At 46.3% G+C, this 52,257-nt stretch carries 37 protein-coding genes; 32 read left to right on the top strand and 5 right to left on the bottom strand.

The genetic code is table 11. The features are described from left to right. Positions 1–189 precede the first annotated feature (189 nt). The 23 genes from HF312_16425 to ugpC all read left to right on the top strand — a co-directional run bounded on the left by HF312_16425 (position 190) and on the right by ugpC (position 33,465). Complete coding sequence (locus tag HF312_16425) at positions 190–1,635, top strand: cellulase family glycosylhydrolase (protein ID MCU7521802.1); 1,446 nt, start codon at positions 190–192, stop codon at positions 1,633–1,635. Positions 1,636–1,673: 38 nt separating this feature from the next. Further along, positions 1,674–2,141: a hypothetical protein gene (locus tag HF312_16420; GenBank protein MCU7521801.1), complete on the top strand. Its 468-nt coding sequence runs from the start codon at positions 1,674–1,676 to the stop codon at positions 2,139–2,141. Between the two features lie 22 nt (positions 2,142–2,163). Then, positions 2,164–3,882 (top strand): hypothetical protein, encoded by a 1,719-nt coding sequence (locus HF312_16415; GenBank protein ID MCU7521800.1) that lies wholly within the window; start codon positions 2,164–2,166, stop codon positions 3,880–3,882. Between the two features lie 20 nt (positions 3,883–3,902). Then, complete coding sequence (locus HF312_16410) at positions 3,903–5,060, top strand: Gfo/Idh/MocA family oxidoreductase (protein MCU7521799.1); 1,158 nt, start codon at positions 3,903–3,905, stop codon at positions 5,058–5,060. A gap of 55 nt (positions 5,061–5,115) precedes the next feature. Further along, positions 5,116–6,042, top strand: coding sequence for a sugar phosphate isomerase/epimerase (locus HF312_16405; GenBank protein MCU7521798.1), 927 nt, complete (start codon positions 5,116–5,118; stop codon positions 6,040–6,042). Between the two features lie 26 nt (positions 6,043–6,068). After that, the gene (locus HF312_16400; protein ID MCU7521797.1) at positions 6,069–8,333 is read left to right on the top strand and encodes a hypothetical protein; all 2,265 of its coding nucleotides are present in this window, start codon (positions 6,069–6,071) and stop codon (positions 8,331–8,333) included. Then, positions 8,275–9,606 (top strand): MFS transporter, encoded by a 1,332-nt coding sequence (locus HF312_16395; protein ID MCU7521796.1) that lies wholly within the window; start codon positions 8,275–8,277, stop codon positions 9,604–9,606. Before HF312_16400 ends, HF312_16395 begins: the two co-directional genes overlap by 59 nt. A gap of 34 nt (positions 9,607–9,640) precedes the next feature. Further along, the gene (locus HF312_16390; protein ID MCU7521795.1) at positions 9,641–11,002 is read left to right on the top strand and encodes a PIG-L family deacetylase; all 1,362 of its coding nucleotides are present in this window, start codon (positions 9,641–9,643) and stop codon (positions 11,000–11,002) included. A 10-nt stretch (positions 11,003–11,012) separates the two neighbouring features. Next, positions 11,013–13,337 (top strand): hypothetical protein, encoded by a 2,325-nt coding sequence (locus HF312_16385; GenBank protein MCU7521794.1) that lies wholly within the window; start codon positions 11,013–11,015, stop codon positions 13,335–13,337. 103 nt (positions 13,338–13,440) lie between these two features. Further along, positions 13,441–15,045 carry a hypothetical protein gene (locus HF312_16380; protein MCU7521793.1) on the top strand — a complete coding sequence of 535 codons (1,605 nt, stop codon included), beginning with the start codon at positions 13,441–13,443 and terminating at the stop codon, positions 15,043–15,045. Between the two features lie 27 nt (positions 15,046–15,072). After that, entirely contained in the window at positions 15,073–16,722 is a 1,650-nt protein-coding gene (locus HF312_16375) for a twin-arginine translocation signal domain-containing protein (protein MCU7521792.1), read from the top strand. A gap of 21 nt (positions 16,723–16,743) precedes the next feature. After that, positions 16,744–17,892, top strand: coding sequence for a hypothetical protein (locus HF312_16370; GenBank protein ID MCU7521791.1), 1,149 nt, complete (start codon positions 16,744–16,746; stop codon positions 17,890–17,892). A gap of 65 nt (positions 17,893–17,957) precedes the next feature. Continuing rightward, positions 17,958–20,303 (top strand): T9SS type A sorting domain-containing protein, encoded by a 2,346-nt coding sequence (locus tag HF312_16365; protein ID MCU7521790.1) that lies wholly within the window; start codon positions 17,958–17,960, stop codon positions 20,301–20,303. A gap of 380 nt (positions 20,304–20,683) precedes the next feature. Continuing rightward, complete coding sequence (locus HF312_16360) at positions 20,684–21,727, top strand: NAD-dependent epimerase/dehydratase family protein (protein MCU7521789.1); 1,044 nt, start codon at positions 20,684–20,686, stop codon at positions 21,725–21,727. Beyond that, on the top strand, positions 21,727–24,453 hold the full coding sequence (locus HF312_16355) for a hypothetical protein (GenBank protein ID MCU7521788.1): 2,727 nt from the start codon (positions 21,727–21,729) through the stop codon (positions 24,451–24,453). Before HF312_16360 ends, HF312_16355 begins: the two co-directional genes overlap by 1 nt. A gap of 211 nt (positions 24,454–24,664) precedes the next feature. Next, positions 24,665–25,873, top strand: coding sequence for a hypothetical protein (locus HF312_16350; GenBank protein ID MCU7521787.1), 1,209 nt, complete (start codon positions 24,665–24,667; stop codon positions 25,871–25,873). 59 nt (positions 25,874–25,932) lie between these two features. Next, positions 25,933–26,610 (top strand): cobalamin-binding protein, encoded by a 678-nt coding sequence (locus HF312_16345; protein MCU7521786.1) that lies wholly within the window; start codon positions 25,933–25,935, stop codon positions 26,608–26,610. A gap of 71 nt (positions 26,611–26,681) precedes the next feature. Continuing rightward, entirely contained in the window at positions 26,682–27,707 is a 1,026-nt protein-coding gene (locus HF312_16340) for an aldo/keto reductase (GenBank protein MCU7521785.1), read from the top strand. Positions 27,708–27,889: 182 nt separating this feature from the next. Then, positions 27,890–29,200 (top strand): ABC transporter substrate-binding protein, encoded by a 1,311-nt coding sequence (locus HF312_16335; GenBank protein ID MCU7521784.1) that lies wholly within the window; start codon positions 27,890–27,892, stop codon positions 29,198–29,200. A gap of 20 nt (positions 29,201–29,220) precedes the next feature. Continuing rightward, entirely contained in the window at positions 29,221–29,760 is a 540-nt protein-coding gene (locus HF312_16330; protein MCU7521783.1) for a flavodoxin family protein, read from the top strand. A gap of 273 nt (positions 29,761–30,033) precedes the next feature. Then, positions 30,034–30,792, top strand: a complete 759-nt coding sequence (locus tag HF312_16325) for a phytanoyl-CoA dioxygenase family protein (protein MCU7521782.1) — start codon at positions 30,034–30,036, stop codon at positions 30,790–30,792. A 29-nt stretch (positions 30,793–30,821) separates the two neighbouring features. Next, the gene (gene xylB / locus HF312_16320) at positions 30,822–32,375 is read left to right on the top strand and encodes a xylulokinase (GenBank protein ID MCU7521781.1); all 1,554 of its coding nucleotides are present in this window, start codon (positions 30,822–30,824) and stop codon (positions 32,373–32,375) included. 13 nt (positions 32,376–32,388) lie between these two features. After that, positions 32,389–33,465: a sn-glycerol-3-phosphate ABC transporter ATP-binding protein UgpC gene (gene ugpC / locus HF312_16315; GenBank protein MCU7521780.1), complete on the top strand. Its 1,077-nt coding sequence runs from the start codon at positions 32,389–32,391 to the stop codon at positions 33,463–33,465. A 31-nt stretch (positions 33,466–33,496) separates the two neighbouring features. On the opposite strand, the gene HF312_16310 is transcribed toward ugpC, so the two are convergent. After that, positions 33,497–35,062: a PAS domain S-box protein gene (locus HF312_16310; GenBank protein MCU7521779.1), complete on the bottom strand. Its 1,566-nt coding sequence runs from the start codon at positions 35,060–35,062 to the stop codon at positions 33,497–33,499. After that, positions 35,062–35,514 carry a response regulator gene (locus HF312_16305; GenBank protein ID MCU7521778.1) on the bottom strand — a complete coding sequence of 151 codons (453 nt, stop codon included), beginning with the start codon at positions 35,512–35,514 and terminating at the stop codon, positions 35,062–35,064. The genes HF312_16310 and HF312_16305 overlap by 1 nt, the downstream gene beginning before the upstream one ends. Positions 35,515–36,094: 580 nt before the next feature. On the opposite strand from HF312_16305, the gene HF312_16300 reads away from it, so the two are divergent. The 4 genes from HF312_16300 (at position 36,095) to HF312_16285 (ending at position 43,737) form a co-directional block, all read left to right on the top strand. Continuing rightward, positions 36,095–38,158, top strand: coding sequence for a serine protein kinase PrkA (locus HF312_16300; GenBank protein MCU7521777.1), 2,064 nt, complete (start codon positions 36,095–36,097; stop codon positions 38,156–38,158). Between the two features lie 60 nt (positions 38,159–38,218). Continuing rightward, the gene (locus HF312_16295) at positions 38,219–39,583 is read left to right on the top strand and encodes a DUF444 family protein (GenBank protein MCU7521776.1); all 1,365 of its coding nucleotides are present in this window, start codon (positions 38,219–38,221) and stop codon (positions 39,581–39,583) included. A 293-nt stretch (positions 39,584–39,876) separates the two neighbouring features. Then, on the top strand, positions 39,877–41,496 hold the full coding sequence (locus HF312_16290; GenBank protein MCU7521775.1) for a SpoVR family protein: 1,620 nt from the start codon (positions 39,877–39,879) through the stop codon (positions 41,494–41,496). Between the two features lie 42 nt (positions 41,497–41,538). Beyond that, the gene (locus tag HF312_16285; GenBank protein MCU7521774.1) at positions 41,539–43,737 is read left to right on the top strand and encodes a serine protein kinase PrkA; all 2,199 of its coding nucleotides are present in this window, start codon (positions 41,539–41,541) and stop codon (positions 43,735–43,737) included. Between the two features lie 115 nt (positions 43,738–43,852). Here HF312_16285 and HF312_16280 read toward each other — a convergent pair whose 3' ends face one another. Beyond that, entirely contained in the window at positions 43,853–44,146 is a 294-nt protein-coding gene (locus tag HF312_16280; GenBank protein ID MCU7521773.1) for a hypothetical protein, read from the bottom strand. Positions 44,147–44,299: 153 nt separating this feature from the next. Between HF312_16280 and HF312_16275 the strand changes: the two genes are divergently transcribed. Both HF312_16275 and HF312_16270 read left to right on the top strand, forming a co-directional pair. Then, a complete protein-coding gene (locus tag HF312_16275) occupies positions 44,300–45,049 on the top strand; it encodes a phosphatase PAP2 family protein (protein ID MCU7521772.1) in 750 nt (249 codons plus the stop codon). A 138-nt stretch (positions 45,050–45,187) separates the two neighbouring features. After that, positions 45,188–45,619: a hypothetical protein gene (locus HF312_16270; GenBank protein ID MCU7521771.1), complete on the top strand. Its 432-nt coding sequence runs from the start codon at positions 45,188–45,190 to the stop codon at positions 45,617–45,619. A 482-nt stretch (positions 45,620–46,101) separates the two neighbouring features. On the opposite strand, the gene HF312_16265 is transcribed toward HF312_16270, so the two are convergent. Then, positions 46,102–46,464: a hypothetical protein gene (locus HF312_16265; GenBank protein ID MCU7521770.1), complete on the bottom strand. Its 363-nt coding sequence runs from the start codon at positions 46,462–46,464 to the stop codon at positions 46,102–46,104. Between the two features lie 630 nt (positions 46,465–47,094). On the opposite strand from HF312_16265, the gene HF312_16260 reads away from it, so the two are divergent. Continuing rightward, on the top strand, positions 47,095–49,281 hold the full coding sequence (locus HF312_16260) for a T9SS type A sorting domain-containing protein (protein ID MCU7521769.1): 2,187 nt from the start codon (positions 47,095–47,097) through the stop codon (positions 49,279–49,281). Positions 49,282–49,513: 232 nt separating this feature from the next. Next, a complete protein-coding gene (locus HF312_16255; protein MCU7521768.1) occupies positions 49,514–50,395 on the top strand; it encodes a nucleotidyl transferase AbiEii/AbiGii toxin family protein in 882 nt (293 codons plus the stop codon). Here the strand turns inward: HF312_16255 and HF312_16250 are convergent. Further along, complete coding sequence (locus tag HF312_16250; protein ID MCU7521767.1) at positions 50,372–51,298, bottom strand: hypothetical protein; 927 nt, start codon at positions 51,296–51,298, stop codon at positions 50,372–50,374. The genes HF312_16255 and HF312_16250 overlap by 24 nt on opposite strands. 355 nt (positions 51,299–51,653) lie before the next feature. Here HF312_16250 and HF312_16245 point away from each other — a divergent pair, with 355 nt between their 5' ends. Continuing rightward, the gene (locus tag HF312_16245) at positions 51,654–52,070 is read left to right on the top strand and encodes a hypothetical protein (GenBank protein MCU7521766.1); all 417 of its coding nucleotides are present in this window, start codon (positions 51,654–51,656) and stop codon (positions 52,068–52,070) included. Positions 52,071–52,257: the final 187 nt, after the last annotated feature.

The following is a 52,257-nucleotide window of genomic DNA, read 5'->3' as shown; positions in this document are numbered from 1 at the left end:
AATTTACGATTACACTTGATTTTTAACATAACAGCCACGAGCTTTAGCTCGTGGAAGCGAGATCCCCCAAGATCGGGGCTTTAGCCCCAGATTCCCGGAGGAAGGATCGTGGCTATTCAATGGGAGTAAGTATCTTTATGAAACGGCCAAAATATACAGAAACATTTTAATATTAATTGCGGAGAAAAAATGTTAAGAAGATCACTATTAACTACATTCCTCGTTTTAGTTTTTACCTTTACCGGATTTTCTCAGGGTAAAAAGACCATATACGACCAGCTCATAAAGCAGCAGGACGGATCGGCATACTACCACGTTCCCATCGGACTCTGCGAGGACTACCCCGAAGAAACTACAACCCTTAAGCTTATACGCGACGATATGGAATTCTTAAAACATGCAGGCGTCAACCTCCTTAGAATTTCATTCGGCTGGGACGCAATAGAAGAACAGAAGGGAAAATTTAACTGGCTTTTCTGGGATGACTTCGTGAAAATGGCCGTCGATGAATACGGCATTACACTCGTCCCTTACGTCTGCTATATGCCGAAGTGGAATTCAACAGGAGAAAAGGATACAATGTTCTTCTGGAACTACCCGCCTAAAGATTATGACGAGTTCGGAGTCTTTATGACACAGCTTGTTACAAGATACAAGCCGTGGATTAAAACCTGGGAGCTCTGGAATGAACCTGACATTTCAATTTACTGGCAGGGTACACCGGAACAGTTCGCAAAAATGATTAAGATAGGCTCCAAAGCCGTGCGCGAAGCGGACCCCTCGGCTAAAGTTGTCCTTGGAGGCCTCGCAATCAGACCCGACTTCTTCCGCCAGCTCTTCCGCGACTACGGCATAAGCCCCTACGTCGATATCGTAAACATGCATAACTACTACGAAACCTGGAGCAATAACCCGATCGAACGTCTTCCGGACTATGTAAATGAACTCTCTGAGATCGTTATGCGCTACGGTAACCATCAGTCACTCTGGATGGCTGAGGTGGGTTACAGCACCTGGAGAATGAAACCAAATAAAGTCTCCAGCGACTATAACCCTTATTACGACTACGAGCACACGCTGCGCTATCAGGCGGTGGAACTCTTTAAGACTCTGTCGCTTGCAGTAAATACAGATAAGCTTGCAGCCATCTGCTGGTATGAAGTAAAAGACCTCCCGCCGGCAGAAAACGTCATTGGCGACAACAATAACAGGAACCTTGGCGTGGCCTTTGCAGACCACAGCCCCAAGCCCGCCCTTAAGGCGCTCTCGTTTTTTAATACCCTGTTTTCTCATAAAAGCAAAAGCCTCGATAAATCCGTGGAAATCGTAAAAAATGTCGGATCCCAAAGCTGCACAACAACATTCCAGGATGAAAACGGGGATGTTACTGTTGTGGCGTGGCTTAAGACCAACCTGCCCGGTGAACGCCACGATACAACAGGAATGGTAAAGGATACCAGGGTTGAACATATAGGCCTTACCATACCCGCAGCCCTTAAAGGCGATGCCACACAGTATACAGAGCTGGGAGAAGCACAGAAGTATACGAATGTAACAAGAAAAAATGGTGCAACCATTCTTAACGGCATAACGCTTAAAGGCGGCGAAATATTCATTCTGAAAATTAAAAAGTAAAATTAATTCATAATTCAAAATTCAAAATTCATAATTCTATGAAACTAAGTCCCGAACATATTACAAAAGAAAATTTCCAGAAGTTTGGAAAAGTGGTCACTTTCCCCTCGGGAGAGCCCACCTCCCAGGCTCAGGATTATAAATTCTGGTCCGATATTGCCAGCTACCAGATTGACGGCGATACTGAAATCGGCATTTGCACGGTCTATAAACAGCCCCAAAGTGAAATCAGCGGAATGGAACGCCACCTTGATACCCCTGAGGTACTGATCCCTATTGACGCTCCTTTTACTCTTCCCCTCCTTTTGGAAGGAGACAAAGAGGAAAATGCACAAGCATTCCAGGTAAACGTGGGTGAGGCCGTGGTAATAAATAAAGGGGTCTGGCACGGGGCCTGCCTGCCGGTTAAAGTTGAGCAGTCCTCATACTTTGTCATCTTCCGCAGAAGAACCCCGTATGAGGACGTAGAGAAAAAGGACGTCGCAACCCTTGAAATAACTGATTAATCACAAAAGAAAGCAGAAGAACTTGTTTACAGTATCAAATAAAAGATTACAGATCACATTAGAAGATAAACCTTTTAGAGTTCACGAAATATTAAACCTGGAAACAGGACAGAGATTCTCCACGGGCGGAAAACAGTCGGTCATAATGCGCGTCCCGAGCCACGTGTCCGAGCCTGCAATACTCGACAGCCTGGAGGAAATTGAGCCTTCCACATCAGGCGTCAGCTTCACGCTTTCGGATGAAACAGGAGGCTATAAAGCCCATATAATGATCTCGGAGTCGGATGAGGGAGTTAAGTTCCACATGAAGGCCGCGGGCCCTGAACCCATATGGATGGCCGAGTGGAGGATCTCAGGGCTGGAACTTGATAACGTTATTGTCCCGGCTCTCGGCGGACAGATGCTTACAAAAGATATGATGCCTGACACTACTCTCAGCTACAAGTACCCTTTCTGGTGGAACGCGCAGTTTGTAATTGGCGAAGGTAAAGGAGGTGGCCTCTGGCTGCATACAAAGGAAAGCGCTCCAAAGTTCAGGCTACTTAGAGTAAGCCGTGCTGAGAAGTCCTTCGGTTTTACGCTGGGCTTTGAAGCCGAAGCCCCCTTAAAGAGCAGCACTCTTGAGGCCGTGTGGTTCATGGAAGGCTACAAGGGAAGCTGGAAACGCCCCGTTGACCGTCACCGCAAGTGGCTTGAAAAAGAATTTAGTCTCACAAAAATTAAAGACAACCCCCACTTCCCAAAATGGGCGCGAGACATTAACTTTATCCTGGAAGTCTGGGGAATGCGCAAGGACACGAGTGAACCCCACCATACATTTGACGAGATGAAAGAGCGCCTCAAGGACTTCAGCCGCCTTCACCCTCCTTCGGAGACACTGTTCTATGTTCCGGGCTACGCCGAACATGGAATTGACTCCCATGCGCCCGACTATAACCCGGGCAGGCACTTAGGAGGAGAGGAGAAGTTTAAGGAACTCGTGGACTTTGCACACCAGATGGGCTACCATGTAATGATCCATACCAACGTCCTTGCTATGACCTTCACCCACCCCCTCTACGCTCGGTTTAAGAAATACCAGGTTGTAGACGTCTTCAACCGTCCTCAGGGCTGGGCTATGGATATTGACGGCGACTGGCTTAGCGAGGAATACTTCGCCTATATGAATCCAGGCTACAAGGGATGGGGGGATCTGATGGTTAAAGTACTCGGTGAGCTCATTAGTAAATATCATCTCGACTCTGTTTTCCTGGATCAGACACTGCTTGCGTTTAATGAAAGCAAGGGCCCAAATTTCCTTGCCGGCATGAGGAGCCACATAGAGCGCCTTAAGAGCGCATTCCCGGATGTACTGTTTTCAGGCGAAGGGATCCACGAGCAGGTCATGGAAGCCCTCCCTATGGCGCAGATCCACGGAATTGACAGCCTGGCCGACGTGCACGGAATGGAAGGGCGCAAACGCTGGAAGAAGGTGCACCCCGTTTCATCTTACCTTTTCAGTAAATATACAAGGCTTACTGCACACTTACTTACAAAGTATCCCAATCACCCGGTCTTTAAGCTGCAGGAGGCTTCGTATAAAAAACTGGACGTTATTCCGGCGCTCTGCCTCTACAACAAGTCGCAGAAAATTGATACCCCCGAGGTAAGACAGATGATAAGACGTGCTGAGGAGCTGAAGCAGAAGCTTAACGATGGCAATAAACTGGAAGCTAATAAGCTGGAAGCTGAAAAAATATAAGCCGAAAAAAGGAAAAATTTATGAAACCACTTAAAGCAGCAGTAATCGGAACCGGTTTTATAGGGCCGGCACACATTGAAGCACTCAGAAGAATTGGCAACGTGGAAGTCCGCGGCATCTCATCTCTCGACACCAAAAGCGCAATGGAGCTTGCAGAAAAGTACTCAGTCCCAAGTGTTTATGACAAGTGGCAGAGCGCAGTCTGCGACAAGGAGATCGACATTATCCATAACTGCACGCCGAACAACCTGCACTTTGAGATCAATAAGGCTGCCCTTATGGAAGGCAAACACGTTATATCTGAAAAGCCGCTGACCATGACGTCAAAAGAGTCCGCGGAACTGGTAAGGCTTGCACGTGAAAAAGGCGTCGTAAACGCCGTGAACTTTAATTACCGGTTCTACCCTCTTACACAGCACGCAAAAAGCATGGTTGAAAAAGGGGATCTGGGGCAGATATACCTCGTGCACGGGCATTACCTTCAGGACTGGCTTTATTACAACACGGACTATAACTGGCGCCTTGAGACTGAGATATCGGGAAAGTCGCGTGCCGTAGCCGACATAGGCTCCCACTGGTGCGACCTCGTGCAGTTTATTACAGGAAGCAGAATTACAAGGGTCATGGCAGACCTTCTTACAGTGCATAAGACAAGGAAAAAGCCCCTCCGGGAAGTTGCAACCTTTAAGGGGAAAGAAAAAAAGATGAACGGGAAGTTTGAAGACGTTGAAATTAAAACCGAGGACGCGGCTTCAGTCCTCATCCGGTTTGAAAACGGCGCTCACGGCGTCTTTACAGTCTCGCAGATAAGCGCCGGAAGAAAAAATAATTTTTCCTTCGAAATTGACGGCAGTAAGAAAGCCGTCTCCTGGGACCAGGAAGAGCCCAACAGCCTCTGGATAGGCTACAGGGAAAAGGCAAATGAAGTCCTTATAAAAGATCCCTCGCTGCTGGACAAAAATGCAAGGCGCTACGCCCATTACCCCGGCGGCCACCCGGAAGGATACCCCGACGCGCCAAAGAACCTCTTCATGAATGTCTATAATTTCATATTAAAGGGAAAGGACCCTCTTAAGGATAAGTGCGACTTCCCCACCTTTGAAGACGGCCACCAGGAGATAAAAATTGTTGAGGCAATCCTCAAAAGCAATAAAGAAGAAAAGTGGATTGAAGTCTAATTCATAATTCAAAATTCATAATTCATAATTCAAAACTTATCACATGGGGAAATAAATGAAACTTGGATTTTTAACTGCCTGCCTGCCAAAATTAAAGCTGGAAGACCTCGTAAAATGGGCTTCTCAGGAGGGCTTTCAGAGCCTTGAACTGGCCTCTTGGCCTGTTAAATCAAAACGCGACTACCAGGCGCGCCAGATTGATGCGGCTAATTTTAAGCCTGCGGATGCCGAAAGAATAAACGCGCTTTTTAATGAGCATAACCTTACCATATCTTCCCTTGCCTATTACGATAATAACCTTCACCCCAATCTTAAGAAAAGAAAAGAATATCACGACCACCTGAAAAAAGTGATCAATACGGCCTCCATGCTTGGAGTAAACCTTGTGGGCACTTTTGTGGGGGGACGCCCCGATAAGTCCCCAACGGATAACATGAAGGAAATCGGCAAGGTCTTCCGCACTCTCGTAAAATATGCAGAGGACAAAGGTGTGCGCCTTATGATTGAAAACTGCCCTATGGAAGGGTGGCTTAAGTTTGCAACGCCCGGCAACTACGCATATTCACCTGAACTCTGGACGGCTCTGTTTAATGAGGTCCCGAGCGACAGTTTCGGCCTTAACCTAGACCCCTCGCACCTCTACTGGCTCGGCATAGACTACCTCGAGGTAATTAAGGATTTTAAGGACAAAATATTCCACGCGCATGCAAAGGATACTGAGATATTAACTGAGGGGCAGTATGAATACGGATTTTTCGGCCGCCAGATAGATCCCATACCATGGAAGTCGGGCTGGTGGCGCTACCGCATACCGGGCCTGGGCGAAATTGACTGGAACAGGTTTATTTCCACGCTGCAGGATAACGGCTACAACTATGTTATTTCAATTGAGCACGAGGACCCCGTCTGGGAAGGCTCGGAAGAAAAAGTTAAAAACGGCCTTAAGCTTGGCCAAAGGCACCTTTCACCATTTGTCATTTAATAATTAAAGGAAACGGGATTAGTAATATGAGGCATCTTATAAAAGACACGTATTTCCCATTTGGCTCACAGTATTACCGCGCACCCTCACCCCTGGAGGAGGACTGGGAAGAGGACCTTAAAAATATGGCCGCACTCGGCTTTAATACGGTTAAGTTCTGGGTCCAGTGGAGATGGAATAACCCTTCCGAGGGTGAATATTATTTCGACGACATAGACCGCCTGATGGACCTGGCCTCTAAATATAATCTCAGGGTAATGCTGAATACGATATTCGATGTGGCCCCGGCATGGATCTATGCTAAATACCCGGATGCCTCAATGATTACTCTTGACGGACGGAAGACCGGTCCCCAGACACAGCCCCACCGCCAGATAGGAGGCCTGGGATACTGCTTTAATCACGACGAGGTCGTTGAGCATATGATCAGTTTCCTCAAGGAAACCGTAAACCATTTCAAGAATCACCCTGCCCTTGAAATCTGGAACGTTGCAAGCGAACCCGAACTTACAAGCAGCATGGCTGAGATGAGGCTCTATGCCGATAACGCCGAAAAGATGGGCGATATGCTCTGCTACTGCGAACACTGCAGGACTAAATTCAAAATATGGCTTCATGAAAAGTATGGCGGCATAAAAAGTCTTAACGATGCGTGGAACCGCAACTACCGCTCTTTTGAAGAAGTTGAAATCCCAAAAACACGCAACACATTTAATGACGTTGTGGACTGGAGAATGTTTTTCGTTGGTACAATAGGCGAAAACGTCAAAAGGCGCTTCCTTGCTGCTCATGAAGTGGATAATGGGGCTCACCCCCTTATGTGCCACCACGTCTTCATACAGGGCTTCCCCGTTACTTCAACTGCAAGCGACCCGTGGAACGTTGGAAAGTACGGCGACCTGCACGGCTTTACCCAGATGGATGACGCAATGATGATTGACGTCCTGCGCTCATGCGCCAAGGGTAAACCCGTCATCTCAGCCGAAATGCTCATGCTCCCGGGCTACACACTCGATATGCCCAGGTTTATTGACGCTAACGACGTAAAAAGACTCATCTTCCGCGGCGTTGCAGGTAACTTAAAAGGCTTCATCTTCTGGCAGTACCGCCCGGAAATCCTTGGGCGCGAGGCCCCGACGTGGGGGCTTACAACTCTTGACGGAAAGCCGACCTCCTGGCTTAAAGCGTTTTCAGAGGTGGGGCACGTTCTGCAGAATAACGCGGACTTCCTCCTGGATGCCAAACCTCTTAAGGCCGAAGTAGCCATTCTGTATAATCCTGAAAACCAGGTGTTTGCCTGGGCCTCAACGGGTAACGAGAAAACAGCTACCAATTCACTCTTAGGAGTCCACCGCGCTTTGTATGAGCATAACTACGTTGTAGACTTTATCCACCCCATGGAGTTTGAATGGGACGTGCTTCAAAACTACAAGGTTCTTTATATACCTTTCCCCTACTGCTTAAGCGAAAAGATTTGCAAAGCCCTCGATAAATGGGTAAGTGAAGGCGGTGTGCTTATTGGTGAGGCCTACTTTGCCGGATGGAACGTTGAACATGGTCACCACGAAAGGGTGATCCCGGGCTACGGATTAGACAAGGTCTTTCAGGCGCGCCAGGGCGTGGTTGAACCGGCATCCCTGAATTCAGTTGCGGAAATAGACATTATTAAGGACTTGTCCTACGTAAGAAAAGGAGAAAAGATAAAAGAAAATATTTCCAAAGAGGTCTTAAGATTCCAGCCGGGCGTTGCCAATCCCTTAAGCAGCAGCAATTCAGTTGAAATGGAAATAGTTAAAGACCTCCCGTACATAAATGAAGGCGACAAGGTTAGAGGCACAATAATAAAAGAAACACTTATTTCAGAAGGCGCCGAAGTAATTGCTCGCTTTTCAACGGGTGAGGCTGCAATAACTTTGTCTCAGTATGGAAAAGGAAAAGCCATACTTATAGGCTCTTACCTTGGCCTTTCTTTCTTCCGCAATGAAAATCTCTTAAACGGGGAACTCATTGCAAGCCTGGTTGAAATGAATGCCCGGATTGAAAAGCCTTATGTTTTTGGAAACCAGAAGGTAAGAGCCGACCTGCTTAAAGGTAAAGATGATAAGATTATGCTTATTGTGCAGAACCTTAAGCACCAGGCCTCTGAAGTGATGCTGAGGCTCCCGCTTAAAGACGTAAAGTGCATGAAAGAGCAGTTTACGGGTGAAGACATAAAGCTCATTCAGGATGGTGATGGCTCAGTTGTATCCGTTAAAGTCGAAGGAAAGGAAGTCAGGGTTTATTGTGCTTAACTGGTTCAGTGAATATAGTTCAGATACTTCGGTAAAAAGAAATTTCCTGATCAATGTGGCCGACGGCTCACTGTATGCTTTTGCAATGAGCTTTATTTCTCTTACCGTGGTAATGCCGGTTTTTGTAAGAGCCATCGGCGGCAGCAACGTGGCTGTCGGGCTTATCCCGATCTTCTGGACCGTGGGCTTTAATTTTCCGCAGATACTTGTTGCTAATTATTCCAGCCGGTTCCCCTTAAAGAAAGTGCTCCTTCTTAAGACTGCACTGGGGCAGAGGCTCCCCTGGCTTCTTCTTGCGGCACTGAGCTACTTTGTTCTGGAAAGTGCCAATAGCAGCACGGGGCTCATAATTTTCTTCTTCTGTTTTCTGCTCGCAGCGGTTGCAGGAAGCATTAACCTCCCGGGCTGGTTCGACCTTGTTGCAAAGCTTACTCCTGTAAAGCTGCGCGGAAGGCTCTTTGCAAGCCGCGTTATTTTTGGCGCCGTACTTGGAATCGTGGGGGGATGGTACGTAAAAGTGGTGCTCGGCCACTGGCAGTACCCCCACAGCTTTTCCCTGCTTTTTTTGAGCGCTTTTCTGGTCATGATGGTTTCATACGTCTTTCTTACTTTAATCAAAGAAGACAAGCCTGACATGCAGGAAAAGCACATGAGCTATGGCGAATTTTTCAGAATGCTTCCCGGCATACTGAAAAAAGAGAAGAACTTCAGGAATTTCCTCATCGCGGATTCTCTTCTCATCATAGCACTCATGGGGGAAGTGTTCTACAGCCTGAACGCCCTTAAAAAGTTCTCCCTGCCGGACAGCTATGTGGGCAACTTTACAATTATTATAATGACCTTTTCAATCGTTGGAAATATATTCTTCGGGTATTTAGGCGACCATTTCGGCCACAAGCTTAATATGCTTCTTGGTGCCTGCTTTACCACAATGGCATGCCTTGCTGCTTTAATGGCGCCTGACGCTGCAAGCTATTCCCTGGTCTTTATAGGCTCCGCCTTTACCGCCGGCGTCTATCAGCTCTCAAAGCTTCCAATAATAGCTGAACTCTGCGCCGAGGAAAACCGCCCCACATACGTGGCGCTTTCAAACATGATATCATCTCCTTTCAGCTTGGCAGGGCTCTTTGGAGGCTACATTGCAAACCGCTACGGCTACAATATGGTTTTCACACTGGCTGCAATCTTTGCCGGAAGCTCTGCCTTGTGGCTTTTCTTTGCCGTCAAAGAACCGAGGAAAAATGCTGTTCAGGAAATAACTGAAGAGGCATAAATAAATTTAATTTTAAGACAATGGGAGTATCACTGTGAAGGTTAAAACTTTTGCCGTTATTCTTTTTCTTGTTTCAGCATTATATGCACAGGAAGGCCGGCTGCACAGAAATATAAAGCCAGATGAACGCTATAAGACAGACGTTCTTTTAATTGTGGCTCATCCGGATGATGAGACTGCAGTGGGCGGATACCTTGCCAAGCTGATCTTTGATGACAACAAAAAAGTTGCCGTAATTTATACTAACCGCGGACAGGGGGGCGGAAATTCCTATGGCAACGAGCAGTCATCTGCCATGGGAGAGATCCGTGAAATTGAAGCCCGCAAGGCTCTTTCAAAGTTCGGAGTAGACCACGTGTGGTTCTTAAACGGCTACGACACTCCCGGCCAGGACGTCCTGCACGCGCTTAAAAATGTGAACCATGGTCAGGCTCTTGAAAGCATGGTAAGACTCCTCAGGCTTACCCGCCCTGAAGTTATCCTTACATGGCTTCCCCACTTTGTGGCCGGTGAAAACCACGGCGACCACCAGGCCTCAGGCGTTATTGCTACAGAAGCCTTCGATATGGCGGGAGACCCTACTGTGTTCCCCGACCAGGTGGCAATGCCCAGGGAAAGAGCCGACATAGGAAACTTTAACGAGGGGCTTACTCCCTGGCAGGCAAAGAAGATCTATTACTTCTCTGATGCCGACTCGGAAGTGGTCGCTCCGGGACCTAAGTTCAACCTTTCAGAAGTCTCACCCTCAAAGAAGGTCCCTTATTACGAACTTGCTGCCGACCTCCACACGCCGCACCTGACGCAGGGGGATGTAGCCGATATGGGAATTAAGGCACAGAAGACCGGCGACTACAAAGAGTTCCTGAATTACCTTAACAGATTCCACCTCATTTTCGGTAAGGCGGTTGTACCCTGTAAACCCGATGGCGAAACCTTTGAAGGCGTAAGGCCGGGCAGCCACGCTTACGTAGCCCCCAGAGGCTATGTGCCGGAGAGGCAGGAAGGGGTCACAATGCAGCTTGGCGGACCGTTTTATTTTTATCATGACTTCTGGCGCGCTCATAATATTGAAAACCTGGGCCCCATTGTCAAGCCCGAGATAAACGTTGCATTCGGAAGCTACCTTAACGTCCCCATCATTCTTAAAAATAATACCAGTGATTCCGTTGTAGTAACGCTTAAATCCCAGCTGCCCGAAGGCTTTAAGCTTTCTTCAGGCGATGGAAATTATTTTCTGGCTCCGGGAGAAACCTATCCTGTTGAGACCTTTATGTTTACTCCGCAGGAAGCCCCCAAAGGAGGGCTTAACGTTACCTGGAACGCTTCAGTAAACGGAAAACAGGTGGGATCCCTCAGCATAAAAACGTATTTAAGCGAGTGGACACTACCCCAATAAAGGAATTATTATGAATATCAGGAAATTCCATATCACAGGCCTTTTCCTTTGCCTCTGCCTCTGCCTTCCCCTTCAGGCACAGGTGCTTGATCCTTCAATTGACAGGGCCGATGAGCCTTTCTGCTACTTTAGCAAGCCGACCGACGTAATAGGCGTTATGGATGGTAAAGAAGGCACACTTGTTACACCCGAGGGGTACTTCTACACCGGTTCGGGTGAACTGATGTTCTTTACCGGTAACCCTCCCGTAGCTGTAAACCAGAGGGTTAAAACGCTTCTTCATGGCTACCTTCCTGTAATTGAATATAACTTCGACCGTGAAGGCATTCATTACAGCCTGGAGGCATTTGCCCAAACGCTTGACGGAAATCCTGAAAGTCCCCTTATTAACTTTATCAGGGTTAAAATTAAAAATACTGACACTAAGACCAGGTTGGCTTATTTTACAACTGGTGTCAGATATCAAAACGATGAGAACACCGACTGGGGAGTTGGAGATAACCGTTTCGGACGCCCATGGAAGGCTAAAAAGCTGGGGGAATTTGAACAGGCAGGCGACACCTTTAACGTGCACAGTGAATATTCATTTACAGACGACGCGTTCTTAAAGGATGGCCGCCTCATGTATACTTTCCCGAAAGAAAACATGACCGAGAAGGTAATGACACTTAAGACCGGATACAATGAACCGGGTTACAATTCGGCGGCAAAAATCCTGATCCTTCCTACTACTCCCGTAGGCATAGTTCATTATAAGTTCTTCCTTGAACCGGGTAAGGAGGCAAGCCTCGACTTTAAGGCGCCTTATGTCGCAATTGATAAAAATGACCCCGTAGTTCAGCAGATGATTAAGGCCTCATATGATGAATACCTGGATAGGACGGTAAAATTCTGGGATAGTATTCTTTCCCGCGGAATGGAAATAACCCTTCCCGAGGAAAAGGTAAACAATACCTTTAAGGTTAACCTTTTCTACGACCTCATAGCCAGGAACAAGCACGGGCAGGACTACGTGCAGAATGTAAATGAGTTTAATTACGACCAGTTCTGGATAAGGGATGCCGCTTCCATTTTAAGAATGTATGACATCTCGGGCTATCACGACCTTGCCCGCCAGGTGCTGGACTTCTTCCCCCGCTGGCAGGATTCTACCGGGAATTTTATCTCTCACGCAGGACAGCTGGATGCCTGGGGTCAGGCCATGTGGGCCTACGGAGAGCACTACCTCATAACGGGCGACAAGGCCTTTGCCGAAAAAGTCTACCCTTCTGTCCAGAAGGCTTTCCTCTGGCTTAAGAAAACTCTTGAACAGGATTCACTCCACCTCTTCCCCGTTGCAACGCCTGGGGATAATGAAGATATCACGGGACGTGTAACAGGGCATAACTTCCTGGCTTTAGCCGGACTTAAAAATGTAATCGTCCTTGCAAATGCCCTTGGCAGAACTGAAGACGCGAAAACTTACCAGGCGGAATATGATACATATTTTTCAAACCTGATGAAACGCCTTAAGGAAGTAACCTCGAAGACTGACGGCTATATAACTCCGGGTCTCGATAAGCTTGGCGGAAACGACTGGGGCAACATGCTGACCCTCTACCCTGAAATAATTCTTGACCCCTTTGATCCTATGGTTACTAAGACTCTTGAAGTTACGCGCTCAAAGTACCAGGAAGGAATTATGACCTATGCACAGGGGCGCTACCTCCATCATTATTTAACAATGAATAACACACAAAGCGAGCTCATCCGCGGCGAGCAGGAAAAAGCTCTCCAGGAATTCTACGCAGTACTGATGCATACGGGATCTACTCACACGGGTTTTGAATTTTCAATATTCCCATGGGGTAACAGGGACTTTATGATGAACCTTACTCCTCACGGATGGTTCTCGGCCGAATTCCGAACACTCTTAAGAAATATGATGGTGCGCGAGGAGAAAAGTGACCTCCACCTTTTCAGCGCCCTTTCACCCGAATGGTTAAAAGAAGGCGATAAGATAGCGGTCCATAAGGCTCCAACAAATTTCGGCATGGTTAATATGGATCTTAGCGTAAGAAATGGCGGAGCGGATCTTAAGCTTGACAATAAGTTTACCAGTAACCCTTCTAAACTCATTCTTCACCTGCCGTACTTTATGGCGGTTAAATCAGTAAGGGCAGACGGAAAAACAGTTGCGGTAAGCAATAATTCTGCCTTCCTGCCGGTAAATACAAAGGCAGTCGCAATAGAGTGGGCAAAACAGAAGAACTACCCAGAGATGAGCTACAATAAGGCAGTTGAGGACTATAAAAAAGAGTACAGAGAGAAATACCAGGAATCTTTAACAAAATAGTATAAACATTTTAGAGAGGTACGCCATAGACCGCAGGGAATTCATAACCAAAACCACTCTGGCTGGGGCAGGAGCCTTATTTATACCTAAATGGCTCCAGGGCATGCCGGAAGTGCTGACCCGTGGAAGGGTTGCAGCAAAGACTCTCCAGGGAGAACTATTATTTAAACCCTACTACGTACAGAAAGGGCGCGGCCCGAACCTCCTCGACTGGGCCTATGCAAGCGACAAAAACTGGGACGCTTTCCATTCCAATATCACTGCCGGAAAAGACGGCGTGAAAGTCTCTGATACCGAAGGCGTTGACAAGTTCGGAATTGACGTTCGGTGGAACGTCGAAGGCTTTGGCTACATTTATATTACTGCCGATAACGGGGGCGAATTCTACACGCTTCCCAAGGAAGGAAAACAATCTGAACTAAACCTCAACTATGAGCTTGCAAAAAGCCGCGTCCACAGAAACAGAAGACGCCTTAAAAAGTTTACAGATGAAACCCCCGGCTGGAAAGCAGCCAAAGACGCTCAGGCATTCCTGGATCTCTCGGAAGATTTCCTCTCCGATGCCGAAAAATATATGCAGGATAAAGAAAAATGCGCAGAGTTTTCACAGACCGCACTCTACTACGCGATGTGGGGAGGAGAAAAGCTGGAGCTTAGTAAGGCTCAAAGCGATATAGAAAAGCGCGGCTTCCGCCCGAACTTCTTTATCGGATGCGACGCCCGGGGCTTCTATCAGATGGATCCCGACACATTTATGGAAGAGTTTACGGCTTTATTTAACTACGCCACAATTACGCATTACCTTAAAAGCAACTCCTATCAGGATTTTGAACCTGTTGAAGGCGACCCCCGCTTTGACTTAAGGGACGCGGTCTTAAGACAACTAAGAAATAAAAACATTACCGTCGAAGGACGCCCCTTGTTCTGGTTCTATGAGACCGTAACGCCCGACTGGCTGAGGAAGAAAACTTATGATGAATTAAGAAAATACATCGAAAAGCACGCCCGCACCGTTGTCTCCCACTACGGAAGCGAGATGTACGCCTGGGAAGTTGTAAATGAAATTCACGACTGGGCAAATGAACTTCAGCTTAATAACGAGCAGATAGTTGAAATTACACGCCTTGCCTGTGACGTAGCAAAGGACACGAACCCGAAGGTTAAAAGACTCATAAATAACTGCTGCCCATATGCCGAATACGTACAGCTTAAAAAGTGGGGTAACATTGATGCAAAGTACCACCAGAGGACGCCGCATCAGTTTATGCAGAACCTCGTGGACGCTGGAGTCGATTTCAACATTACAGGCCAGCAGATGTATTTCCCGTACAGGGATCTGCAGGATACAATAATACTTGTTGAACGCCTTGAGAAGTTCGGGCGCCCCGTGCAGCTGACCGAAGTTGGCGCAAGCTCGGGCCCTACAAAAGATTCCATATTCTCAGGCAGGCTCGACCTTCCAAAGGAACCCTACGTATGGCACCGCCCGTGGGACGAGGAGCTTCAGGCAGACTGGCTTGAAGGCATGTACTCACTGGCATACAGCAAACCGTGGATAGAGGCAATTAACTGGTACGACTTTGTCGATCCTTACGCATGGATTAAAAATGGCGGCCTTCTTTCATCCCCGCAGGGAGAAAAGAAACCGGCTTACGACCGCCTCATGAAACTGGAACAGTACTGGAAATCACTTCCCACGAAATCATAAATTATCGTAACTTAAGTTGAGGTCCAATTGAAAACAATTTCACGAAGAGAGTTTTTGCGCTACAGTGCCTTAGGAGGCGCGGCCCTTGCAGCCTCACCACTTTATTCAGGCTGGGAAAGGATTTTTGCCCGTACGCTGAACAGCCCGGCCCTCGTTCCCTACCCCCATCCCTGGATGCCTAAGATGGATTTTGTGTACCTGGCAGATGAAAATGAGGACCCGTTTAAGAGCCAGGCTGCAATTACACAGGACGGAATCGTGGTCCCCCAGGACCTGGGAAATAAAAAGTTTTCCATAAATACACGCTGGTTTGTCGAAGGCTTCGGCTTTATCTGGCTTTCTGCCGATAACGGAGGGGAGTTCTTTTCGGCCGCTAATTTTAGCCCAAAAGGAAGCCTTAACTACGAGTTCGCGCGCTCCCGCGTAATGCGAAACCGTAAAGTGAAAGCAAAATATGAGAGCCAGGGCGCACAGTTTTCAAGCGAAGTAAAACACCTTACTGCAGCCTCGGAAGAACTTTTTGAAGACGCCGGGAAAAAACTCTCCAGCGGAGAAAAAAGTGCCCGCCTTGCAGATAAGGCTCTTGAATATGCCCTCTGGGCCGGGGAAAAAATTGAGCTCGAGAAGGCGGCCTTCGAAATTGCAAAACGCTCTATTAACAATAACGTCGCCTTCGGATGCGAAAGCCGGCAGTACGTTTGGGCCAGAAGCGAGGAATTCCAGAAAAGGTTTGTAGAGCTTTTTAATTTTTCCACAGTAACTCATTATGTGTGGGATTCATGGTATGAACTTTTTGAGCCGCGCGAAGGCTACTACAACTGGGGCATTAAAGACGACATTGTAAACTGGCTCCTGGAAAATAATATTACAATTCAGGGGCGCCCGCTTTTCTGGTTTCACCCCACGGTTACACCCGACTGGCTTAAAAATAAAAACTTTGACGAGCTGAAGAAATACGTCGAAAAGCACACAAAGGACCTGGTAAGCCACTACGGCGACAAGATTCAGCAGTGGGAAGTTATAAATGAGTACCACGACTGGGCTAACATACATAACCATACGCCCGAGCAGATAACGGAAATTGTGCGCCTTGCATGCGACAAGACCAAAGAAGTTAATCCTAAAGTGGTAAAGATACTTAATAACTGCTGCCCGTGGGCTGAGTACGCGGCAAGAGGCAGAATGGCAAGAATGGACGCTACACGCCCCTTACGTTCACCAAGAAAATACCTTGAAGACGTAACAGAGGCCGGAGTGGACTACGACGTCCTCGGAATCCAGATCTACTTCCCTGCGCGCGATTTGTCAGACATAGTGCGCTTGCTAGAAAGGCTTGAAACATTCGGCAAACCGATCTATATAACCGAGATCGGCGCCTCCGCAGGACCAAATAATAAAATGGTTGCCTCAGGCGATATGAAGCTTCCCGAGGGGCCTTACGACTGGCACCGCCACTGGGACGAGGAGCTCCAGGCCGACTGGCTGGAGCAGGTCTATAACCTTTACTACAGCCGCCCGTCCATTAAGGCAATTAACTGGTACGACTTCTCCGACTTCCGTCCCTTTATCCCGGGCGGCGGACTGGTTCGTGAAGACTGCTCAACCAAGATCTCTTTCTCCAGGATGAAAGAGCTTCTTGGCGCGTGGAATAAGCTTCCCCGCGGCGCAAAAATTTAATTTATAGGAGATAATGTTCTAATGACACCAAAGGAAAGAATACTTACTGCAATGAAAGGCGGAGTTGCCGACCACGTGCCCGTAAGTCCCGATATATCCGTAATGGTCCCCGACCGCCTGACAGGTCGTCCGTTCTATGAAATCCATTTGGACGGTCGCGAGCATAACGGCTGGACCTCGGCAACGCACAGCGAGGCTTACGTCAGTGCGGTAAAATATTTTGATATGGACGGCTTCTACATGTACGGCGGCCTTAAGGAATTGCGCCCTGAAGGCGCCCCGGAATTTGTAACTACAATTAAAGACTCCCCTGAAGGAAAAGTAGCCGAAAGAGTCTGCCGCACTGAAAAAGGTGACCTGACGGAAAAAGAGATCTATTTTAAGGATGAACCACCCTGGAGGCTCGAAAAACCTGTAAAAAACCTCCATGAGGATTTTGAAAAGCTGCAGCTTTTAATGGGCTGCGGAGGCTGGAAATGGGAGACAAAGTTTAACGACCGCGGGCGCATGGGGGATAACGGAATTTATATGGGAATGGTGCCGGTATTCCAGGACTGGTGGTTTTTCTACCGCGACGGTGGCTTTGAGACTATGTTTATGGATTTTATGATGGAGTCTTCCTTCATGGACCGCGTGCACGAGTTCTGGATGGAGTGGTCTCTTGCAAACGTCCGTGCAATGATTGAAGCTAAGCCCGACGTCATAATGCTTGGGGGATCAAGTGCAAGCCTCAGCGTAAGCTCACCCCAGATATTCCGGAAATATGAGCTCCCCTTTATAAAAGAGGCCACAAAAATATGCAAAGAAAAAGGCGCAATCTCGCACCTGCACATCTGCGGAAAATCGTGGCAGCTGGTGGAAATGGTTGCCGAAGAGACAGATCTTATGTCCATGGAGCCTTTGGAAGAGCCCCCGTCGGGCAATGTGGACTTGAAAGAAGCCAAAAGGCGCGTTGGAAGTAAGCTCTGCATTAAGGGCAACATTAACACAACCGACTTCATGCTTAATGCAACGCCCAAAGAAATAGAAGAAAAATCCAAACGCCTTATTGACGATGCCGCGCGTGATGGCGGCTTCATACTCTCCACCGGCGACCAGTGCGGCCGCGACACCCCCGACGCCAATTTATTTAAGATGGTGGAAGTAGCCAAAACCTACGGCAGGTATTAGAATTTCGCTCTGGATATTATTAGTCATCCTGCTTTATTTATCCTTGAATAAACACGGATACAATTATGAAGAAAATATTCTGCATATTGCTTTTAAGCTCAATGCCTGTTTTTGCCCAGAAGGTCGTGCTTGACGAAATGTCGGCTACAGTATGGGGTCAGCAGCAGTTGATAAAAGGGCATATTGAAGGACTTATAGTAAATAACGCCACACTTTTTCTTAATGGCAAAAGTCAAAACGTTAGCGTAGCTCCCGACAGCTTTACCTTCTCCGCACAATTAAAAATTGGCGAAGGCTTAAATGCGGTTTATGTCACCGCCGACAGCATGGGAAAAACCGCTCTTTCGGATACACTGAAGCTGACCTTGGGCTACAAACTTCGCCCCGAAATGTATGCCTATGCGGAAGTCCAGGGAAGAACTGTCACACTTAAAAGCGAGGTAATTGAAAACCCCGACAGCGCACAGCTTACATACACGTGGAACGCTGACCCTCTTAACCCGGCTTCTGTTGCGCTTGCATCTGTGACGGGAAACAGTACCACTTTCAGCATGCCTCAGGATATAGCTAAGGGGGAATATTATTTTAATCTTACCGTTGCTGCCTCAGACGGCGACACGGTAAAAGCCCGCACGTATGTCACCGTGGATACCTCGGGAATTAAACCCTTTAACATTAAAACAGATCATGCGGAGTGGATAGATAAAGCGGTTATCTATGAAATATATCCCTATACTTTTACCGAGTCCAATCAGTTTAAGAATATTACAGCTAAAATTCCTGAACTTGTCTCGCTCGGCATTACTGCCATCTGGCTTCAGCCGGTTTACAGCACCCATGGCGGCGGCATGGGATACGACGTTACAGATTACTTTTCCTTAAGAAGCGACCTGGGAAGTGAGGCCGATCTGCGTGAGCTGATAAGAACTGCCAAAGAAAATAAAATTAAGGTGATGTTTGATTTTGTGGCTAATCATACTTCCATTTATCACCCCTACGCCCAGCAGTCAGTAAAATATAAGGAAAAGTCGCATTACTGGAATTATTACCAGCGGAAGAAAAGCCCTTCCGGAACTCCGTATTCAATGCATGAAAATACTGCCGACGGCCTGTTCTGGAATTATTTCTGGAAAGAACTCCCGAATCTGAATTTTGATAATCCGGAGGTTCAGCGCTGGATACTGGAAGCCGTAAAGTACTGGCTCGTAAAGTACGACCTCGATGGATACCGCTTAGATGCCATATGGGGAGTAACGGCCAGAAAACCTGAATTTACAAAAGAGCTCCGCCTGGCGCTCAAAAGAATTAAACCCGACTGTTTGCTCCTGGGAGAGGATAAGGCTTCATGGCCCGAGGCTTTCGATGAAAGGTTCGATGCGGCATTCGACTGGACAGCTTCCGAAAGCTGGGTCTCGCAGTGGGTGTGGCAGACCAGCTACAGTCAGACAAGCAACCCGACAATATTTAATACAAACTTCACCAACGGGCGTTCAGCTCCTCTTAGAAATTCACTTACAAATAATGGCAAAGGCTACGCTCCTAATGCTAAGATATTAAGATTCCTTGAAAACAACGACACGTATCATTTTTTAACGCACCACACGCTCGATCAGACAAAGATGGCTGCGGCACTGGAGTTTTCCTTAAACGGAATCCCGATGCTTTACAACGGCCAGGAGGCAGGCATTACAGGGCATGCATACGACGATTATCCCACTTATACTCCGGGCGTGCCAATAAAGTCGACGGACAAAAAGGGGCTCTTCCCATATTACCAGAAACTGATCGATTTCAGAAAAACCGTTCCTGCGCTCTACAGTAATAACTACGAGGAAGAAACAGTAAGTCCCAATAAAAACGTTTTTGCCTTCCGCAGGTGGGAAAGCAGTCAGAATGTTTTTACAGTCCTCAATATGGATTCAAATCCCGTCAGTGCGCAGCTGACAATTCCTGTAGAAAAACTGGGACTAGACTCTGCAAAGACTTACTACATGACGGATATAATAAGCGGAAAAGTTATTTCAGGAAAACTAAGTGAGCTTGCGGCCCTGAAGCTGGATATGAACGGCTACTCGGCTTCAGTTATGCTTCTTGCCGATACGGCCATGGTGGTCTCGGGAGTTGACGTGGCACAAAACACGGTGCCCGAATCCTTTGCCATGGCGCAGAACTACCCGAACCCCTTTAACCCCTCAACTTCCATCCGCTACAGCATAGATAAAAGCGGTCCTGTAAGCCTGAAGGTTTACGACATCCTGGGCAAGGAAGTGGAAGTGCTTGAAGAGGGTTATAAAAATGCAGGCAATTATACGGCGGTATTCAATGCCTCAAAGTATGCCAGCGGAATATACCTCTGCCGCCTGCAGTCTTCAGGCCGCGCTCTTACAATGAAGATGCTGCTCTTGAAATAGTAAGAAGCTAATAAAACACAATGCCAAAGAGAGGTTTAGCATAACACAGCCATAGAGTTCCGGAGGAACGACTTGTCTGTAGAAAACACCTCTCAAAAAAACATTCAGAGCTCCGGAGGAGCGACTTGTAAAAAGGGAATTGACACGCGTATCCGTTAATACAAGTCGCCTCTCCGAGGCTCTGAAGAGAGGTGGTGATCCATCCTCTGCTATAGACAAGTCGTTCCTCCGGAACTCTGAATTGAGGTGGCATTCTTTTTTGTAATGCCTCACCGGGAATTGGCAACCTGGCCGTTTATGCATGCTCGGCTTTACATAACTTAATTGGGATTAGATTTTGCTTAATTACCATTTTATTCTAAATAAATTTTTGGTATAACATGGATATACTTGTAATCGGCGGGACGGGACTAATAAGCACCTCCCTCGTGGAACATCTCCTCGAAAAAGGTCACCGCGTTACGGCTTTTACTCGCGGGGAATCTGAAAACAGGCTTAAACCCCATAAGAACTTAAACCTTCTCGCTGGCGACCGCCGCGAGGAGCATGCGCTTAAAAGCCTGGTCGAAAATAAAACCTATGACGCCGCATATGATATGATCTCATATCACCCTAAAAGCTCTGAACAGGCGGCAAAAGTCTTCCGCGGCAAAGTGGGGCGCTTTATCCACTGCAGCACAATCTCCGTCTATATGGTCTCCAATAACGTGCAGTGCCCTATTACAGAGGACCAGGATAAAGGTGAACTCATGCCCTACTTTGAACGTAACCCCTTCGGTATGGATTACGGCATAAAGAAAAGAGCCTGCGAGGACGTCCTTTGGAAACTCCACGACGAAAAATTATTCCCTGTCAGCATGATAAGGCCCACTTATATTGCAGGCCCTCACGACTTTGCCATGCGCGACTTTTTCTGGATTGAAAGAATCCTGGACGGAAAACCCCTTCTTGTTCCCGGAAGCGGGGACCACGCTTTCCAGGAAGTATTCGTTGAGGACGTGGCTAAAGCTTTCGCAAGCCTCCTTGAGACTGAAGCCTCAATCGGCCAGGCCTATAACGCTGCGGCCGAAGAGATATTCTCGCTTAACGATTACATATATAAGCTTGGAAGCCTCTTAGATAAAAAGCCTGAACTCGTGCACGTGGATCAGGAGGTCTTCGACTCTCTTCCCCTTAGCCGCAATATGAACGGGGATGTCTTCCCCTTTAACGTCAGGCGCACTTCAATTTTCAGTCTGGATAAAATAAAAAAAGATCTTAACTACCATTCCACTCCTTTTGATGAATGGATGAAGAAAACAATCAGCTGGTTTACCAGTGAGTTCAACGGGCACTCTTTCGGCTACGAAAAAAGAGAGGATGAAATCCAATTCATTCAGGAGTGGAAAAATTACCGCAATAATTTACTCAGGGAGTACGTATAATGAAAATTCCAGGTACAGTGCTTCTTTTATTAGCAGCTATTCTTAGCATAATATTAAACCGTAATACCATGGCCCAGCAGGTCTCTTTGGACGGCACGTGGAACTTCGCCGTGGATACGGCGGGAAGTTTTACAATCGATAACGTTAAACTTCAGGCCAAATGGCGTGAGGCTAAAGTCCCCCTCTCCTGGCAGGCGCAGTTTTCAGATCTTCGCGACTACCAGGGCGTCGCATGGTACAGCAGAACTTTTAAGCTGCCTGTCGTAGATAAAACAGAACAAGTCATACTTCACTTCGACGCCGTAGATTACATGGCGGAAGTGTTTGTAAACGGCAAAGCCGCAGGGCGCCACGAGGGAGGCTATACGCCTTTTGAGTTTGACGTAACCCCCCTTGTAACAAAAGGTAAAAACAATGTAACGCTTAGAGTAATGGATCCCGCGGGAACGGAAAAAGGCACCGAAGGCGTAAGCTACTGGAATATCCCTCACGGCAAACAGTCCTGGTACGTTCAGACCAGCGGCATCTGGAGAACGGCATACGTTGAGGTAAAGCCTGAACAATATATAAGCTATGTCCATATTACCCCTTCCAACGACGGCAGCATTGTAATTGAAGGCATGCTCGAAGGAAATTCCTCAAAGAATAATAAAAATGTTGAGATCATTGTAAAAGGTCCCGGCAATAAAAGCGTGCTTAAGGCAAGCGCTCCTGTAGCAGGTGACGGCAGAAGTTTTCGCTACGAGGGGAAAATTCAGAACCCTGGCCTCTGGAGCTTTGAGCATCCTAACCTTTATTCTGCTGATTTTGTCTTGGGTAAAAGTAAAGTAACTGAACGTTTCGGCTTCAGAACAATTGAAGCTAAAGATAAGATGATGTTCTTAAACGGCAAGCCCTTTTACCTAATGGCGGCTTTGGATCAGGACTTTTATCCCGAGACAGTCTACTCCACCCCTTCCGAAGAATACATAAGAGATGAAATGCTAAAGGCCAAAAAGATGGGGCTTAATACCTTAAGATGCCACATCAAGGTGCCTGATACAAGATACCTCAAAGTGGCCGACGAAGTGGGGCTTTTAGTCTGGTACGAAATCCCTAACTGGGATGTCTTTACAACGGATGCCGCAAAGCGCGGCGAAGAGACGCTTTCTCTTATGCTTAAGCGCGACTGGAATCATCCTTCACTTGTAATATTAAGCATCATAAATGAAAGCTGGGGAATCGACCTTCAGAAGGAGGATCAGAGGCAGTGGCTTAAGTCAGCTTTCAACCGCACAAAGGAAATGGCTAAAGGTCGCCTCGTTGTAGATAACAGCGCCTGCTACGGCAACTTCCACCTTAAAACCGACATCAACGACTATCATACATATTATTCAATTCCCGATAACCGCCTTAAGTTTGACGAAACCGTAAAATCTGTTGCAGATCGCCCTGACTGGCTCTTCAGCAAATTTGGCGACGCTGAGGAGACAAAACAGGAGCCGCTCCTTTTGTCTGAATTCGGCAACTGGGGGCTTCCTGAGCTGCCGGATAAGCTCCCGTGGTGGTTTAGCCGCAGGTTTGGTGATATTGAAGTCTCAATGCCTGAAGGCGTCCACAAAAGATTTAACGACTATAACTTTGCTGAGACCTTCGGAAACTATAACTCCCTTGCCTCTGAAAGCCAGAAGGCGCAGTTCATGGCGTTAAAATATGAAATTGAAGAGATAAGGCTTCACCCTGAACTGCAGGGATACGTAATAACAGAATTTACAGACATCAACTGGGAGTCCAACGGGCTTCTTGACATGTGGCGCAATATGAAATATTCGGCAAAAAATATTTCAGACATTCAGCAGCAGGATGTGATTATTCCGCGCCCTGAAAAATACACTTACTGGGCGGGCGAAAACCCTTCAGTTAAACTTTATATCTCGCACTACAGCAGCCAGGATCTGAAGGGTGCAAAACTTAACTGGAAAGCAAACGGGAATCAGAAAGGAAGCCTCCCGGTGGATATTGGCAGTTCAGCCTCAGTAACTGAAATGCCTTTAATCCAGCTTAAGGCATCCAATGTTAAGAAGCCTGAAAAGATGCGCGTCGAGTTTGAACTTGTGGATAAAAATGGAAAACCCTGCGCAAAAAACTTTACGGAAATATTTGTCTATCCGTCCATTGAAAACGCGCAGTACCCTGAAATTACCGTTATGGATCAGCATGAAAATCTTTCACATCTGAAAGAGGTTAAAGGGAATACATCTAATGGAAACTTAATTATAACAAACACGCTGGACGAAAATATCTTAAGCAAACTTGAGAGCGGTTCCCCGGTGCTATGCCTTGTTGACACCCTGACTAAAATTCCAGACTCAATGAAGCTCAAAGTCATCTCAAGAAAAAGCGAATGGTACGACGGCAACTGGGCCAGCAACTTCAACTGGATAAGGCCCGGGCGCGCCCCGTTTAAGGATATCAGCTTCGGCAAATACCTGGGCTTTGAATCCACATACTCAACTCCGCAGCTCGTCATTTCAGGAATAGAACCTCAGAACTTTAAGAACGTCCTGTCCGGAATGTACATCGGCTGGCTTCACCTTAATTCCGCATTCATATATGAGACAAATGTAGGAAAAGGCAAACTCGTCCTATGTACACTGCCCGTTGCGGAAAATTACAATAAAGATCCTTTTTCCAAAACGCTCTTTTACAACCTGGCGCGCTATACGGCCAATACGCATCAACTTTAACTAAAAGGCCAATAAAACAAGATCATTTATCATTACGCAATTACTAAGCCCCGGAGGGGCGCTTTATTTGTAGCCCGGGATGAGGAAACCCCGGAGGGGTGACTGAACCCCGGGGAAGAAATACCAAGCACCCTCCGGAGCCCCGAAGGGGCGACATATTCTATGCGGCACGACAAAATTTGTAAATAATCTTATATACAGGAGAATATAAATGGAAACAACAGAAATTAACATTAAAACAGTTGTTGAACAGGAAATTAAAAAAAATGACGGCATCCTGAGGCTTGAACCCGCCTGGGTGGCAAGGGATTTCCTACCCCCGGGGCGCCGGCTTGGACTGCCGGAAAACCAGTATGAACTTGGCGACCGTGGCGGCATCTGCGAACGCTGGGTCGGGTCCACAACAAAAGCAGACAACAAGGTGGGCGTCCCCTTTGAAGGCTTAAGCTTCCTTATGATCTCCTCCGGCGAACGCATCACGCTTAAAGACGCCGTTGAAAATGCGCCTGAGGCAATAATGGGAACTGAGTATTCAAAGACACACAAAGGCTTAAACCGCCTACCCAAAATATTTGATTACGAGGAACGCTTGCCCTACCACATCCACCAGATGCAGCAGCACGCAAAACTCGTTGGCTGCAACTCCAAGGAAGAAGCCTACTACTTCCCAGAGGAAGTTGAAATGGGTAAAAGCCCTGAAACATTTTTCGGCGTGCATCCCTATATTGCCGAAGAGAAAAAGTACGACCTCCTTCTTCCGCACATGGTGGAATGGAAAGACGACTCCATACTTCAGCACGCAAGAGCCTTTAAGCAGATCTCAGGCGACGGCTTCCACGTCCCCGCCGGCACGCTTCACGCTCCCGGCACGGCGCTTACTATTGAGCTCCAGGAGGACTCAGACGTGTTTTCCATGATGCAGGCAAAAGTGGGCAGCCACACAATAAACAAGGACCTCCTTTATAAGGATGTGCGCCCGGAGGATAAAAAGAAATTCGGCGAAAAGATCATTCTTGAAATGATAAACTGGGAGGTAAGCGGAGACCCTTACTTCTACGAAAACCGCCACACCCCTCCTGTCCTTATTGAAGAAACTAAACAGCGTGGGGGCGAGGAGTACTGGATATTCTACAACACCTTAAGCTTCAGCGGTAAAAAACTTGTTGTTCACCCGGGAGGAAAATTTACTTCAAAAGATAACGGCGTTTATAACATACTCGTCTGGAAGGGCAAAGGACTTTTTGCAGGCTTTGAGATCGAAGGCGGTAACTTTAACCAGGATGAGATCCTCGTTACTTCAGACCGTGCACAGAAGGATCTCACAGTTGAAAACACCGGGCAGCGTGACCTCATAATCTACAAGTTCTTCGGCCCCGATATAAATCGGGACCTCCCAATGCTTAAGCATTACGGGCGCTGAAAACTCCTTCCTTGCGGAATTGCTAAACATAAAACTGAATAACTAAGGGAAATTGTTAAATGGGTATACTTGAAGAGATCAGTAACTGTATAATTAAAGGTCATGCAAACCAGCAGTCCCCTTATCCCCCAGAAATGCAGGGGCAAGAGGGTGTAAGTGAACTCGTGCAAAAAGCTCTGGATGAAGATATCGAAGTCGGCCTTATCCTTAAAGAAGGCCTCATTCAGGGCATGGATGAAATAGGAAAGAAATTTTCTGCAGGTGAATGCTTCGTGCCCGAAATGCTCGTCTCTGCCCAGGCGATGAAGCTGGGAATGAAAGTCCTTGAACCGTACCTTAAAGGTGATGAAACCAGGAAAATCGGCACCGTAATAATAGGCACGGTTAAAGGCGATATGCACGACATCGGGAAAAATCTTGTCGGAATGATTTTAGAAGGCGGCGGCTTCGAGGTAATTGACCTCGGCATAAATACGCCTGTGGAAAAATTTGTCCAGAAGGCAAAGGAACATCCAAAGGCTGTAATCGGCATGTCGGCGCTTCTTACTACTACCATCGGCAATATGAAGCTCGTTGTGGAAGCGCTGCGCTCGGAAGGGCTAAGTAACAAAGTAATTATCGGAGGGGCGGCTGTAAGCCGGAAGTTTATGGAAGAGATCAAAGCAGACGCTTATTCAAGGGATGCGGCTAAGGCCGTATCGATAGTAAAAGAGCTTCTGGGTGTACAGGCCCCCTAAGGAGGGAAGGAATATTGCCGGCTTTTGTTTATCCCCATTTTTATTTTTAATTTAAAATTCTAAATTGGTCTATGAATTACAGAATGCTTGGAAACTCGGGACTTGAGGTCTCGGAAATTTGTTTCGGCGTAATGACATTTACGGGCGAGGACGGCTGGACGCACGTAGGCCGCCTTGACCAGCACGACGCCGATGAACTGACCGGTGCGGCGCTGGAGCACGGAGTAAACTTCTTCGACACGGCGGATAACTACTCCTCCGGAAGGTCCGAAGAAATGCTCGGGCGCGCTTTGGGCCCAAGGCGCAGAGATGCCGTAATTGCAACCAAATGCGGCTTCAGGCTCTTTGAAGGCCCGAACGGAACGGGACTTTCACGCAGAAGAATAATTGAAGCCTGCGATGAAAGTTTAAGACGCCTCAATACCGATTATATCGATCTTTACCAGGCGCATTCATTTGATTTCATGGTCCCTCTCGAGGAGACACTTTCGGCTTTTGAAACTCTTGTCCGCCAGGGCAAGGTGCGCTACATAGGCTGCTCTAATTTCATGGCATGGCAGCTTGTTAAAGCCTTGAGCATCCAGGAGAAAAGAGGCTATGAAAAGTTCATTACACTCCAGGCATATTACTCCCTCGTCGGGCGCGACCTCGAGTTGGAAATTGTGCCGGCATGCCTGGAAGAAAAAATTGGAATAACGGTCTGGGGACCCCTCCACGGAGGCATTCTGACGGGCAAATACCGCCAGGGGCGCGAGTGGCCTAAGGATACAAGAATCAAGGAGCCCGGAAGCCATCTTCCATACGACACAAAAAAAGGGGAAAAAATACTCCGGAGGCTGGAGGAAATTGCCTCCAAAAGAAATGTTTCCATAAGCCAGGTCTCTCTTAACTACCTTTTAAGAAAACCCGGCGTAAGCTCGGTTATAATCGGCGCAAGAAACAAAGAACAGCTTTTGGATAACATAAAAACGAGTGACTGGGAGCTTACAGAAGACGAGATGCACGCGCTTGATGAAGTAAGCAGCCCGGGGAAAATATATCCCCACTGGTACTTTGATATCTACAGGAAAGACAGGAACTATAAATCTAATTTCTAATTCAAAATTCATAATTCATAATTCAAATTTATCCCGGATGCGAGACTCCCCTTCTAATTAAACAGAAGCAGAAAGTTGCCATTCAGGCAAGAGCCCTTGCTATCTTTCAATGTTCAGGGATAAATAAACCGGGGTGCCTTTCTAAGAAAAATTGTGTAAAATTAATGTAACAGGGACCGGCCATGAAAAAATATTTCATACTGTTCATTTTTACAGCCGCGGCAGCGCTTTCTTCTCTAAGCTGCGGGAGCAGGAGTAAGGACGATGGCAAAGTCGTAATTACTTTCTGGCACAGTTTTGTCTCCAACACCATTCCGGCCTTAAATGAGCTGATCGACAGGTTCGAACGTGAGCACCCGGATATTAAAATAAGGGCTCAGTACGTCCCGAGCGGCGACCCCCTGATACAAAAACTTGTTACCGCAATTCAAAGCCGCACGGCGCCTGACATCGCATGGATTCATTCGGACTATATGGATAAGCTTGTTGAGGCTGACGCGCTGTACCCGATGAACCATTTTATTAAGGGCCCTGACGGACTTACAGACGAGGAGATGAACGACATCTTCCCCCCGCTGCTCCAGGCGGCAAAGTGGCGCGATACACTCTACGCCCTTCCCATGGAATGCACTACCCTGGCTCTTTTTTACAACAAGGCGCTTTTTAAGCAGGCGGGGCTCGATCCAAACCATCCGCCTAAGGACTGGACGGAACTTCGCGAATACGCAAAAAAACTTACTGTGGATAAAAACCACGACGGCATAACCGACCAGTACGGGTTTTATGTCCCTGTTTTTCCGGCCTCCGGACCCTTAAGCATATGGATGATACTTCAATGGGAACCGTACCTCTGGCAGGCGGGAGGAAGGGTGATAAACCCCGAACAGACAAAAGTTGAATTTAACAGTGAGGCCGGCGTAAAGGCGCTCTCACTCTGGAAGGACCTTTATCAGGGGCTCGATCTTACAAAATGCACTATGACGCACAACCTGGGCTTTGCCTCGGGAAGCCTGGCAATGATTATGGATGGGCCGTGGGATCTGCCCGAGTTCCGCAAGATGAATAATAAGGACTGGTCTGTTGCGTCTCTTCCTGCGGGTCCGGTTAAAAGGGCAACATACCTTGCAGGCGAGCACCTGGCAATCTTTAAGCAGAGCGCGCATCCGAAGGAAGCGTGGACATTCTTAAAGTGGGTCATTCAGCCTGAGGTTCAGGCAATGTTCTCTGAAAAGTCCGGATACCTTCCTGTAAGGCGTTCAACGCTGGATCTGAAAGCATATAAAGAATTTCTTTCTAAAGATCCTGCCATGAAGGCTTTCGTTGAACAGATACCTATAGGTCAGGCCAGGGGCGTAATTGATTACCACCGCGTGGAAATTAACCAGATTATTGCCCAGGCCGTGGAAAACTGCATAATAGGAAAAACAGACATAAAATCTGCTCTGGACCTGGCGGCGCAAAAGTCCGACAGGTTGCTGAGGGCAGCAAATTAATCATAATAAGGGTAAGCTATATGGGAAAATTATTGGTCCTTTACGACTCTGCAACAGGCAATACTAAAAAAATGGCCGAGTATGTTGCTGAAGGGGCAAGACAGAATCAGCATCACGAAGTACGCCTGAAATCTGTTGACGAAGCCAAAGCTGAAGACGTCCTCTGGTGCGACGGCATTGCCGTTGGCACTCCCACCCGTCTGGGACTCATATCCTGGAAGATGAAACGCTTCTGGGATGAAATTGAGGAAGAACTCTGGGGAAAAATTGACGGCAAGATCGGCTGCTCTTTCTCATCCTCGGGAGGCTGGGGCGGAGGAAATGAAATCAGCTGCCTCTCGGCTCTCGTCATGTTAATAAATTACGGTTTCCTGGTCTTCGGTGTTACGGATTATGTCGAGGATAAGTTTACCCTCCATTATGGCGCCGTATCGGCCGGAGCACCCCTGATGGATAAAGAAATAAAAGCCTGCAGAAGGCTTGGCGAGAGGCTTTCCCAATGGGTTGAAATCCACACCCAGAAAGAAACCCTTTCCGCAATGGCAGAGGAAGATTATTAAATTTTAATGCGGTGCCGGAAAAGAGTGATGTCAGGAAATGGTTCCTGACATCACTGAAAAGAAAACATTTAGAATTACGCAGTTAATAAGCCCTGGAAGGGCGCTTTGATTGTAGCCGGGGGTGACCAAATCCCCGCTAGGGGATGCGGGAACCCCCGGGAACCGTATCCCCCCAATTTCCGGGCCCCAACGGGGCGACATGTAAAATGAACGACGCATAAAATAGATTGATATTTAAACGGGATGAAATTATTATAACGAAAGGAGAAACCTATGTCTATTCTAACTGAATTCCGTGTTACAGATGAACAGAAAAGAAAATACCAGGAAGAGGGCTTTTTTATTTTAGATAAAGTAATACCCGACAGGAACCTCGAAATCCTCCGCTCCGAATGCGCTGAACTAATACGCCTTCAGGATGAGGAGATGGACCGCCAGAAAACAGACACTCTTAACCTCAGCCGCAAGAACAGCCGCTACTTCGTGTTCCTGGCATATAAGGACCGCCCTGAACTCGGGCAGTTCATATTCAGCGGCCTCATGGCGGAAATCTGCCGCGCAACCATAGGCCCCAACGCAATGCTATTCTGGGAACAGTTCGTGGTAAAAGGAACGGACAAAAAAGGCGCTGAATTCGGCTGGCACCAGGATTCGGGCTATGTGGACTACCAGCATAAGCCTTATGTCAACGCCTGGATCCCTCTTGACGACGTAAATGAGGAAAACGGCACCGTCTACCTCCTTCCCTACTCGCTTGCCGGAACCAGGGACAAAGTTGAGCATAAGCCCGTCCCGAATTCAAACGACAGGGTGGGATATTTCGGCACTGAGCGCGGCACGCCTGCAATCTGCCCGGCGGGATCAATTGTCGTTTTCTCAAGCACTGTCTTCCACCGCTCGGGAGCTAATTTTACAGACAGGATGAGACGCGCTTATGCAATACAGTACTCCCCGGAACCCATTTATGAGGCCGATGGATCTCTTAAAGGGCTGGCTGAGCCGTTTCTTGCTGATAATAAAAGAGTAAGATAAACTTTTAAAAAATTTAGAGGATAAGTTAAATGTCTTATTTTGCCGGGCTGGATGTCGGTACAACGGGTGTAAAGGCGCTTCTTGTCGACAGTAATGGAAAAGTAATTGCCGCGGCTTCAAGCGGGTACACAATGTCTACGCCGCGCCCCTTATGGGCTGAACAGAATCCGGAGGACTGGTGGACAGCCGCACAAAGAAGCTTCCGTAAGATTATCAGTGACTCGGGAATAAGTAAGCAGGACATTAAGGGCCTGGGACTTACAGGACAGATGCACGGGCTTGTACTTCTTGATGAAAATGGAAATGTGCTCCGCCCATGCATCATGTGGAACGACCAGAGGACAATTGAAGAGTGCCGCGAGATGACTGAAAAAGTGGGCTTCGAACGCCTGCTTAGAATTACAGGCAACCCCGTCCTCCCCGGCTTTACCGCGCCAAAAGTCCTTTGGGTCGAGAAAAATGAGCCCGAAATCTATAAAAAAATTGCTCACATACTTCTGCCCAAGGACTATATCCGCTACCGCCTTACGGGTGAGCTGGCTACAGAAGTCTCAGACGCCTCGGGCACTTCACTCCTGGACGTAAACGCACGGAATTGGGCCGATGAAATTCTTTCACTGGTTAATATACGCAAAGAATGGATGCCGAAGGTTTATGAATCTCCTTTCATTACAGGAAAAGTTACCTCTGAGGCCGCTTCCCTTACAGGCCTCTGCCAGGGCACCCCTGTTGTAGGCGGAGGAGGCGACCAGGCCGCAGGAGCCGTTGGAACGGGAACCGTAAGGCAGGGAATAACTTCTGTCGTCCTAGGCACCTCAGGCGTGGTTTTTACTCACAGCAATAAACTTGAAATTGAACCTGAAGGACGCCTGCACGCTTTCTGCCACGCCGTTCCCGGCACGTGGCACCTTATGGGCGTAACACTTGCCGCGGCAGGAAGTTTCCGCTGGTTTAGGGATGTCCTGGGGGACACTGAAATATCCTTATCCCGCCACACAGGACAGGACCCCTACGAAATACTGACTCAGGAAGCATCCATGGCTGAAAGAGGCTCCGAAGGACTTCTCTTCCTTCCCTACCTTTCAGGCGAAAGGACCCCGTATCCCGATCCCGATGCCAAAGGCACATTTATTGGACTTACGCTCAGGCACTCTAAGCCCCACATGGTAAGAAGTGTTCTTGAAGGTGTGGCCTACAGCCTCAGGGACTGCCTGGAGCTTAACAGGCATATGGGAATAAACGCAAGCCAGATACGCTTGTCGGGCGGAGGCGCAAGAAGCAGCCTATGGCGCCAGATACTGGCAGACGTATTTAACAGTGAAATTGTAACGCTTACTTCAACCGAAGGCGCACCTTATGGCGCGGCACTTCTGGCTGCGGTCGGTACGGGAGAATTTAATACTGTTGAAGAAGCCTGCGACACCTGTCTTGCCCTTGCTGATCACACAGAGCCCGATGCTGAAGGCGTAAAGATATATCAGGACTATTACAGCATATACAAAGAAATGTATCCATTGCTTAAGAGCACGTTTAAGACAATTTCCAGAACTGTAAATAAACAGTTCCATACATTGAACAAATAAAAAAGAGAATTTTATGGCAGAAGTAAGCTTAAAGGAAGTAACAAAGGTCTACGAAGGGGGCCAGGAGGCGGTTAAAGGCGTATCCCTCGATGTAAAAGACAAGGAATTCCTGGTTCTTGTAGGCCCCTCGGGATGCGGAAAATCCACAACTCTCAGGATGATTGCGGGCCTTGAGGACATCACCTCAGGAGAACTCTACATAGACGGACGCCTGGTAAACGACATTAGTCCAAAGGACCGTGACATAGCCATGGTATTTCAGAACTATGCCCTGTATCCCCACATGACAGTCTACGAGAACATGGCTTTCGGCCTTAAGATAAGGAAATTCCCGAAGCCTGAGATAAAAACAAGGGTTGAAGAAGCTGCCCATATACTTGAAATTGAGCACCTTTTAACGCGTAAACCCAAGGCCTTGTCAGGCGGTGAGCGTCAGAGAGTAGCAGTCGGGCGTGCAATTGTGCGAAGGCCCAAGGTATTCTTATTTGACGAACCCTTAAGCAACCTGGATGCAAAGCTGAGGGTTCAGATGAGGACAGAAATATCAAAGCTCCATCAGAAACTTCAGGCTACAATGATCTATGTAACACACGACCAGACCGAGGCCATGACAATGGGTGACAGGATTGTTGTAATGAAAAGCGGCCTGGTGCAGCAGATGGATACCCCCTTAAACCTTTATAACAGCCCAAAGAACAAGTTTGTAGCTGGCTTCATAGGAAGCCCGCCAATGAACTTCCTTAATGGAACAGTGACAGGTGAAACATTCACTGACACTACAGGCAAGATATCATTCAAAGTAGATTCTAAGATGAAGGACTATTCAGGGAAGAAGGTAACTCTCGGCATAAGACCCGAGGACATACATGAATTAGATACCCCTTCAGACAAATATGAACCTGTGGAAGTAGTCCTGGAAGTAGTAGAGCCTATGGGTAACGAAATATTCCTTTATTTCCCATTAGGAGAAAGCCAGTTCGTAAGCCGCATCCCGGCCCGTGAAAAGCCCGATGTAGGAAGCAAACTAACGCTCTACTTCAAGCGTGAGAAATTCCACTTCTTCGACTCCGAGACCCAGCAGGCCCTGTAATTTATTATCCTTCAGTACAAGAAAAAGGCCCTTACAGGGCCTTTTTCTTTAATGTAAACTTGAATGTGCTCCCATGCCCGGGCTGGCTTTCTACCCAGATTCTGCCCCCGTTGCGTTCAACAAAATCTTTTACCAGAATTAACCCCAGGCCTGTCCCCTTCTCTTTATCCGTTCCTGCTTTGGAAACGCTTTCCTCTATCCTGAATAACTTCACCATGTCTTCCTGCGAAATCCCCGTTCCCGTATCGCTTACCGAAACAATAACATCGTCTGTATCGTCATGGACCCTGATCGTTACACGCCCGTCGGGATACGTAAACTTTAATGCGTTGGAGAGGAGATTCCGTATTACGGTGTCTGTCATATTCTTGTCTGCAAATACGTCGTAGTCACTCTCAAAATCAAAATTCAGGTTTATCTTTTTCCGTGCCGCGTTAACCTGGTATATATCCAGCACTTCCTTAATCAAAAGATTAAGACAGAAATTAACGGGCGAAAACTTCATCCTGCCCGACTGCAGCGTGGACCACTGCAGCAGGTTATCAACAAGGCGGAATATTCTTTTTAACGATGTATGCACACGGAATGCAAAATCCTTTATCTCATCTTTCCCAAGCTCATCAATGTTATGGCTTAAGTACTCTGTAAAGCCAAGCAGCGCCGAAAACGGGCTTCTCAGATCGTGCGCTACAATTGAGAAAAACCTGTCCTTACCGGCATTTACCTCCTCAAGGTTTTTATTCAGCGCGGCAAGTTCAACGGCGTTTTTCTCAATCTCCTCCTTGCTTTTCCTGAGCTCTTCGGAATAGCGGAGCACTTTCTCTTCAGCTTCTTTCCGTTCCGAAATGTCTTCAATAATGGAAATAAAATATGGGGGATTGCCCCCGGAGTCGCGTACAAGTGAAACCGTAAGGTTTACCCATATACTTGAGCCGTCCTTCCTTATGTAGCGCTTTTCCATGGCGTAAGTACTGATATTTCCCTCCAGAATCATTTTTACCTGCTCCAGGTCCTTTTCAAGGTCCTCCGGGTGCGTTAACCTCTGGAAGTCAAGCCTTGAAAGCTCCTCAGCCGTATAACCTGTAATGTCGCACATCTTCTGGTTTACCTTGAGCCATTTACCCTCGAGTGAAACGTGGGCAATGCCTACTGCCGCCTGATCAAATGTTGCCTTAAGCTCCGACTGGCTTTCAATAAGGGCTTCTTCAATTCTCTTTCTTTCAATTGCATAGCGGAGTGAATGCTCCAATAGCTCGGAGTCAATCCTCCCCTTTACAAGATAATCCTGTGCGCCTCCTTTTATCGCCTCAACCGCCACCTGCTTGTCATTCAGCCCGGTCATAACTACAACAGGTACGCCTGAGGTATGGGTCTGGATTTTGTGCAGCGTGCTTATACCGAAGCTGTCCGGGAGCCCCAGGTCCAGCAGCACCGCGTCTATATTGTAACTTCCCAGCGCTTCCAGGCCTGCCGAGAGGCGCGTAACATGCATCATTTCAATCCTTATTTCAGAGATGTCGCCGATCATATCCTCAATTAAAGCGGCATCTCCGGGATTGTCCTCAATAACAAGAAGCCTTATTGATTCTTTTTTCATTATTTCCCCTGAGTAGGAAGCTTGACAATTGAAAACCAGAAGTCCTCAATTGAGTTAATTACAGTAATGAACTTTTCAAAATCCACCGGTTTGGTAATGTAACAGTTGGCGTTCAGCTTGTAGCTTACTAAAATGTCCTGCTCAGCCTGCGAGGAAGTTAGTATTACTACAGGAATAACCTTGAGGTTTTCATCCGACTTTATTTCAGCCAGGACCTCCTTGCCGTTTTTCTTGGGAAGGTTCATATCCAGCAAGATCAGATCCGGTGTGGGTGCATCCTTATAAGGTCCCCTCCGGTGCAGGAAATCGATGGCTTCCATCCCGTTTTTTGTAACACTTAAATTGCTGCTTAGCTTTCCTTCTTCCAGAGCCTCCTGTATTAACAGTATATCGCCGTTATTGTCTTCGACCAATAGTATCTCCATCGGTCTTATAAGAGTCTGAGTATCCATATATATTAATCCTAAGGAAGATAACGTTATAAAATATAATCTTTAATTCCTGAAACACTTTTTAAGGCCATAGCCTACTTAAATATAATATAACAATTTACCCCTTAGAAATACAAAAACTTATCCCGCCGATCCGCCGCAGAGGTTGTGTCTATTCAATTATTTTTATGAATAGCCACGAGTTTTAGCTCGTGGACACGGGATCATCCCAAAAAATGGGCTTTAGCCCCCGATTCCCGCCGCAGGATCGGGGGTATTTAGGGCAAAAAATGATCCCCATTTCTAAAAATGAAATGATATTCATTTTAAACTGCATTGTCACTGCTTAAAATAATGAACTTTAGAATTCTAATTGATTTGAAATTCCGCCCGTTTTAGCCCTTTTTATCCCCCGAACCTTGAGAGGCTGCCTGAGGAACTCCCTTTCCCTTGCCCCCGGACTGCGGCATCCGAAAAAGTGGACGAAATTATGGACTAAAATGCCTATAAACTTTAGGATAAATCATCCGAATATTAACAAAAAGTTTATCAGCAGGAATTTAGCAGTAGATAGTGTTTAACTAAGAATTGGAGAATTATAATGCGGGCACATGTTCAAAGCCTGGATTTGTACTTGGATGAATTAAAGAGGGGACAGCATAGGTTTGAAAATGTTTTTGAATCTATTGCCAGAATGCTGTTTGATGATCCTAAACATATCCAGCCCATAGTCGTAAATGGAAAAAATACATACGACTTCATGAAATTCAGAACGGGCAAAAAACATATTATAGGTATGTTCGATGTCCTTAATAAATTCGTAGCCTTTATTAAGGATGCGGCCGAGGACGGCGAAAGCAAGGAAATGGCTTTCGTACTGGCCGGTGAACCGGGAAACGGCAAAACTTATTTCGTGGACTATTTATCCGCCATGTACCGCGATTTTGTGAGCATCCCGGAAAATAACCGCTATACCTTCCGCTTCAAAATCCCTAAGGATATGGAAGGATACGGAAACCTCCACACAATTGAATCCCAGACATACGAGGACCCTATGATCCTCGCTATGAATCTTTTTACGTGTAAAGATGATAATAAGGAGACTTTATTAAGCCGGGGCTTTACAACCGCGGAAGTTGAAGATTTCTACAGAAATTACCGCCCCTTAGGCGCCGATAGCGAATTTATACTGAACGACCTTAAAACCTATTTCGACGAGGACCTGGACAGGGTTAAAGAATGCATAGATATAGTTAAAGTGCCTATCAGCGAAACTATGGGCACCATTACAGGCAAGTATCCTGCAAAGGATAAGATCACCAGCTCGGGCGTCGACCTCGTGGGTGAAGAAAGCATTCAGAGGCTTCTGCACATTACAAACACCAACAACCCCTACCGCTTCGACTTAAGGCGCGGCGCCCTGGCACGCGTGGGCGGAGGCGGCATCCACTTTGCCGATGAGATCTTTAAGAATAAAACAGATCTTATGAAGATCTACTTAGGCGTTGTGCAGAACCGCGTTATTGAAATTGACGCCTTCAAATGGCCGATTGATACTTTTATTATTGCCACAAGCAACAACGCCGACGTCCAGAACTACAGGGCTAACGGCGAGGAAAAGCCTATCATAGACCGCTGCAAGTTCTGCTATGTTGCTCATAACACCGACTATAAACTCCAGCAGCAGCTGACAAAGTACGCACTCGGCTCAAGCGAGAAGACCACATTCTCGGGCGAAAAGCTGCACATGGATCCGAACCTTATTTATGTTATGTCAACTGGCGTTACTTTAAGCCGACTGCCGAGAGCAGAGGACAAACTGACCCCGGTTGAAATGATGAAGCTTGCCGCGGGCGAAGTGGCCGGCGAAAAAAGCATTAAAGCCCTCGCTGAAATTGTTGAAGAGCTTGAACATGAATCCGATATTACAAAACGCTTCGGACAGAAAGGCCTGGGACAAAGAGACCTTGCAAGAATTATAAATACACAGCGCGGCTACTCCGAGACCAACGAAGGCCGCTGCATGTTTGGCGAGGACGCCTTCAAGGCTACCGAGGAAGTAATCCTGGATTATATTCAGGATACCAACGAACGCCAGAAGTACTTTGAGGATCTTAAAATTGCGCGGGGCCTCTACCGCAAACGCATAAGAACTGAAATGTTCAACGCGTTTATGGATGAACCTGCCGCAATTAAAAAAGACGTGCTCATGTACGTTAATATGATCGTCGGCATGGGTAGAAGCGACCTGGGTTCTGATAAAATTATTACTTACCGCGACCCGCAGACAAACAAGATGCAGCCGATTAAAATTGACGAACGCTTCGTTAACGCGGTGGAAAATGAGCTCGAGATGAAAACGCGCGAGCAGAAGGAATCCTTCCGCGGACAGATAAGAAAGATCTACGCGCAGAGGCTCCAGACAGATAAGAATTATGACTTTATGGATAACGTGGACCTCGTGAAGGCTGTTACAGATACAAGGCTTAATTCCGATATAGCTTCAGCCGGAGGACTCGTTGGCGCCCTTGCTAACAGGACCAACGAGGATAACGAAAGACTCTATAACAGGATCGTTACCACCATGACTAACAAGCTCGGCTACTGCCATACATGCGCACAGAAAACAATTGAGTTCTTCTGCACGCAGGACCACCAGACCTGAAAAAAGTGAAATCTGTGCGGCAGGCATCAAAACCTGCCGCCATAAATTTGAATCGACAAAATGAGCAATACTAAAGAACTGATAGAATATTTAAGACGGCAGGGACTTACTGAAAGCCAGATAAAGCTGATTAATACCGAGATGGCCTTTTCAGGACGCCATGAGTTTACGGACGACGCCCCGAAGGGCGTCTACGTGGAAAAACGCACTTTCTACGACTACTTCGACGACCGCGACCTCTTCCGCATGAATATGAATGCCGGCCAGCAGGCAAGGCTCCACGCTCTGGATAAACTCCTTGAACGCGACAAGCAGCGCGATAAGGACGGATTCCCGAGGAAAGTTAAACTAGGCAAACTCGTTAAACCCATTAAAGGTGGTAACGATAAAACCATTATTATCCCTACCATATCCGAAGAAAAACTCTACCACTGGAAAGGCGATCAGCAGCAGGGACAGGGAGAGGGTACCGGAGGCACGGGCGACGGAGAAGAAGGCGAGGTAATTGGTGAAGAACCGCTCCGCCCCGAAGACGGAAGTGGACAGGGTGCCGGACAGGGTAAAGGCGGGCAGCATGGAATGGGCGCCGATGCATACGACATTGGACGCATCTTAACTGAACAGTTCGAACTCCCGAACATCAAGGAAAAAGGAAAGAAAACTTCCCTTACCAAGTTTACCTATGATATGACGGATAAAAACCGCGGCCAGGGACAGATACTGGATAAGAAGGCTACGCTTAAAAGAGTAATAAAGACAAACCTCGCTTTAGGCAATATATCGGGAGATGAACCTGTAGACTCATCAAAGATTCTTATTTCTCCCGCCGACCGCGTCTACCGCACGCTCTCGAGGGAAAAAGACTATGAGTCGCAGGCACTCGTATTTTTTGTGCGCGACTATTCGGGAAGTATGACCGGCAAGCCTACTGAAGTTGTTGCAACGCAGCACATATATATAAACAGCTGGCTTGTATACCAGTACCAGAGGCAGGTTAAAACGAGATTTATTCTGCACGATACGGACGCCGAGGAAGTACCCGATTTTTATACATACTTCAACAAACAGGTTGCAGGCGGAACCGACGTTGCAAGCGCATTCACACTCGTTAATAAAATTGTGGAAGAGGAGAACCTCGCAAAGGATTATAACATCTACATCTTCCACGGCACCGACGGCGACGACTGGGATGCCCGCGGCAACAAGGCTCTTCAGGAACTTGAAAAAATGCTCTCCTATGCAAGCCGCATAGGCATTACCATTGCCGCAGGCATAAGCGACTATAGTAACACATTTGTCGAGCAGTACATAAGAAATTCAAAACTGCTTGAAACATATCCCGACAAGCTGAGGCTCGACAGCATGAAAGCCGCCGACGCCGACGAGGAGCGCATAATTCAGAGCATTAAACATTTGATTGCATAGACCCGGATAATCTGGGGCTAAAGCTTCAATTTTTTTGGGGGATCGCGTGTCCACGAGCTAAAGCTCGTGGCAATTCAGCCTGAGAAAGCCCTCCAAGGAGGGCTCAAATAATCGATTTCACGAGCTAAAACTCGTGAATATTCAGCCGTGAGATATTCATATGAGCCTGCTTTAGCAGGGTTTCTCAGATTGAATAGCCACGGCCTTGAGGCCGTGGATTTGGAATCTCTCTCCCCTCGGGGCTTTAGCCCCCGATTCCCGGACGGATAATAAATATTAATAATTGAGCTACGATGAAACTAATTGACCAGCATACTAAAAGAATTATGGAAGGCTGCAAGGAACGCGCTGCGGCCGCGGGACTGAAGTTCGATAAGGAAACACTCGAATACTACGTCTCCAATACAGACATGATCGAACTGAGCCCCAAGAATATGATACCTACTCTCTACGACTACTGGGTGCAGGATATCCAGGTCCTGCGCGGCAAGGGGGAATACGAGTACTACCCCAATAACCCGTATGAGACCGTTATTAATACCAGGCCGGTTATCTCCTTCTATAACAATAATAACCCCGACTGGCTGAACGTAATGATATTCTACCACGTCCTGGCACACATAGATTTTTTTCAGAACAACAAGTTCTTCCAGCATACATGGGACTACGACTTTAAGGAAAAGGCCCTTACGGACAAAAGGATCATCGCACGCCTGAGAGCCCAGAAAAAACGCCAGGTGGACTACGTCATTGAATTTGCCCGCGGCATCGATAACCTCGTCGGCTTCCATCATTCCTACCAGGATGAAGAGGACAATAAGCAGTTCAGCTTCACGGAAAAAGTGGATTATTATTTCGGGCGCTTCCTGCAGGAAATTAAGAACGTCCCGATGAACGAGTTCCTGGAAGAAGTAGAGCGCTATAACAAGGATTCTGAAATGCCCGACCCGGAGCACGAGGCCGCATTCCTCGACAGGATAAGACTGAAATACCCCGAGTTCGACAGCCTGTTTGAAAAGTCGAAGGACCATAAACCCAGACACAAGGACCAGGACCTGATGCAGTTTATTCTGCGCGAAAGCCCCATACTAAACCAGGAAGAAAACAAATGGATGAAGTCCGTTGTTGAGATTGTACGCGAGACGTCGCTATACTTTGCCCCAATGATAAGAACTAAAACCATGAACGAGGGCTGGGCAAGCTTCTGGCACGAAAACCTCTTCCTTAATGACGACCGCATAAAGGGTCACGAAATTGCCTTCGCCAAAATTAACGCGGGCGTTACAGCTTTAAGCAAGGTGGGGCTTAACCCTTATGCAATCGGCTGGAGGCTCTTTATGCATATTGAGGAGATGGCAAACAAAGGCCGCCTCTCATACGACTTCAGGCGCATTAACACGCTTAACGAAAGAAAAGCCTTCGACTCCAAAAAGATGAACGGGCGCGACTATATATTCCACGTGAGGGAAAACTACTGCGACTTTACTTTCTTCAACACTTTCGTTGAGCAGGATTTTGTGGATAAGCATAAGCTCATGGTCGTGGGCCAGAGGATCAACCACCAGAGGCAGACAAGGGAATACTACGTGAAAAGCAGGAAGGCAAAGGATTATAAGGAGATGCTCTTCGATAACCTTTATCATCCGCCGTACATTACTTTCAAAAGGAAGTACGACAGCGACCTCTACCTCCACCACCACTTCGAGGGGCAGGAACTCTACCGCGATTATATACCGAATACGCTCATGGGACTTGAATACCTCTGGGGCGGAAGAGTTTTTCTTGAGACCACGGAACTGGATCAGGAGGCAATGCGCAAGGCCGCGGGACGCGATGAAAATAACGTTAAGCCCATATTCCACAGGGTCCTCTATACCATGAAGGACCGCAAGATAACAAAAGAGAATTTTTAAGAGAAGAATTTTTAAAGCAGAGTTTGAAAAGGTTAAGACGAAATGGCACCCAAATCAAGTAAAGATGTAGCAAATATACTTGCCCTGCTGGACCGCAAGCTTAAGCGCGAGGAAAAAGGAGCTGTAATTACTTTTACTCAGTTCCTCGAGAAAGTAAGCGCGCAGCCGGATAAGATATGCCGCAACATTTTTCAGATATTCCACGACCTCATATACTACTATACAAGCGAGGAAGAGGATTTTAATAACGATCCCGAAAGCATAAACTATAAAACCATCAACTGCGACAGGCTTTTTGTCGAGGAAACCGACGCCCCCTTTTTCTCCGACCTCCCGCTGGCAAATCGCCTTGTTAGGCTGGCCGACAGCTACAACGAAGGCACGCAGCAGAACAAGATCTATATTTTTGTGGGCCCTCCGGGAAGCGGCAAAAGCACTTTCCTTAATACTCTGCTCCAGCGCTTTGAGGAATACTCCCATACCTCAGACGGGCAGAACTACGAGGTCGTCTGGAGGCTCGACAGCTCAAAGCTGAATATCCCGGGAAATTCCGGCGGGGTGCTCGAAATCCCCTGCCCCAGCCACGACCATCCGATACTCATGATCCCCCGCGCATACAGAATGGAGGTCTTAGAAGCCCTTCTGCCCGCGGAGCAGAAAAACAAGATATTCAACAAGAAAGAATATGAGTGGGTCTTAAAAGATAAGCCGTGCACTATCTGCAGCTCAATTTATGACGCCCTTTCAAGCCGCCTTACAAGTCCGGCCGACATATTTAACATGATCTATGCAAGGCGCTACTATTTTAACCGCGGACTCGGTAACGGCATAAGCGTATTTAACCCCGGCGACCCGCACCCGGAGAAGTTCGTCTTGTCAAACGAGGCTATACAGAAAGAGCTCAGCAATATGTTCCGCGACAGCAACCTAGTGCAGTATATCTACTCAAGATACGCCAGGACAAATAACGGCATCTTCGCACTTATGGACGTTAAGGGCGATAACGAAAAACGCCTTATGGACCTCCACGGCATTATCTCCGAGGGCGTGCATAAGATTGAGGACTTGGAGGAAAACGTAAAGTCGCTCTTTATCGCTCTTATGAACCCTGAGGATAAGGAGAAGATCAAGGACGTCAACTCTTTCCACGACCGCATAGTTGAAATTAACGTGAACTACATATTGAACTATGCCGAGGAGGTTAAAACTTATTACCACTCGCTTGGCGGCCAGATTGAAAAACACTTCCTGCCCGGAGTGCTGGAGAACTTTGCCAAGATAATTATCTCCTCAAGGCTTAACCCCGACAGCGACGCCATAAGAGAATGGATTGAATACCCGCGCAAGTACGAACGCTACTGCGACGACGACCTCCTGCTCCTTAAAATGAGCCTTTATTCAAACATCATACCTAACTGGCTGCAGGATGAGGACCGCAAGACCTTCGACAGGAATATGAGGCGCAAACTTTTCAGCGAAAGTGAAAAAGAAGGACGCGACGGATTTTCAGGTCGCGAGTCCATAAATATCTTTAACGACTTCTACACGGCCTACCGCAAGATGTCGCGTAACGGATCGGGCGCAGAAAAGCTCATTACAATGGAAGACGTGAAGAACTTCTTCTTAAAGCACGTGGAAAGAAACGATATTATTCCCGACGGCTTCATTGAGTCCATTATCAGGCTATACGACTATAACGTGATGGAAGAAATTAAAGAGTCGCTCTTTAACCACAACCAGGAAAGGGTAAGCCGCGACGTGCAGAACTACCTATTCGCCAGCAACTACGACGTTGGTGAAAAGCAGTACTGCCCCTACACAAATGAGACAATTGAGATAGGAGAAGCTTTCTACGAGGTTATAGAGCAGCACCTCTTCAAGAAGAAAGTAAGCATGGAGTCGAGAAAGAATTTCAGGATGGAAATTGCCTCGCGCTTTACAATTACACTGCAGGAGATGGTAATTGAGGACAAGCCTATTACAGAAACCTCGATCTACAAGGAGCTCTATAATATTTACATGAACAACCTGCGTGAAAATATTTTTGAGCCTTTCCTGAAGTTTACGGCTTATGAAAACGCCATCAAGGAGTACGGAACGGACAAGTTCCGGAAATACGATCAAAGAGTTAAAGAAGATGTAACATTCTTATTGAAAAATTTAACAACAAAATTCCGTTACACCGAAGAAGGCGCCAAACAGGTGTGCATCTACATAATCAGCAAAACCGCGCAGGAATAAATTTTATGGTGCCAGGAACCGCTTCCTGGCACCGTGCTCAATTCCGTTGAACGTCGAACGTTGAACGTTTACCGTCGGACGTCGGACGTCGGACGTTGGACGTTGACCGTCGAACCTACTCCACCCACCCCTTCACAAAATCCTGATAATTCTTCGGGCTGAATTCAATAAAGGTATGTTCGGCCAGCCCCTTTTTCTTATACGGGTCGTTGCTGAAAAACTCAGCTACTTCTTCCATCGATTCCCCTTTTACAATTACAATTCCCCCTGTCCTGGGCACCTGCGGGCCTGATAAAAGTATAAAACCTTTATCGTAACCGGTTCTTAAAAAAGTTCTGTGTTCCAGTGTGGCTGCTTCTATCTGATCAAGAGGAGCTTTATAGATTATCTCGCAAACGAAAAATTTCATTTTTTATCCTTTCAATTTTTTGACTACTGTCAAACATAAAAATAACCGCTTACTTTCACAAGCTCCGAAATGGAATTTGGCCTCAAAAATGTGTCGCGTCTTAACCCGGAGGGCTTTATATTTAACATAATGACATAAATTTTAAGAAATGTAATGCAGAGATCTTCAAGCAATAAATCTTTTTACAGCAGGATTCCGGGCCCTTACGCCTCAAGCGAGATAAAAATAATATTTTCAATTCTCCTGATGACACTGGGAATACTGGCTTTCCTTGTAATAACGGGCATTGTGGTCTCCGGCAATACACGCCATATAGATGAAATGGTTATTCAGGCTTTAAGAGATCCTGATAACTATTCAAAGCCCAAAGGCCCCTACGCCCTGATCGGCATTATGCGCGACATAACATCCCTTGGCGGGGCAACATTTGTAACACTCATAACCGTAATTGTAGCTATTTATTTAATACTGGAGAAAAAAAGGCGGTCGCTCATGCTTGTGCTCCTGGCAACGCTCGGAGGCGGCCTGCTGGAGTCCATTCTTAAAACACTCATTGCGCGCCAGAGGCCAGGCGCCCTCTTCCAGCTTATGCCCGAATACTCGCACAGCTTCCCCAGCGGGCACTCCATGATGTCGGCCGTGGTCTACCTGTCACTCGCCGTCCTGTTGGCCCGCATACAAAAGCGCAGGATAATAAGGATTTATGTAGTTATAGTGGCCTTGTTCCTTACATTTATAATAGGCATAAGCCGCATCTACCTGGGAGTCCACTACCCAACAGACGTCCTTGCCGGCTGGGCACTGGGACTTGCATGGGCGTCATTTGTCTGGCTTTTATCCTGGAAACTGGAGCTGAAGGACAAAAGCGGGAAAGAGATAGTAAAGGACGAGGAGGTAAAGTAGTCCAAATTCCTACAAATTTTTCAGACATACCCCTATTTTTGTCAGCCCCATCCTGTAGTATCTTTATTCCATCGATTTTACAAATGTTAAAAAAATCTACTTGCGGAGAATGCTCCCAAAGAAATGATGAGGAAAAAAATGTTTGAAGGATTTAGCCATAAAGAGAATTTATACGGGTCAATGCCCTCCATCGGTGAAAATGTTCACTTAAAGTTTCAGAGGCTGATGGAAGAGAAAAGGAAGAGGGAAGAGAGCCTTTCCACCGGTATGTTTGAAAAAGGGATTCAGGCCTCAAAGGCCAAAAACGACCTGGTTTTTGCACTGGTGCGCATGGGCACGCTTTTATATACACACGGAATAGTTGAAGCCGGAAAGTGCCGGGTAAGCTTCTTTATGAGGCTTAAAGACGGCGACCTGCTCCATAACGCGTCTGAATTTATAGAAATGGCAAAGGAAAACTTATCCTTGCTGAAAAAGTCGGGCCTTAAGGGGCTTTCAGTCCCGGAGCTTGAGCTGAAGCTTAAGAAGTTCAAGGACTCGCTTGAAGAAAAAGTATTAAATTTCTGCTGATAAAATTATATTTCCCCAAAATAGCATAAGGGCTGCCTCAGGTTGCGAAACCGGGCAGCCTTTTTTGCTTGCCTACTTTTTAAGCGCGTCCGCGTAGTTCCTTATCCCCCTGTCCCTGCGGCGCATTAACCTTAACCAGACGCATGCATCCCTCCCGGAAATGTGTATATATCCCCTATTATTTAAGGTAATATGGAATTAGGTCAGGTTCAACGTTTTATGAGTAGCCACGAGCTTCAGCTCGTGGATCCAGGGCCCCTCTCTTATTTGGGCTTTAGCCCCCGATTCTCCGGGAAAAATCTGGGGCTAAAGACCATATATGTTTTGATCGCTATTCCACGATCATCCGCGGACGATTGTGGCAATTCAATCAAACAAATGGGAAAAACTATAAAATTCTAAACATCCCCCGGAACGGGGGCTAAATGCGGGCAAAAACAGACGGAAACCGGAAATCTTCATGGGCCAAAACCGGAGAACAATCAGACATAATATTCCCCGTATGCCTTCAGAAGATCTATTACCTGGTCCGTCAGTTCGCATGCAACGGCCTCACCCAGCTCGCTGTAGACGGAAAAAGCCGGTTCTCTTATAATACCCGCGTCCTGCAGCGCCTCAATAATGCCTTCAGATTCCAGTCCTTTACTGAGGGCCACAAGGCGGTTATCGCCAAAGGGGTATTCCTTATAAAAATCATACGCGTTGACTGTAAAGGTCAAAATTGGAGTTTCGTCCTCAGTCTTATAGATCAGAGCCGGATTCATATCGTTATACCTCGAGAAATAAAGTTTTCCCTTAAATCCGTTCCAATCAAATTTGTCGAGTAGTAATACTTCGTAAACCAATTTATTTTACTTTCTTTGATAAACATTACTGAAAAATCGCTCATTTAATTAAGGAAAAACTGAATCCGAAGCCCTGTGAATTCATAGTATTATAGTTTTCAGCAAGAGATATTTTCAATTGTCCTTATATATTAATAACAAGGATACGATGTCGGAAATTCCAGAACTGAATAAAATTTATATGTGATTACCTTGTCATAGGCAGGTTGGGATAAAAATAGACACGTAATCTGATATTGTAAAGGTATTTTTTGAGTCGCAACCCCTGCATTAAATTGAAGCCGGCTTTAGCCGGCTTTCCTCAGCCTGAATAGCCATGAGCTTTAGCTCGTGGGCTAATGGTCCCCCACCCCTCATCAGAGCTCCGGAGGAGTGACTTGCCTGTAGAAAGAGATAATGTCCCAATCACCACCAGAGCCTCGGAGAGGCGATTTGCCTGTAGAAAAACGACGCAAAAAAAATAATCCAGAGCTCCGGGGGAGCGATTTGTAATAAGTGAAGGGTCGATAAATCATTAGTTTTTTTCAATAAATCCATTATTTTAGACATTAGGAACTGTGGCATTTTTGAATAAAAGCTTTACTGACCGGCAATTAACCCATTTTCATAATTTTTCCTGATGGTGAAAATATGAATAAACATCTATTGTCTCTGCTGCTTCTTCTTACCTTTACGCTTCCCCTGTCCGCGCAATGGACATGGCAGAATCCCCTTCCGCCGGGAAACGGCTTCCGTGATGTGCAATTTATAGATTCATTAAACGGCTGGGCCTGCGGCGACTCAAAAATTGCCAAAACCACCGACGGCGGGCAAAACTGGATATTACTGAATGCACCCCCAACAAATAACTACTTCATTAAACTCTTCTTCGCCAGTAAGAATAAGGGCTTTATCCACAGCACCGGCGACAATAGTCAGACGTACGTTACAAATGACGGCGGCATTAGCTGGGACGTAGTTACACCACTAAGCAACAAGTATCTCCCCCGTATGCAGTTCCTGAACGAAAAAGTCGGCTATGTGCTTCAGTTCTGGGAAACAGGATTTTTCGATTTCCATCTATTTAAGACTACAGACGGCGGCCAGACGTGGAATAATTACGACCCTGTTGCTGCCAGTCTGAGAAGCTACTCTTTCTTCTTCCTCGATGAAAATTACGGCTGGGTTGATACCGATGGCGGCATCGCAAGAACAACTGACGCCGGCAAAACCTGGCAGAGATCCTTTATTCCCGCATATGCGGAAGTACCTATCGTAGAACAGATCCAGTTTATCAATAAAAAACAGGGATTCGCTGCCGGCAATCCGAGTAATACGAACTCTTTAAGTAATCATAACTTTTTTGCATACACAACCGATGGAGGAGCAACCTGGAACAATAAATGGCTGCCGGACACTGATGTAAGGTTAAATTCCGTACATTTTGTTTCAGGTAATACCGGATACGTTACAACCAATGAGAGTCCTCACGGCAGAATATTCTATACAACCGATTTAGGAACAACCTGGAGAACGCTTGAGACTACGGCCGGGACATTTTCATTTGTCGACAGTCTGAGGGCTTGGGGCATTGACGGCGGTAATATCGTTTCCACCACGGACGGTTGGATGACTACCCGGCCATCATCGGTCACTGCTTCAACACTTAATTCCGTAAGCGTGCTCGATACAAACAACATTGCCGCGGCAGGAGCATACAGCACTATCGTATTAAGCAATGACGGTGGGAAAACCTGGGAAAAATCTTTGTCATCCAATAGTGACAGTGTTTCGCTCCAATCCATTTTTTATAAGAATTCAAATGAAATATGGGCCGCGGGAAGCAGGTCATCTGTTTTATGGTCAACTGACAAAGGGAAAAACTGGAATAAGATTAACCTCGACGCTCTTAACAACCGGTTTAATGATATTGCATTCCCCGATGATACAACAGGCTTTATAATAGGCGGCGGGACTGAGTCGGGAATTATTTATACGGGTAAAGCCGTGCAGGATAAAAGCAGCCTGATTTGGCAGAAGGCGAAGGAGTTCCCGTTTGTACTAAATAAAATAAAATTTACAAAAGCCGGGACAGGTTACATTGCAGGCGGCACGAAAATAATGAAAAGTACAGACAGGGGCCTGACGTGGAAGGAGCTTCAGATGCCCGTTGAAGCCACTTTTTATACGCTGGATGCCATTGACAACTACGTGTGGACAGTTGCCGGGAAAAATATACTTGTAAGCACAGACGCAGGGAGTACCTGGAACAGCATTAAAGCGTTCGATTATTTTGGTCCGAATCCCTCAGCCCAGAATGTCCGCGCAATGGCTTTTGCCGACACGCTTAACGGGGCCTTGGGGTTAGTTGGAAGGATGATCAGAACCACAGATGGCGGCCTGACGTGGAAAGAAGACAATAAGATCCCATCAATTTTTGCAAATTCACTGGATTTTGCGGATAATGGTCATGCCTGGGCGGCGGGTTATGATGGAATGATACTATATTATAACGCACAACTGACAAATGCTAATGAAGATTCGGATGTAGAAGATCTGGCCCGGTTAAGCAGTTATTCTCTCGGTCAGAACTATCCGAATCCCTTCAATCCGCAGACAACAATAAGGTACAGTATAACAACCATGGGGATAGTCAGTTTGAAAATATATGATATACTGGGAAATGAAATAGCAGCGCTAATAAACGAAATAAAATCCCCGGGCACATACAACATAAGTTTTGACGCCAGCAAATACAGATTAAGCAGCGGCGTATACATATACAGGCTTCAGGTAAATGACTATACAGCCTCAAAGAAGCTGCTCTTTTTGAAATAATAATGCCGCGGTCAGCTTTGGCACAAAAATGCCGCGGCCAGCGGCATCATATTGATAGCCCCGGGCACAGCCCGGGGCGGCGGGGCGGGATAATGATCCAACCGGTTCCCTGGCGCTGGGACCAGCCTGCTTTTTACCGATTTACATTTAACATTATATTTTCTAATTTAGACCTCGCAAACAATAAGCACATTAATTGCTAAGTTTTTCACATAATTATCTTCAATAAGTCATGGATCTTGCTTTTTATAATAAAATCAAAAAATTAACTATAGTTGCCTTTTTTTCTGATGATGAACTGATGAATATGATTGTGCTGAAGGGCGGTAATGCTTTGGACATTATCTATAAGATTGCAGGCCGTTCTTCAGTTGATATTGATTTTTCTATCGACAATAAAATTCCTGATGATAAATTTGAAATTATACGGGAAAAGATGGTGCGGACTTTGTCCACGACTTTTAATGAAAATGGCTATGAGCTAATTGACTTCAACTTTTATGAGCGGCCATGCCAGATTACTGAAGATATGGCTGATTTCTGGGGCGGATATCGGGTAGAATTTAAGATTATTGAAAAGGAAAAGTTTGGAAAATTAAAAAATAATGCTGATAACCTGCGCAGACATGCTTTAGAGGTAAGGAGCGACCATAAAAAAACCTTCCTTATAGATATAAGTAAATTTGAATATTGCGAAGGTAAAATAGACAAAGAGTTCGAAGGTCTGACAATTTATGTGTACTCACCCGAAATGATACTTTGCGAGAAAATCAGAGCCATATGTCAGCAAATGCCTGAATATGGTAAAATTGTAAAATCTAACAGTCAGTCTGCAAGAGCAAGGGATTTTTATGATATTTACATTATCATTGAAAAGCTTAATATAGATATTACTCTTACAAAGAATCGGGCTTTACTAGAAGCTATTTTCGAAGCGAAGAAAGTTCCTTTGTATTTAATGGATAAAATATCGGAGTACAGAGAATTCCACCGTCCGGATTTCCAGTCAGTCAAAGATACAGTCCTCCCAACGGAAGAATTGAAGGAATTTGATTTTTATTTTGACTATGTTGTGGAAAAATGCCAGATGTTAAAACCCCTTTGGGTAAAATAGCCTCCACCTCTCAGAGTATTCTGTTTCTTCCATATTGTGGGTTAAATAGAAGTCATATTCAATTTCCAGTTTTCGGATTAATTCTATGGAAGATTCGGGGTAGGCTCCGGATTTTTCAAGGTAAAAGCCGATTGCCTGATGATACGGGTAAGTATAATCTATTTTTTTCAAATAGGAGATTATTTTGTTTACTGATGCCTGCCCGGCTGCTTTTTTGTAGGCTTTAAGGACTTCAAATACTCCTCCCGAGTAGACGGGGCGTATAGTAATATCAATCAGGGTCCTTTCAATATTTGTTACTCTAAGTATCTCGCCATTCTCACTTTTTATGTCTATAACGCCCAAATTATCGGTATTCTTGCCGTTCAACATATATATTTTTAAGCCCTCGTGAGTAGTAAAATTGCTTGTTACCCTTACTGGCCTGCTGAAAGCCTGTTTTATGGCATCCTGCTCAAGATAGCCCGAATTCGCCGTTTTTTTATATTGTTCGGAGTTCAGGTATATAGTTTTAGGTATTTGTTCAGTAAGTTCATTAATGAACATGGCTGTATAATGGCTGAAATACGAGGCGGGCGATAACTCCATCAATAAAGCATATATAGATACCTCTCCGAAGGTGTATCGCGTTTCTTTCCTGAAAGGGAAATCCAGAACTACTTTATGGAAGCCCATATTTTCCACTAGAAATTTTAGAAAACCGCTTGTGCTTGTGGACTGTGCAAGTTTCCATTTGCTTCGGTTTGCCGATAGGATCTGCGACAGCTCTCTTTGTCTAAAAACTTTATTGGGCAGAGCACTAAATACAGCTCCGATTTCCTTTTGGGCTTCTTCCAAACGTGATTTTCTCAAGCTGCCATTCCTGTTTATATTTCCTGAAAATTGATGTTTTGAATTTAACATGAATTAAATTTATATCCAAAAGATTGTAGTATATATACAACAATCTAAAGATAATTGCGCCTATTAAATTCTATTACATTATAGTATATATACTATAATGTAATAGAAAATGTACAAAAATCAGGATCTATTTACAACATTGTTATGTAGTATATATACTACATAACAAATAATAACATGCAATAGGTGATAAAAACGAAACATATGGGTATAATGTAGTATATATACTACATTATACAAGATAAATTTGCTTCTCAAACCTTATCAATTCAACTAAGAAGGTTTGTTTTACTGCTTACGGTGTTAAAAGGCCCGTGAAAGCGGGAAAAATAGAATAATTAAGTTAACAAGCCCTGTGGGGGAGGGACTGTCTATAGAATACGGATATCTCCCCCATACTCCCGGAACCCTGAAAGGGCGAAATATTACTTTAAATTTCATAATTGCGGCGATAGAAAAATCCGCAGGCAATGAATTCAGGCTTTACACTAAAGATCCAAAGCTAATAGCCATAACGCAATGGCACAGAATATCGCCCGATGATCTGGTCCTGATTGACGACAAAGAAAACAGGCAGGTTATTTTCAGGACTGACAAAGTACTTAAAGTAGAATATTATAAAAGTGCAAAAGTCAGTTACATCAAGCCGCTGGAAAGTGAAATATCCATTGATCCTTACGGCAATGCTGGTAATCTGTTTATTTTAGGCGGATACTGGAAAGATTGCCGTATGGCCGATCAGCTTCCATTTGATTATGTATATACTCCCTAATTGACTTAATTGCTCTCCCCAAAATCGATATAATCCGGAATTGAGTCCTGAATTCCTTCACTTTATGTAAGAAGTGATAATTCTTCCCTGTTCACTTCCGATCCGGCTGGTTTTGAAGGATTTAGAATGAATTGTCGAGGGCCAAAAGTATTCCCCACCTCTGGGTCAAAAGTGTTCCCCAGGGTGG

Source organism: Ignavibacteria bacterium, from assembly GCA_025612375.1.
GTDB lineage: Bacteria > Bacteroidota > Ignavibacteria > Ignavibacteriales > SURF-24 > JAAXKN01.
Note: the sequence above shows the minus strand (reverse complement) of the source record. Positions and strands in the feature narration are given on the sequence as shown.

Coding starts and splice junctions, on each gene's coding strand:
- HF312_16425 (MCU7521802.1), top strand. CDS start 190: ATGTTAAGAAGATCACTATTAACTACATTCCTCGTTTTAGTTTTTACC.
- HF312_16420 (MCU7521801.1), top strand. CDS start 1,674: ATGAAACTAAGTCCCGAACATATTACAAAAGAAAATTTCCAGAAGTTT.
- HF312_16410 (MCU7521799.1), top strand. CDS start 3,903: ATGAAACCACTTAAAGCAGCAGTAATCGGAACCGGTTTTATAGGGCCG.
- HF312_16405 (MCU7521798.1), top strand. CDS start 5,116: ATGAAACTTGGATTTTTAACTGCCTGCCTGCCAAAATTAAAGCTGGAA.
- HF312_16400 (MCU7521797.1), top strand. CDS start 6,069: ATGAGGCATCTTATAAAAGACACGTATTTCCCATTTGGCTCACAGTAT.
- HF312_16395 (MCU7521796.1), top strand. CDS start 8,275: ATGGCTCAGTTGTATCCGTTAAAGTCGAAGGAAAGGAAGTCAGGGTTT.
- HF312_16385 (MCU7521794.1), top strand. CDS start 11,013: ATGAATATCAGGAAATTCCATATCACAGGCCTTTTCCTTTGCCTCTGC.
- HF312_16380 (MCU7521793.1), top strand. CDS start 13,441: ATGCCGGAAGTGCTGACCCGTGGAAGGGTTGCAGCAAAGACTCTCCAG.
- HF312_16370 (MCU7521791.1), top strand. CDS start 16,744: ATGACACCAAAGGAAAGAATACTTACTGCAATGAAAGGCGGAGTTGCC.
- HF312_16365 (MCU7521790.1), top strand. CDS start 17,958: ATGAAGAAAATATTCTGCATATTGCTTTTAAGCTCAATGCCTGTTTTT.
- HF312_16360 (MCU7521789.1), top strand. CDS start 20,684: ATGGATATACTTGTAATCGGCGGGACGGGACTAATAAGCACCTCCCTC.
- HF312_16355 (MCU7521788.1), top strand. CDS start 21,727: ATGAAAATTCCAGGTACAGTGCTTCTTTTATTAGCAGCTATTCTTAGC.
- HF312_16350 (MCU7521787.1), top strand. CDS start 24,665: ATGGAAACAACAGAAATTAACATTAAAACAGTTGTTGAACAGGAAATT.
- HF312_16345 (MCU7521786.1), top strand. CDS start 25,933: ATGGGTATACTTGAAGAGATCAGTAACTGTATAATTAAAGGTCATGCA.
- HF312_16340 (MCU7521785.1), top strand. CDS start 26,682: ATGAATTACAGAATGCTTGGAAACTCGGGACTTGAGGTCTCGGAAATT.
- HF312_16335 (MCU7521784.1), top strand. CDS start 27,890: ATGAAAAAATATTTCATACTGTTCATTTTTACAGCCGCGGCAGCGCTT.
- HF312_16330 (MCU7521783.1), top strand. CDS start 29,221: ATGGGAAAATTATTGGTCCTTTACGACTCTGCAACAGGCAATACTAAA.
- HF312_16325 (MCU7521782.1), top strand. CDS start 30,034: ATGTCTATTCTAACTGAATTCCGTGTTACAGATGAACAGAAAAGAAAA.
- xylB (MCU7521781.1), top strand. CDS start 30,822: ATGTCTTATTTTGCCGGGCTGGATGTCGGTACAACGGGTGTAAAGGCG.
- ugpC (MCU7521780.1), top strand. CDS start 32,389: ATGGCAGAAGTAAGCTTAAAGGAAGTAACAAAGGTCTACGAAGGGGGC.
- HF312_16310 (MCU7521779.1), bottom strand. CDS start 35,062: ATGAAAAAAGAATCAATAAGGCTTCTTGTTATTGAGGACAATCCCGGA.
- HF312_16305 (MCU7521778.1), bottom strand. CDS start 35,514: ATGGATACTCAGACTCTTATAAGACCGATGGAGATACTATTGGTCGAA.
- HF312_16300 (MCU7521777.1), top strand. CDS start 36,095: ATGCGGGCACATGTTCAAAGCCTGGATTTGTACTTGGATGAATTAAAG.
- HF312_16295 (MCU7521776.1), top strand. CDS start 38,219: ATGAGCAATACTAAAGAACTGATAGAATATTTAAGACGGCAGGGACTT.
- HF312_16290 (MCU7521775.1), top strand. CDS start 39,877: ATGAAACTAATTGACCAGCATACTAAAAGAATTATGGAAGGCTGCAAG.
- HF312_16285 (MCU7521774.1), top strand. CDS start 41,539: ATGGCACCCAAATCAAGTAAAGATGTAGCAAATATACTTGCCCTGCTG.
- HF312_16280 (MCU7521773.1), bottom strand. CDS start 44,146: ATGAAATTTTTCGTTTGCGAGATAATCTATAAAGCTCCTCTTGATCAG.
- HF312_16275 (MCU7521772.1), top strand. CDS start 44,300: ATGCAGAGATCTTCAAGCAATAAATCTTTTTACAGCAGGATTCCGGGC.
- HF312_16270 (MCU7521771.1), top strand. CDS start 45,188: ATGTTTGAAGGATTTAGCCATAAAGAGAATTTATACGGGTCAATGCCC.
- HF312_16260 (MCU7521769.1), top strand. CDS start 47,095: ATGAATAAACATCTATTGTCTCTGCTGCTTCTTCTTACCTTTACGCTT.
- HF312_16255 (MCU7521768.1), top strand. CDS start 49,514: ATGGATCTTGCTTTTTATAATAAAATCAAAAAATTAACTATAGTTGCC.
- HF312_16250 (MCU7521767.1), bottom strand. CDS start 51,298: ATGTTAAATTCAAAACATCAATTTTCAGGAAATATAAACAGGAATGGC.